The 55,355-nt window shown below is 61.3% G+C and carries 54 protein-coding genes, 1 tRNA gene and 1 pseudogene (1 of these 56 running past the window's edge); 28 read left to right on the top strand and 28 right to left on the bottom strand.

Features of this window, described 5'->3' with window-relative positions:
• Positions 1-314 precede the first annotated feature (314 nt).
• Genes adeC through ACLEJR_RS15445 form a run of 3 tightly spaced genes read right to left on the bottom strand, consistent with a single transcriptional unit; the run spans position 315 to position 6,094 of the window.
• Positions 315-1,772 carry an AdeC/AdeK/OprM family multidrug efflux complex outer membrane factor gene (gene adeC / locus ACLEJR_RS15435; protein ID WP_440814883.1) on the bottom strand — a complete coding sequence of 486 codons (1,458 nt, stop codon included), beginning with the start codon at positions 1,770-1,772 and terminating at the stop codon, positions 315-317.
• A complete protein-coding gene (emhB, locus tag ACLEJR_RS15440) occupies positions 1,769-4,933 on the bottom strand; it encodes an efflux RND transporter permease subunit EmhB (protein ID WP_440799282.1) in 3,165 nt (1,054 codons plus the stop codon). The genes adeC and emhB overlap by 4 nt, the downstream gene beginning before the upstream one ends.
• Positions 4,934-4,936: 3 nt before the next feature.
• The gene (locus ACLEJR_RS15445; protein WP_440799283.1) at positions 4,937-6,094 is read right to left on the bottom strand and encodes an efflux RND transporter periplasmic adaptor subunit; all 1,158 of its coding nucleotides are present in this window, start codon (positions 6,092-6,094) and stop codon (positions 4,937-4,939) included.
• A gap of 262 nt (positions 6,095-6,356) precedes the next feature.
• Between ACLEJR_RS15445 and ACLEJR_RS15450 the strand changes: the two genes are divergently transcribed.
• Positions 6,357-6,989, top strand: coding sequence for a TetR family transcriptional regulator (locus tag ACLEJR_RS15450; RefSeq protein WP_440799284.1), 633 nt, complete (start codon positions 6,357-6,359; stop codon positions 6,987-6,989).
• A gap of 208 nt (positions 6,990-7,197) precedes the next feature.
• On the opposite strand, the gene ACLEJR_RS15455 is transcribed toward ACLEJR_RS15450, so the two are convergent.
• The 4 genes from ACLEJR_RS15455 to ACLEJR_RS15470 form a co-directional block, all read right to left on the bottom strand.
• Positions 7,198-7,818, bottom strand: coding sequence for a hypothetical protein (locus tag ACLEJR_RS15455; protein WP_440814884.1), 621 nt, complete (start codon positions 7,816-7,818; stop codon positions 7,198-7,200).
• Between the two features lie 167 nt (positions 7,819-7,985).
• A complete protein-coding gene (locus ACLEJR_RS15460) occupies positions 7,986-9,035 on the bottom strand; it encodes an alkene reductase (protein WP_440814885.1) in 1,050 nt (349 codons plus the stop codon).
• A 35-nt stretch (positions 9,036-9,070) separates the two neighbouring features.
• Entirely contained in the window at positions 9,071-10,240 is a 1,170-nt protein-coding gene (locus tag ACLEJR_RS15465) for an MFS transporter (RefSeq protein WP_440814886.1), read from the bottom strand.
• 17 nt (positions 10,241-10,257) lie between these two features.
• A complete protein-coding gene (locus ACLEJR_RS15470) occupies positions 10,258-10,560 on the bottom strand; it encodes an ArsR/SmtB family transcription factor (protein ID WP_440799292.1) in 303 nt (100 codons plus the stop codon).
• A gap of 162 nt (positions 10,561-10,722) precedes the next feature.
• Here ACLEJR_RS15470 and ACLEJR_RS15475 point away from each other — a divergent pair, with 162 nt between their 5' ends.
• Positions 10,723-11,307 carry an ACP phosphodiesterase gene (locus tag ACLEJR_RS15475; protein WP_440814888.1) on the top strand — a complete coding sequence of 195 codons (585 nt, stop codon included), beginning with the start codon at positions 10,723-10,725 and terminating at the stop codon, positions 11,305-11,307.
• A 114-nt stretch (positions 11,308-11,421) separates the two neighbouring features.
• On the opposite strand, the gene ACLEJR_RS15480 is transcribed toward ACLEJR_RS15475, so the two are convergent.
• Complete coding sequence (locus ACLEJR_RS15480) at positions 11,422-12,213, bottom strand: lysophospholipid acyltransferase family protein (RefSeq protein ID WP_440814890.1); 792 nt, start codon at positions 12,211-12,213, stop codon at positions 11,422-11,424.
• Positions 12,213-12,968: an L-ornithine N(alpha)-acyltransferase gene (gene olsB / locus ACLEJR_RS15485; protein WP_440799297.1), complete on the bottom strand. Its 756-nt coding sequence runs from the start codon at positions 12,966-12,968 to the stop codon at positions 12,213-12,215. Before olsB ends, ACLEJR_RS15480 begins: the two co-directional genes overlap by 1 nt.
• Before the next feature lie 144 nt (positions 12,969-13,112).
• Between olsB and ACLEJR_RS15490 the strand changes: the two genes are divergently transcribed.
• From ACLEJR_RS15490 to ACLEJR_RS15510, 5 genes are all read left to right on the top strand, one after another.
• Complete coding sequence (locus ACLEJR_RS15490) at positions 13,113-13,991, top strand: acyl-CoA dehydrogenase (RefSeq protein WP_440814891.1); 879 nt, start codon at positions 13,113-13,115, stop codon at positions 13,989-13,991.
• A 196-nt stretch (positions 13,992-14,187) separates the two neighbouring features.
• Entirely contained in the window at positions 14,188-15,282 is a 1,095-nt protein-coding gene (locus ACLEJR_RS15495) for a serine hydrolase domain-containing protein (protein ID WP_440814893.1), read from the top strand.
• A complete protein-coding gene (locus tag ACLEJR_RS15500; RefSeq protein ID WP_440814895.1) occupies positions 15,279-15,590 on the top strand; it encodes an amidase in 312 nt (103 codons plus the stop codon). The genes ACLEJR_RS15495 and ACLEJR_RS15500 overlap by 4 nt, the downstream gene beginning before the upstream one ends.
• Before the next feature lie 276 nt (positions 15,591-15,866).
• Positions 15,867-16,457: a YceI family protein gene (locus ACLEJR_RS15505; RefSeq protein WP_440814897.1), complete on the top strand. Its 591-nt coding sequence runs from the start codon at positions 15,867-15,869 to the stop codon at positions 16,455-16,457.
• A gap of 1 nt (position 16,458) precedes the next feature.
• A complete protein-coding gene (locus tag ACLEJR_RS15510; RefSeq protein ID WP_440814899.1) occupies positions 16,459-17,616 on the top strand; it encodes a phospholipase D-like domain-containing protein in 1,158 nt (385 codons plus the stop codon).
• A 132-nt stretch (positions 17,617-17,748) separates the two neighbouring features.
• On the opposite strand, the gene bglX is transcribed toward ACLEJR_RS15510, so the two are convergent.
• Positions 17,749-20,040 (bottom strand): beta-glucosidase BglX, encoded by a 2,292-nt coding sequence (gene bglX / locus ACLEJR_RS15515; protein WP_440814901.1) that lies wholly within the window; start codon positions 20,038-20,040, stop codon positions 17,749-17,751.
• A gap of 261 nt (positions 20,041-20,301) precedes the next feature.
• Here bglX and ACLEJR_RS15520 point away from each other — a divergent pair, with 261 nt between their 5' ends.
• The 6 genes from ACLEJR_RS15520 to ACLEJR_RS15545 all read left to right on the top strand — a co-directional run bounded on the left by ACLEJR_RS15520 (position 20,302) and on the right by ACLEJR_RS15545 (position 25,087).
• Positions 20,302-20,910: a LemA family protein gene (locus ACLEJR_RS15520; RefSeq protein WP_440814903.1), complete on the top strand. Its 609-nt coding sequence runs from the start codon at positions 20,302-20,304 to the stop codon at positions 20,908-20,910.
• Between the two features lie 43 nt (positions 20,911-20,953).
• Entirely contained in the window at positions 20,954-21,721 is a 768-nt protein-coding gene (locus ACLEJR_RS15525) for a TPM domain-containing protein (RefSeq protein WP_440814905.1), read from the top strand.
• 28 nt (positions 21,722-21,749) lie between these two features.
• Positions 21,750-22,367 (top strand): TPM domain-containing protein, encoded by a 618-nt coding sequence (locus ACLEJR_RS15530; RefSeq protein ID WP_440814907.1) that lies wholly within the window; start codon positions 21,750-21,752, stop codon positions 22,365-22,367.
• A 269-nt stretch (positions 22,368-22,636) separates the two neighbouring features.
• Entirely contained in the window at positions 22,637-23,854 is a 1,218-nt protein-coding gene (locus ACLEJR_RS15535; RefSeq protein WP_440799317.1) for a class I SAM-dependent methyltransferase, read from the top strand.
• Between the two features lie 225 nt (positions 23,855-24,079).
• Positions 24,080-24,661, top strand: a complete 582-nt coding sequence (locus tag ACLEJR_RS15540) for a DJ-1/PfpI family protein (protein ID WP_440814909.1) — start codon at positions 24,080-24,082, stop codon at positions 24,659-24,661.
• An 81-nt stretch (positions 24,662-24,742) separates the two neighbouring features.
• On the top strand, positions 24,743-25,087 hold the full coding sequence (locus ACLEJR_RS15545) for a YegP family protein (protein ID WP_440814911.1): 345 nt from the start codon (positions 24,743-24,745) through the stop codon (positions 25,085-25,087).
• 238 nt (positions 25,088-25,325) lie between these two features.
• Here ACLEJR_RS15545 and ACLEJR_RS15550 read toward each other — a convergent pair whose 3' ends face one another.
• Positions 25,326-26,345 carry a DUF4917 family protein gene (locus tag ACLEJR_RS15550; RefSeq protein WP_440814912.1) on the bottom strand — a complete coding sequence of 340 codons (1,020 nt, stop codon included), beginning with the start codon at positions 26,343-26,345 and terminating at the stop codon, positions 25,326-25,328.
• 158 nt (positions 26,346-26,503) lie between these two features.
• Between ACLEJR_RS15550 and yiaY the strand changes: the two genes are divergently transcribed.
• Positions 26,504-27,652 carry an L-threonine dehydrogenase gene (yiaY, locus tag ACLEJR_RS15555; protein ID WP_440814913.1) on the top strand — a complete coding sequence of 383 codons (1,149 nt, stop codon included), beginning with the start codon at positions 26,504-26,506 and terminating at the stop codon, positions 27,650-27,652.
• Here yiaY and ACLEJR_RS15560 read toward each other — a convergent pair.
• Positions 27,649-28,812, bottom strand: coding sequence for an MFS transporter (locus ACLEJR_RS15560; RefSeq protein ID WP_440814915.1), 1,164 nt, complete (start codon positions 28,810-28,812; stop codon positions 27,649-27,651). The two genes, yiaY and ACLEJR_RS15560, sit on opposite strands and share 4 nt — an antisense overlap.
• A 13-nt stretch (positions 28,813-28,825) precedes the next feature.
• The gene (locus ACLEJR_RS15565) at positions 28,826-30,061 is read right to left on the bottom strand and encodes an aminotransferase class I/II-fold pyridoxal phosphate-dependent enzyme (protein ID WP_440814917.1); all 1,236 of its coding nucleotides are present in this window, start codon (positions 30,059-30,061) and stop codon (positions 28,826-28,828) included.
• Positions 30,062-30,316: 255 nt separating this feature from the next.
• On the opposite strand from ACLEJR_RS15565, the gene fos reads away from it, so the two are divergent.
• The 3 genes from fos (at position 30,317) to ACLEJR_RS15580 (ending at position 32,495) form a co-directional block, all read left to right on the top strand.
• Positions 30,317-30,733: a fosfomycin resistance glutathione transferase gene (gene fos, locus ACLEJR_RS15570; RefSeq protein ID WP_440799330.1), complete on the top strand. Its 417-nt coding sequence runs from the start codon at positions 30,317-30,319 to the stop codon at positions 30,731-30,733.
• Positions 30,734-31,007: 274 nt separating this feature from the next.
• The gene (locus tag ACLEJR_RS15575; RefSeq protein ID WP_440799333.1) at positions 31,008-31,511 is read left to right on the top strand and encodes a DUF4142 domain-containing protein; all 504 of its coding nucleotides are present in this window, start codon (positions 31,008-31,010) and stop codon (positions 31,509-31,511) included.
• Between the two features lie 75 nt (positions 31,512-31,586).
• Positions 31,587-32,495 carry an SDR family oxidoreductase gene (locus ACLEJR_RS15580; protein ID WP_440799336.1) on the top strand — a complete coding sequence of 303 codons (909 nt, stop codon included), beginning with the start codon at positions 31,587-31,589 and terminating at the stop codon, positions 32,493-32,495.
• A gap of 51 nt (positions 32,496-32,546) precedes the next feature.
• Here the strand turns inward: ACLEJR_RS15580 and ACLEJR_RS15585 are convergent, their stop codons facing one another.
• Positions 32,547-32,951, bottom strand: a complete 405-nt coding sequence (locus tag ACLEJR_RS15585) for a low affinity iron permease family protein (protein WP_440799339.1) — start codon at positions 32,949-32,951, stop codon at positions 32,547-32,549.
• Between the two features lie 176 nt (positions 32,952-33,127).
• On the opposite strand from ACLEJR_RS15585, the gene ACLEJR_RS15590 reads away from it, so the two are divergent.
• Positions 33,128-33,274, top strand: coding sequence for a hypothetical protein (locus tag ACLEJR_RS15590; protein ID WP_440799342.1), 147 nt, complete (start codon positions 33,128-33,130; stop codon positions 33,272-33,274).
• A 115-nt stretch (positions 33,275-33,389) separates the two neighbouring features.
• On the opposite strand, the gene ACLEJR_RS15595 is transcribed toward ACLEJR_RS15590, so the two are convergent.
• The 6 genes and pseudogenes from ACLEJR_RS15595 to ACLEJR_RS15620 form a co-directional block, all read right to left on the bottom strand.
• Positions 33,390-33,800: a type II toxin-antitoxin system HicB family antitoxin gene (locus ACLEJR_RS15595; RefSeq protein WP_440814918.1), complete on the bottom strand. Its 411-nt coding sequence runs from the start codon at positions 33,798-33,800 to the stop codon at positions 33,390-33,392.
• 40 nt (positions 33,801-33,840) lie between these two features.
• A pseudogene (locus tag ACLEJR_RS15600) lies at positions 33,841-34,016 on the bottom strand (type II toxin-antitoxin system HicA family toxin); the annotation flags it as partial.
• 1,054 nt (positions 34,017-35,070) lie between these two features.
• Positions 35,071-35,144 (bottom strand) — tRNA-Gly (locus tag ACLEJR_RS15605).
• A gap of 155 nt (positions 35,145-35,299) precedes the next feature.
• Positions 35,300-36,184 (bottom strand): alpha/beta fold hydrolase, encoded by an 885-nt coding sequence (locus tag ACLEJR_RS15610; protein ID WP_440814919.1) that lies wholly within the window; start codon positions 36,182-36,184, stop codon positions 35,300-35,302.
• Between the two features lie 309 nt (positions 36,185-36,493).
• Positions 36,494-37,186, bottom strand: a complete 693-nt coding sequence (locus ACLEJR_RS15615) for a pseudouridine synthase (protein ID WP_440814921.1) — start codon at positions 37,184-37,186, stop codon at positions 36,494-36,496.
• Positions 37,187-37,221: 35 nt separating this feature from the next.
• Positions 37,222-37,440 carry a cysteine-rich CWC family protein gene (locus tag ACLEJR_RS15620; protein ID WP_440814922.1) on the bottom strand — a complete coding sequence of 73 codons (219 nt, stop codon included), beginning with the start codon at positions 37,438-37,440 and terminating at the stop codon, positions 37,222-37,224.
• Positions 37,441-37,860: 420 nt separating this feature from the next.
• Here ACLEJR_RS15620 and ACLEJR_RS15625 point away from each other — a divergent pair, with 420 nt between their 5' ends.
• On the top strand, positions 37,861-38,244 hold the full coding sequence (locus ACLEJR_RS15625) for a hypothetical protein (RefSeq protein WP_440799351.1): 384 nt from the start codon (positions 37,861-37,863) through the stop codon (positions 38,242-38,244).
• A gap of 202 nt (positions 38,245-38,446) precedes the next feature.
• Here ACLEJR_RS15625 and ACLEJR_RS15630 read toward each other — a convergent pair whose 3' ends face one another.
• The gene (locus tag ACLEJR_RS15630) at positions 38,447-39,565 is read right to left on the bottom strand and encodes an enoyl-CoA hydratase/isomerase family protein (protein WP_440814924.1); all 1,119 of its coding nucleotides are present in this window, start codon (positions 39,563-39,565) and stop codon (positions 38,447-38,449) included.
• Positions 39,566-39,696: 131 nt separating this feature from the next.
• On the opposite strand from ACLEJR_RS15630, the gene ung reads away from it, so the two are divergent.
• Positions 39,697-40,389, top strand: coding sequence for a uracil-DNA glycosylase (gene ung / locus ACLEJR_RS15635; RefSeq protein ID WP_440814926.1), 693 nt, complete (start codon positions 39,697-39,699; stop codon positions 40,387-40,389).
• Positions 40,390-40,491: 102 nt separating this feature from the next.
• Here ung and ACLEJR_RS15640 read toward each other — a convergent pair whose 3' ends face one another.
• Genes ACLEJR_RS15640 through ACLEJR_RS15655 form a run of 4 tightly spaced genes read right to left on the bottom strand, consistent with a single transcriptional unit; the run spans position 40,492 to position 44,550 of the window.
• Entirely contained in the window at positions 40,492-41,529 is a 1,038-nt protein-coding gene (locus ACLEJR_RS15640) for an AbrB family transcriptional regulator (RefSeq protein WP_440814928.1), read from the bottom strand.
• Positions 41,522-43,036 carry a tripartite tricarboxylate transporter permease gene (locus ACLEJR_RS15645; RefSeq protein ID WP_440814930.1) on the bottom strand — a complete coding sequence of 505 codons (1,515 nt, stop codon included), beginning with the start codon at positions 43,034-43,036 and terminating at the stop codon, positions 41,522-41,524. The genes ACLEJR_RS15640 and ACLEJR_RS15645 overlap by 8 nt, the downstream gene beginning before the upstream one ends.
• Before the next feature lies 1 nt (position 43,037).
• The gene (locus tag ACLEJR_RS15650; protein WP_440797490.1) at positions 43,038-43,499 is read right to left on the bottom strand and encodes a tripartite tricarboxylate transporter TctB family protein; all 462 of its coding nucleotides are present in this window, start codon (positions 43,497-43,499) and stop codon (positions 43,038-43,040) included.
• 58 nt (positions 43,500-43,557) lie between these two features.
• Positions 43,558-44,550 (bottom strand): Bug family tripartite tricarboxylate transporter substrate binding protein, encoded by a 993-nt coding sequence (locus ACLEJR_RS15655; RefSeq protein ID WP_440797492.1) that lies wholly within the window; start codon positions 44,548-44,550, stop codon positions 43,558-43,560.
• A 422-nt stretch (positions 44,551-44,972) separates the two neighbouring features.
• Here ACLEJR_RS15655 and ACLEJR_RS15660 point away from each other — a divergent pair, with 422 nt between their 5' ends.
• Both ACLEJR_RS15660 and ACLEJR_RS15665 read left to right on the top strand, forming a co-directional pair.
• Positions 44,973-45,644, top strand: a complete 672-nt coding sequence (locus ACLEJR_RS15660) for a response regulator (RefSeq protein ID WP_047701775.1) — start codon at positions 44,973-44,975, stop codon at positions 45,642-45,644.
• Positions 45,637-47,022: a sensor histidine kinase gene (locus ACLEJR_RS15665; RefSeq protein WP_440797495.1), complete on the top strand. Its 1,386-nt coding sequence runs from the start codon at positions 45,637-45,639 to the stop codon at positions 47,020-47,022. Before ACLEJR_RS15660 ends, ACLEJR_RS15665 begins: the two co-directional genes overlap by 8 nt.
• 116 nt (positions 47,023-47,138) lie before the next feature.
• On the opposite strand, the gene ACLEJR_RS15670 is transcribed toward ACLEJR_RS15665, so the two are convergent.
• Together ACLEJR_RS15670 and ygfZ are read right to left on the bottom strand one after the other, a co-directional pair.
• The gene (locus ACLEJR_RS15670; RefSeq protein WP_440797497.1) at positions 47,139-47,960 is read right to left on the bottom strand and encodes an HDOD domain-containing protein; all 822 of its coding nucleotides are present in this window, start codon (positions 47,958-47,960) and stop codon (positions 47,139-47,141) included.
• A 36-nt stretch (positions 47,961-47,996) separates the two neighbouring features.
• Positions 47,997-48,938 (bottom strand): CAF17-like 4Fe-4S cluster assembly/insertion protein YgfZ, encoded by a 942-nt coding sequence (gene ygfZ / locus ACLEJR_RS15675; protein WP_440814932.1) that lies wholly within the window; start codon positions 48,936-48,938, stop codon positions 47,997-47,999.
• Positions 48,939-49,086: 148 nt separating this feature from the next.
• On the opposite strand from ygfZ, the gene ACLEJR_RS15680 reads away from it, so the two are divergent.
• Both ACLEJR_RS15680 and ACLEJR_RS15685 read left to right on the top strand, forming a co-directional pair.
• Positions 49,087-49,341 carry an FAD assembly factor SdhE gene (locus ACLEJR_RS15680; protein ID WP_238964247.1) on the top strand — a complete coding sequence of 85 codons (255 nt, stop codon included), beginning with the start codon at positions 49,087-49,089 and terminating at the stop codon, positions 49,339-49,341.
• A complete protein-coding gene (locus ACLEJR_RS15685; protein WP_440797501.1) occupies positions 49,325-49,777 on the top strand; it encodes a protein YgfX in 453 nt (150 codons plus the stop codon). Before ACLEJR_RS15680 ends, ACLEJR_RS15685 begins: the two co-directional genes overlap by 17 nt.
• Here the strand turns inward: ACLEJR_RS15685 and nadB are convergent.
• A complete protein-coding gene (gene nadB, locus ACLEJR_RS15690) occupies positions 49,746-51,362 on the bottom strand; it encodes an L-aspartate oxidase (RefSeq protein WP_440814934.1) in 1,617 nt (538 codons plus the stop codon). The genes ACLEJR_RS15685 and nadB overlap by 32 nt on opposite strands.
• 558 nt (positions 51,363-51,920) lie before the next feature.
• On the opposite strand from nadB, the gene rpoE reads away from it, so the two are divergent.
• The 4 genes from rpoE to ACLEJR_RS15710 all read left to right on the top strand — a co-directional run.
• Positions 51,921-52,502, top strand: a complete 582-nt coding sequence (rpoE, locus tag ACLEJR_RS15695) for an RNA polymerase sigma factor RpoE (protein WP_003172477.1) — start codon at positions 51,921-51,923, stop codon at positions 52,500-52,502.
• Positions 52,503-52,533: 31 nt separating this feature from the next.
• On the top strand, positions 52,534-53,121 hold the full coding sequence (locus tag ACLEJR_RS15700; RefSeq protein WP_440797505.1) for a sigma-E factor negative regulatory protein: 588 nt from the start codon (positions 52,534-52,536) through the stop codon (positions 53,119-53,121).
• A 13-nt stretch (positions 53,122-53,134) separates the two neighbouring features.
• On the top strand, positions 53,135-54,079 hold the full coding sequence (locus ACLEJR_RS15705; RefSeq protein WP_440814936.1) for a MucB/RseB C-terminal domain-containing protein: 945 nt from the start codon (positions 53,135-53,137) through the stop codon (positions 54,077-54,079).
• A gap of 285 nt (positions 54,080-54,364) precedes the next feature.
• A protein-coding gene (locus tag ACLEJR_RS15710; protein ID WP_440815028.1) for a DegQ family serine endoprotease crosses the window boundary here: on the top strand, positions 54,365-55,355 show its 5' portion. It continues 389 nt past the right edge of the window; the window shows 991 of its 1,380 coding nt (coding positions 1-991); the start codon lies at positions 54,365-54,367; the stop codon falls past the right edge of the window.

Below are 55,355 nucleotides of genomic sequence, written 5' to 3' on the forward strand. Positions count from 1 at the left end.
GGGGCAAGCGCTTTTGGTTACTTTTGGCGCTTTCCAAAAGTGACCCGCCGTAAGGGCGGAACCCTAAGCCGCCGTTACCGCAGCAACGAATATGTACCCGGTCAAAAAATCCACACAGACCGACACACAGCCATCGCGAGCAGGCCTGCTCCCCCAGGACCCGCAGCCGGTCTTGATGCTCCGCATTTAGCAGGTTTTGGGGCCGCTTCGCAGCCCAGCGGGAGCAAGCTCCCTCGCCACGTATTGAGCTAGGAAGCGATTGAAAACAAAAAGCCCACCTTCCGGTGGGCTTCCTGTTCAGCGTTCAAGCACCATCAAAACAGCCGGGTCTTGGGCGCTTCTTCCTTTACCGGTTCGTTCTTCCCGGTCTCAGCATTCCAGCCACCACCCAGCGCCTTGTACAGATTGACCTCACTGGTCAATTGCGCGAGGCGGTCGGTGATCAGCGATTGTTGGGCGCTGAACAGCTGACGCTGGGCGTCGAGGAAGGTCAGGTTGCTGTCGACGCCGATGCGATAGCGACGCTCGGCCAGACGGTAGTAATCCTGGTTGGCGGCGACGAAGTCGGTCTGGGCCTGCAACTGCTCGTTGTAGGTCTGGCGCGCGGCCAGGCCGTCGGAGACTTCCTGGAAGGCCGTCTGAATCGACTTCTCATACTGCGCGACGTTGATGTCTTTCTGGACCTTGGCGTAATCCAGGCTTGCCCGCAGGCTGCCGGCGTTGAAGATCGGCAGGTTGATCTGCGGGGCGAAGCTCCAGGTGCCCGAGCCGCCCTTGAACAGTCCGGACAGATCCGGGCTGAGGGTACCGGCGTTGGCCGTCAGGCTGATACTCGGGAAGAACGCGGCCCGTGCGGCGCCGATGTTGGCGTTGGCGGCCAGCAGGTTGCGTTCGGCCTGGAGGATGTCCGGGCGACGTTGCAGTAAGTCGGACGGCAGCCCGGCTGGCACTTCGCTGAGCAGATCGTCGCTCAGCGGTTGCGATTGCAGGTTGGCCGGCAGGCCGGTGCCCAGCAGCAAGGTCAGGCTGTTTTCGTCCTGGGCGACCTGGCGGGTGTAGCGCGCCAGTTGCACGCGGGCATTTTCCACAGCGGTACGGGCCTGGCTCAGGTCCAGCGCCGAGGCCACGCCCACATCGGCGCTGCGGGTGGTCAGCTTGAGGCTTTGCTCATAGGTCGCCAGGGTGTCCTGGGTCAGCTTGAGCAATTCCTTGTCGGCCTGCCAGGTCAGGTAGGCGTTGGCGACGTTCGCCACCAGGCTGATCTGCGTGCTGCGCCGGGCTTCTTCGGTGGCGAAGTAGCTTTGCAGCGCTTGCTCGCTCAGGCTGCGAACGCGACCGAACAGGTCCAGTTCATAGGCGCTGATGCCCAGGGTGGCGGAATAGGAACTGCTGATTGCCGCTTCACCGGTCTGCGAAGCCCGTGCCGGCACGCGCTGTCGGCTGGCGGCACCGGTGGCCGAGACCGCCGGGAACAGGTCGGCGCGCTGGATACGGTATTGCGCGGCGTAGGCATCGATGTTCAGCGCCGCGACCCGCAGGTCGCGGTTGTTTTCCAGGGCCAACTGGATCAGCTGCTGCAACGCCGGGTCATGGAAAAACTGTTTCCAGCCCTGCTCGGCGGCGGCCTGGCCGGGCGCCTTGGCAGGCTCGTAGGCCGGCCCTTGCGGGTACTGCGCCGCGACCGGGGCTTCGGGCCGCTGATAGTCGGGAATCAGCGAGCAGCCGCTGAGCACGACTGCGGCGATGGTCAGGGAAAGTAGCGACTTGCTCATTGGCCAGCCTCTTTGGAAGTTTCAGGAGTGTCGTCGTGGTCGGCATTTTTGCGGCGACCGATGGACGATACGGACACGAAGAACAATGGCACCCAGAAGATTGCCAGGACGGTCGCGGTGATCATACCGCCGATCACCCCGGTACCGATGGCATGCTGGCTGCCCGAACCGGCGCCAGTGGAGATTGCCAGCGGGACCACGCCGAGGACGAACGCCAGGGAGGTCATGATGATCGGCCGCAGACGCATCCTACAGGCTTCGATGGCGGCGTCCATCAGGCTGCGGCCCTGTTCGTGGAGTTCCTTGGCGAACTCGACGATCAGGATGGCGTTCTTCGCCGCCAGGCCGATGGTCGTCAGCAGGCCCACCTGGAAGTACACGTCGTTGGACAGCCCGCGCAGGCTGGTCGCCAGCAGGGCACCGATGATCCCCAATGGCACCACCAGCATGACCGCGATCGGAATCGACCAGCTTTCATACAGCGCCGCCAGGCACAGGAACACCATCAGCAGCGACAGGGCATACAGCGCTGGTGCCTGGGAGCCCGACAGACGTTCCTCGTAGGACAGCCCGGTCCAGGAAATACCCACACCGGCCGGCAGTTTCTTGGCAATGGCTTCGACTTCGGCCATGGCTTCACCGGTGGAGTAGCCCGGAGCCGGGACACCCAGGATCTCCATTGCTTCCACCCCGTTGTAGCGGGCCAGCTTCGGCGAACCGTAGATCCACTCACCCTTGGCGAAGGCGGTGAACGGCACCATGGTGCCGGCGCTGTTGCGCACGTACCATTTCTTGAGGTCTTCGGGGCTCATGCGGGCATTCGGCTGACCCTGCACGTACACCTTTTTCACCCGGCCACGGTCGATGAAGTCGTTCACGTAGCTACTGCCCAGGGCAATCGACAAGGTGCTGTTGATGTCCGACAGGGTGATGCCCAGTGCGCTGGCCTTCTCGTCATCGATTTCCAGTTGGTATTGCGGCTCGTCGTTCAGGCCGTTCGGACGGACCTGGGCCAGCACCTTGCTCTGGGACGCCATGCCCAGGAACTGGTTGCGTGCCTCCATCAGTTTTTCATGGCCGATGCCGGCGCGATCCTGCAGGAACACGTCGAAACCGGTGGCGTTACCCAGTTCCATCACCGCCGGCGGGGCGAAGGCGAACACCATCGCGTCGCGGAAGGTGAAGAAGTGTTGCTGTGCACGGGCCGAGATCTTGAACACCGTGTTATCGGCGTTACGTTCTTCCCACGGCTTGAGCATGATGAACGCCAAACCCGAACTCTGGCCACGACCGGCGAAGTTGAAGCCGGTCACGGTAAACACCGAGGCCACGCCATCCCCTTCGCCGCCGTCCTTGCCCGGACGCAGCAGGAACTCGCGCATGTTGTCCACCACCACCTGGGTCCGCTCGGCGCTGGAACCGGCCGGCGTCTGCACTTGGGCGAACAGCACGCCCTGGTCCTCTTCCGGCAGGAACGCGGTCGGGATGCGGCTGAACAACCAGACCATGCCGACCACGATGATGATGTAGGCCAGCAGGTATGGCGCCTTGTGCCGGAGTATGTTGCCTACGCCGCGCTCGTAGCTGCGCACGCCACGGTCGAAGGTGCGGTTGAACCAGCCGAAGAAACCGCGCTTCGGTGTGCCGTGCTCGCCTTTCGGGATCGCCTTGAGCATGGTGGCGCACAAGGCTGGGGTGAAGATCAGTGCAACCAGCACCGACAGGGCCATGGCCGAGACGATGGTGATGGAGAACTGCTTGTAGATCACACCGGTGGAGCCGCCGAAGAACGCCATCGGCAGCAGTACCGCCGAGAGCACCAGGGCGATACCCACCAGGGCGCCCTGGATCTGGCCCATGGATTTCTTGGTGGCTTCCTTGGGTGACAGGCCTTCCTCGCTCATCACCCGCTCGACGTTTTCCACCACGACGATGGCGTCGTCCACCAGCAAGCCGATGGCCAGCACCATGCCGAACATGGTCAGGGTATTGATGCTGAAGCCGAACGCGGCGAGGATCCCGAAGGTACCCAGCAACACCACCGGCACCGTCATCGTGGTGATGATGGTGGCGCGGAAGTTCTGCAGGAACAGGAACATCACCAGGAATACCAGGACGACCGCTTCGACCAGGGTTTCCACTACACCCTTGATCGATTCGCTCACCACTGGCGTGGTGTCATACGGGAACACCACTTCCATGCCCGGCGGGAAGAACGGCTTGAGATTGTCCACGGTCTGGCGCAGCGCCCTGGCCGTGTCGAGGGCGTTGGCACCGGTAGCCAGCCGCACCGCCAGACCCGACGCCGGAGCACCGTTGAACTGGGCGTTGATGGCGTAGTTTTCACCCCCCAGGGCGACATCGGCGACGTCACCGACACGTACCTGCGAGCCATCCGGGTTGACCTTGAGCAGAATCGCCTTGAATTGCTCGGCGGTCTGCAGGCGTGTCTTGCCGATGATGGTGGCGTTCAGTTGCTGGCCGGGCACGGCAGGCAGTCCACCGAGCTGGCCGGACGAGACCTGGACGTTCTGCGCGGAGATCGCGGCGCTCACGTCAGCCGGAGTCAGGCTGTAGTTATTCAGCTTGGCCGGGTCGAGCCAGATCCTCATCGCGTACTGGGCGCCGAAAACCTGGAAGTCACCCACGCCGGAAGTACGCGAGATCGGATCCTGCATGTTCGACACGATGTAGTTGGAAAGGTCTTCCCGGGTCATGGTGCCGTCGCGCGACACCACGCCGATCACCATCAGGAAGTTCCTCACTGACTTGGTCACGCGGATACCCTGCTGCTGTACTTCTTGCGGCAGCAGCGGGGTCGCCAGGTTCAGCTTGTTCTGGACCTGTACCTGCGCGGTGTCGGAGTTGGTGCCTTGCTCGAAGGTCGCGGTGATGGTCATGCTGCCGTCGGAGTTACTTTCCGAGGAAACATAACGCAGGTTGTCGATACCGTTGAGCTGTTGCTCGATGACCTGCACCACGGTGTCCTGCACGGTCTGCGCGGATGCACCCGGGTAGGTGACCTGGATCGCAATGGCCGGCGGCGCGATGCTCGGGTACTGGTTGATCGGCAACTTGAGGATCGACAGGGCCCCGACCAGCATGATCACCAGGGCAATCACCCAGGCGAAAATCGGACGGTCGATAAAGAATTTCGACATGGTTTACTCCCCTTTGCCGCCGGCTGCTTTATCAGCTGCCTGAGCGGGGGCCGGGTTCTTGGCACCAACGTTGGTGGCTTCGACGGCCTTGACTTGCACCCCTGGACGTACGTACTGCAAGCCTTCGGTGATCAGGCGGTCGCCGGCCTTGAGGCCGTCTTCGATCAGCCATTGGCTGCCAACGGTGCGGCTGGCCTTGAGCTGGCGCAGCTCGACCTTGTCGTCCGCGCCAACGACCAACGCGGTCGGTGTGCCCTTGAGGTCACGGGTCACGCCTTGCTGCGGTGCGAGGATCGCCGCGCTGTTCACCCCAGCCTGCAATTGCGCGTGGACGAACATGCCCGGCAGCAGGGTATGGTCCGGGTTCGGGAACACGGCGCGCAAGGTCACGGAACCGGTGGTCTGGTCGACCGACACTTCCGAGAACTCCAGCTTGCCTTCATGGGGATACTGGCTGCCGTCTTCCAGGGTCAGCTTGACCATGGCGGCGTTGTCGCCGGCTTTTTGCAGGCGACCGCTTTCCAGTTCGCGGCGCAGTTGCAGCAGCTCCACCGAGCTCTGGGTCACGTCGACGTAGATCGGGTCCAGTTGCTGGATGGTCGCCAGGGCGTCGGCCTGGCCATTGCTCACCAGCGCCCCTTCGGTCACCGAAGAGCGACCGATACGGCCGGAAATCGGCGCGTAGACCTTGGTGTAGCGCACGTTGATCTGGGCCGTCTGCAGGTTGGCTTCCGACTCGAGGCGGTTAGCCACGGCGGTGTCGTATTCCTGGCGACTGACCGCTTGCTCATCCACCAGTTGCTTGTAGCGGTCGGCAATCGACTTGGTGGACCGCAGGTTGGCCTCGGCGCTTTTCAGGGTCGCTTCGTACACGGCCGGGTCGATCTGGTAGAGCTGCTGGCCGGCCTTGACGTCGGCGCCTTCCTTGAACAGGCGCTTGAGGATGATGCCATTGACCTGCGGGCGAACTTCGGCGACACGGAATGCGCTGGTGCGCCCTGGCAGTTCCGAGGTCAGGGTGAAAGGCTGTGTCTTGAGGGTTACGTAGCCGACCTGAGGCGGGGGTGCGGCAGGCGCCGCTTCTTCCTTCTTGCATCCGCTGAGCAGCGATGCCAGGGCGATGGCGGTAACCAGAGCGGTAACAGCTGGCTTGAATTGCATGGAGATCCTCGGGTCAGGCGCGCAACAGGCGCACTCGAAAGGTGGAAGGTGAAAAAGAGCGCGAAAAACAATTAGTAGGATGCTAAGAAATATACTTACGTACACGGTTGTTTGTAAACAGCAAAATTGCGTACCATCCGTATTTACAAAAGCCTGACAAAGGCCCGTGCGGATCGATGACGCGTCTGAGCGAACGTTGCCGCAATGCTGTTCAGCTGATCCTTACGCATTTCCGATGCACCCTGATTGAGGTTTTACTGCCATGGTCCGTCGTACCAAAGAGGAAGCCCTGGAGACTCGCAGCCAGATACTTGAAGCGGCCGAAAAAGCCTTCTTCGAGCGCGGCGTAGCGCGCACCACGCTGGCGGATATTGCGACGCTGGCCGGCGTCACGCGCGGCGCCATCTATTGGCATTTCAGCAACAAGGCCGACCTGCTCCAGGCCATGCTCGATACCTTGCATGAACCGTTGGATGACCTGGCCCGCGCCAGCGAAAATGAAGAGGAGCTTGACCCGCTGGGCTGCACGCGCAAATTGCTTGTGCAATTGTTTCAACAGGTTGCACTCGACCCGAAGACGCGTCGCATTAATGAGATTTTGTTCCATAAGTGCGAGTTCACCGATGAAATGTGCGATCTGCGCCAGCAGCGGCGCCAGGTCAGCCTCGATTGCAATGTGCGGATCGCCCTGTCGTTGCGCAATGCGATGAAGCGCGGCCAGTTGCCCGGCGACCTGGATCCCGAAAGGGCAGCAGTGGCCATTCATGCTTACATCGACGGCATTCTGTACCAGTGGCTGCTGGCTCCTGACAGCTTCGCGCTGGCCGCCGAGGCGGAGCGCTGGGTGGATATCGGGCTGGACATGCTGCGCCTGAGCCCCAACCTGCGCAAATGAAACAAAATGCGTAATTGCATCGTATTGTGTCAATGGGTTCGGCCAGGGTGCTTTTATAAACCGACACAACGGTTGTTAATAGCTGACCGGCGCCAAATTTTGTAGGAAATTTGTTTCCACCTTTGAAAAGAACGTGCGACGGGCCCCGTCCGGAACCCCGCACTTGGGAGCCTGTCGATCCCATGAGGCGTGCCGGACGGGGTGATAATCAACCCAGCGTGATTTCCACGGTGAAGTTAAAAGGCTCTTCGCTGGCGCCGTGCAGGAACCGGGTCGAACATGGAATGGGCGTTGCGCCAATTGAGGTCACCCTGTTTGTGCGAACGGGTGTCAGAGTTGGGGAGAGTGTACCAAAGGAAGTGTTGACTCTTAGACCGAAGTCGAGCAGGCAAGCAATGTCCCGGTCGCCAAAAATAATGAAGTGCTTGAACATGTCTTTACTTGGGCTGCCCAGTTTTCTGGAATAAGCGAAGTCGAATCTCAGCGCTTGGATATCCCACGGGCCCAGGGCCCCGAGTTCATTCGTATCGAACGCCAGGTTGTGGTCGCTGACGGCGAAGGTATGGTCGGTGTGGTTGATGAGCTTAATAACGAAGCGGGTGCGGCTTGCACGGATGGGCTCCTGCTGCCAATCCCGGATTTGTTGATCGACTACGCCGTTCAGCTGCGCTTTTTCCATCAAAGCCTTGAAAACTTCCAGGTTGTCATCGGTTCCAAGGGATGCAACGTATTTGTAAAGGACGTTCAGTGGGGCATGGCCGAACTGGGCAAGAAGCTTTTCAAAGAAGCCGTTATCGCCGGGCGTGGCGTTTTCAGTGATGTCTTTCATATTGAATTCCTTTTCAAAATGGGAAGAGGGCAAATAGTTGGCTTGGTGCCGGCTCGACTATGGCTGGAAGTAAGGCGCTTATAAAGTTCGGCTAGTTTTCCGAATATTAAGTTGGAATAAAAAAGCCCTGGCTCTTTCGAGTCAGGGCTTCTTCACTTCAGACGATGTCAGAGCACTGGGTAATCGATATACCCCACCGGACCCTTGCCATAGAAGGTTTCCGGGTGTGGCTCGTTCAACGGCGCATCAGCCTTCAAGCGTGCCGGCAAGTCCGGGTTGGCAATGAATGGCACACCGAAGGCGACGGCGTCGGCCTTGCCCTCGGCCAGCCAGGCATTGGCGCTGTCCTTGGTGAAGCGTTCATTGGCGATGTATGGGCCGCCGAAGGCTTGCTTGAGTTGTGGGCCGATGCTGTCGTCGCCTTCCTTCTCGCGCGAGCAAATGAAGGCAATACCGCGCTTGCCCAGTTCACGGGCAACGTAGCTGAAGGTTTCCAGGCGATTGTCGTCGCCCATGTCATGGGCATCGGCGCGGGGTGCCAGATGCACGCCAACCCGACCGGCGCCCCAGACTTCGATGGCCGCATCGGTCACTTCCAGCAGCAGGCGGGCGCGGTTTTCCAGGGAGCCGCCGTACTGATCGGTGCGCTGGTTGGTGCTGCTTTGCAGAAACTGGTCGAGCAGGTAACCGTTGGCGCCGTGGATTTCCACGCCGTCGAAGCCAGCGGCCTTGGCGTTCTCGGCACCGACGCGGTAGGCATCGACGATGTCGGCGATTTCAGCGGTTTCCAGCGCTCGCGGGGTCGGATATTCGGCCAGCGGGCGTACCAGGCTTACGTGGCCCTTGGGCTGAATGGCGCTCGGCGCCACCGGAGCTTCACCACTGAGGTAGGACGGGTGGGAGACCCGGCCGACGTGCCACAGTTGCAGGAAAATCTTGCCGCCGGCGCCATGGATCGCCTTGGTGACGTTGGCCCAGCCGCGGACCTGGTCGTTGGACCAGATGCCGGGAGTGTCCGGGTAACCTACGCCCATCGGCGTGACGGAGGTCGCTTCGCTGAGAATCAGGCCGGCGGAGGCGCGCTGGACGTAGTACTCGGCCATCAACGCATTGGGAACGCGACCCGCGTCGGCGCGGCAACGGGTGAGCGGGGCCATGATGATGCGGTTTTTCAGCTCGATGTCGCCGAGTTTGATCGGATCGAAAATAGTCGTCATCTGTTACAACCTCGAAAAAATGGAAGGGTTTAATCTCAACGAGTTACCGCAGCCAGGTCGGCATTGCTGCCGCCCTGGCGGAAAGTGATCAAGGTCACCAGCAGCGCCAGCACCGCCAGTGCACCGGCGGCCAGGGGCACGGTGGTCAGCCCCATGCCGCGGTCGATGACGCTGCCGCCGACCCAGGCGCCCAAGGCGTTGCCAATGTTGAAAGCGCCGATGTTCAGGGTGGACACCAGGTTCGGCGCGGCTTTGCCGAAGGTCACCACATTGACCTGCAGGGCCGGCACGGCGGCGAAGCAAGCGGTGGCCCAGAGGAACAGGGTGATCTCGGTGGGGATCAGCGCCACGCTGGTCCAGCTCAGCACGGTGGAGACCACGGCCATGGTGATGAACACGCCGATCAGGGTGTTCGCCAGGCTCTTGTCCGCCAGCTTGCCGCCGATGATGTTGCCCAGGGTCAGGCCCAGGCCGATCAGTACCAGGGTCCAGGTCACGCCACGGGGCGATACGCCGGTCACTTCACCCAGCAGCGGGGCGACGTAGGTGAACAGGGTGAACACCGAGGCGGAGAACAGCGCGGTCATGCTCAGGGACAACCAAAGTCCAGCCCCCTTGAGCGCTACCAGTTCCGAACGCATGTCGAGTTTTTCTTCGTCGCGCTTGGCCGGCAGGAAGCGGATCAGCCCGATCAATGCCACCACGCCAATGACGGTCACCGCCCAGAACGTCGAGCGCCAGCCGGCTTCCTGGCCCAGTGCGGTGCCCAGGGGTACGCCGAGCACGTTGGCCAGGGTCAGGCCGGTGAACATCAGGGCCACGGCCGAGGCACGCTTGTTCGGCGCCACCAGGCCGGCGGCCACCACCGAACCGATACCGAAGAACGCCCCGTGGCACAGGGCCGTGATGACCCGTGCAAACATCAGCACGTTGTAATCGCTGGCAATGGCGCAGAGCAGGTTGCCGATGATGAAAATCCCCATCAGCGCCACGAGCGCAGCCTTGCGTGGCAGCCGGGCGGTGGCCAGGGCCATGAACGGTGCGCCGATGGCGACGCCCAGGGCGTAGCCGGTGACCAGCCAACCGGCGCCGGGAATCGACACGCCGAGGTCGGCCGCCACATCGGGCAACAGGCCCATGATGACGAATTCGGTGGTGCCGATGGCAAAGGCGCTCAGGGCCAGGATGAGAAGTGAGAGGGGCATGGCGGGTCCTTGTCTGGTCAGAGCTCTTGGCTCATTTGCTTGAGAAACTGCTGGATCAATTCCTCGTTGCGTTTGAAGAAGTGCCATTGACCGACCTTCTGGCTGGTGATCAGTCCCGCCCGTTGCAACACCGCCAGATGCGCCGATACCGTGGACTGCGACAGGCCGCAGCGTTGGTCGATCTGGCCGGCGCAGATACCGAATTCGTGGTTGTGCAACTGTTCGGGGAACTGGACCTTGGGGTCTTTGAGCCAGTTGAGAATGTCTCGCCGTACCGGGTGCGCCAGGGCTTTTATTATTTCGTCGAGGTCGAGGGTCATGGTGGCAGTTCGTTTGGATTGGGTGAGTAAAACGCTATATCGCGATGAGGCGAACCTTAAATCGTTATTTCGCGATACACCAATATGGATTTGTTCTGACCAGCGAACAAATCGCTATATCGGGTTATAACGATATGAGCGCGACAGTGCTAAGCTGCGCCCATGAACTATCTCGCACACCTGCACCTGGGCGGCCCTGGCCGCGAACAACTGCTCGGCAGTCTCTACGGCGATTTCGTCAAAGGGCCGCTGCAAGGGCTGTACGACCCGCGGATCGAAGCCGCGATTGCCTTGCATCGACGCATCGACACGTATACCGATCGCCACCCTCTGGTGGACGTCGCCCTGTCGCGCTTTTCCACGGTGCGCCGACGCTATGCCGGAATCGTGCTCGACGTGTTTTTCGACCACTGCCTGGCCCGGGACTGGACGTTGTATGGCGAGGGGCCGCTGATGGATTTCACCGCCCGCGTATATCACGTGCTCGGCACTGAACCACAGTTGCCCGGACGCCTGGCGCAAATTGCGCCACACATGGTGGCGAATGACTGGTTGGGTTCTTATCAGGCGTTCGACGTACTCGGGCAGGTACTGCGCGGCATTTCCCGACGCCTGACCCGCCCCGAGGAATTGGCTGGGGCGATGGAGGAGTTGACCAGGCTCTATGAGCCATTGAGCGAGGATTTCCGGTTGTTTTATCCGCAGCTTCAGGACTTTGCTCAGAGCCAGGTCACACAGCCGTTCTAACTGTGGGAGCGAGCCTGCTCGCGATTGCGATGTAACAGTCAATATCTCTGTTGAATGTCAGACCGCAATCGCGAGCAGGCTCGCTCCCACAGGGGATCTCATTGGCATTTCAAATCATGCGGCAATGGCAGGGCGCATCGGCACCTGCTGCTTCTCGGGGACTGCGCCAAACAACACCTTGTGCACGGCTTGCTGCGCCTGGAAGGCCAGCACCGCCCTTTCCTGGCCGTGGCAGGCGATGGGTTGCAGCAGATAGATGTGCACGTCGCCGCGATCGTTGGCAAACAGGCGCATCAGGTGCGACAGCAGATCGTCATCGCCAATGAACGGTGCCAGGGCGTCCGGCTCGCCGTTGCGCAGGTAACGGATCGCCACCGGTTGCAACGCGACCTCGGCATCGATCGCCGCCGACAGCAGCCGACCATGAAAGGTGCGCAGTGAGCGGCCGTCGGTGGTGGTGCCTTCGGGAAACATCAGCAACGGATGGGCCTGTTGCAGATGACGGCTCATCTGCTTGCGGATCAATTGGCTGTCACCCGACCCGCGACGGATGAACAGACTGCCGGCCTTGGCCGCCAGCCACCCGGCCACCGGCCAGGTACGCACTTCGGCCTTGGACAGGAACGACAGTGGCGTGAGCATGCCCAGCAGCGGGATGTCGGTCCAGGACACGTGGTTGCTGACCCACAGCATCGGCTGCTGCGGCAGTTGCCCATGGACCGTCACCGAAAACGGCAAGGCATGGCTCAACCGCGCCATGAAGAACCTCGACCAGCGCTGACGGCGGACCATGGAGTTGGCCAGCCCGAGGCGCTCGAACAGACCGAACACGGTGGCCATGCCCAGGCCCAGCGCCACCACCAGCAGCACCCGCGCGATACGCGCGTACACCCGCGGCCGGCTCATCACACCGCTGCCTTGAAGTGGCGGGCGTAGCGTGGGCAGAGTTCGTCGCGCTTGAGCAGGATGAACACGTCGGCCACCTGGAAATCCTCGTCCCAGCACGGTTCGCCACAGATCTTCGCGCCCAGGCGCATGTAGGCCTTGAGCAGGGGCGGCATCTCGGCGATGACGTTGGAAGGTACGTCCAGGCTCGGCAACGGCTTTTTCGGCACCGCTTGCAGGTGTTCGGTGCACAGGTAGCGTTCGCGCAGGCGTTGCATGATTGCCTGGGCCTGGATGCCGCCGTCCTGCATGGGGATGCTCGCGCAACCCATCAGGTAACTGTAGCCGCCTTCGTTCAGGACTTCGGCCAACTCGCCCCAGAGCACGGCGATGGTGCCGCCGTTGCGGTAGGCCGGGTCGACGCAGGTGCGGCCGATTTCCAGGATCGGGCCCTTGAGGTGGACCAGGCCGTGGAGGCTGAATTCTTCTTCGCTGTAGAAGCGGCCCAGGCTGCTGGCGGCCTGGTGGTCGAGCAGGCGAGTGGTGGCCACGAGGCGGCCGGTGTTCAGGTCGCGCACGCCGATGTGGGCGCAGTGAACATCGTAGTCATCCATGTCCAGACCCATTTCCGCGCCTTTGAGCTTGGCGTTGAATTCGCCGCTGAAGACGTTGAAGCGCAAGGCTTGGGCTTCTTGCAAAGCCTTGGCGCCAATCAGGCGTTCGGCTTGCAGGCGGCGTTCATTGCCGGTGTCGCTGATGCGGGCGATCTGAGTCATAGCGAATCTCCGTGCGGGCTGTGCAGTTGCAGCCACTCGACTTTCTTTATGCAGCCATGTTGTGCAAAGTCAGGCTATGTAGCCCCGGTGTCATCGCCATGAAGCTTTGGTGATGCTTATATGACAGCCCTCGAGGAGCCGCCCATGCCCTGGCAAACCCTGATCCAACGCGGCGAACGCCTGCCCGCCCATCCGGACCTGGCCGAGGGCTATGCGACGTTGTTGCAACACTTGGGGCCGGTGACACCGTTCGAGCTGGCGGTGGCCGGGGCACGGCTGATGGCGACGCCGGGGCTGGCGTTTCTGGTGGGTTATCAGGCGGCTCTGCGGGTGCTCTGGCCGAGCGCGCCCCAAGGCCTTGGTGCGCTGTGTGCCACCGAACAACGCAGCTTGCGCCCGGCGGATATGCAGACCCGTCTCAACGACTTGCGTCTGAGCGGACGCAAGGATTTCGTTACCGCCGGCGACGCGGCCGAATGGCTGCTCATCGCCGCTCGCAATGAGGCGCCCGGCGAGGCACCGCGTCTCAAGCTGGCGGTGGCCTATCCCGGCGAGCCCGGCGTGACCCTGGAAAAACTCCCGGCCATCGCCCTGATGCCGGACATCAGCCATGGTCGCGTACTGCTTGACGATGCGTTGTGCGAACTGCTCGCGGGCGATGGCTGGGACGCGTATGTCAAACCGTTCCGCACCCTGGAAGATCTCTATGTGCTCAGCGCCATGACCGCCTGGTTGTATGGCGTGGGCCAGGAATGCGAGTGGCCCCAGGCGTTGTTGCTGCGGCTGCTGGCGTTGCTGGCGGGGTGTGCCGAGGTCAGTCGTCACAATCCGTCCAGCACGGCGGGGCATGTGTTGCTGGGCGGATTGTTTGCCCAGTTCCACGGGCTCGATGGCGAATTGAATGAGGCCCTGGCTGCAGGACCGGCGTCCTGGCGCCAGATGTGGAGCCGGGACAGGGCGGTGATGGAGATGGCGGCGGGCGCGCGGGCCAAGCGCTTGACGAAGGCGTTGGGTAGCGCCTGACTCTGACCTTTGTGGGAGCGAGCCTGCTCGCGATAGTGGTGTATCAGCCAATGTGATGGCGACTGACCTGGCGCTATCGCGAGCAGGCTCGCTCCCACAGGTTTTGTAAAGGAGCTCGCATAGGGAAGCACCCAACATCCAAACTGTCATCAACCCTGACTAGGCTCAGCAGGTTCAATCCTGCGAGCCCCCATCCATGTCCAAAGGCTGGCTGCTGATCCCATTCCTGCTGCTCAACCTGAGCGCCCATGCCGAAGACTGGCCCGGCGAACAATGGCCGACCGCACCGCGCCCCACCGGACCAGCCATCGAAACCTTGGAACACTACGCTTTCCCGGCCCGGGACGATGTCACCCGCCAAGGCATCCGCACCGACGCGCTGCTGGTGATCCAGGACGGTCGCCTGGTCTACGAGCGCTACGCCGGAGCGACCGGCGCCGAGACCCCGCACCTGACTTGGTCCATCAGCAAAAGCCTGTTGGCCACGCTGTTCGGCGTGGCCTACGGTGAAAAGCGATTCGGCCTGCAAGACCCGGTCGTCAACTACTACCCGGCGCTGAGCAAGCACCCGGCCATGACCCTCGCCGACCTGTTCCACTGGGCGTCGGGCCTGGACTGGCAGGAAGACTACGAATACGCGCCGCTCAATTCTTCCGTGGTGGCGATGCTCTACACCCGCGGGCGCCGCGACATGGCGGCGTTCACCGCGCAGCATCCGAGCTTCAGCTCGCCGGGGCGGGTGTTCCGGTACTCCAGCGGCGACAGCAACCTGCTGGCGGCCGCACTGAAGAATATCGTCGGCCCGGCACGCTATGCCGATTATCCGTGGACGGCGCTGTTCGAACCGTTGGGGATTCACCACGCCACTTGGGAGACCGACGCCAGCGGCACTTTCGTCGGGTCATCCTATGCCTACCTCACGGCGCGGGATCTGGCGCGGGTCGGTCTGTTGATGCAACGCGACGGTCGCTGGGGCGGACGGCAGCTGATCCCCAGGGAATGGGTCGCCTTCAACCGTGAGCCTTTCGCGTATTTCCAGGCCGGCCAGGACGAGGCCGTGCCCGGCGGCCACTGGTGGCTCAACCGCGCCGCCGACCCGACGCTGCGTCCATGGCCCGATGCGCCGGCGGACACCTTCGCCGCACTGGGGCATTGGGGCCAGGCGCTGTACGTCATTCCCAGCGCGCGGCTGGTGATCGTGCGCTACGGCGATGACCGCGACGGCAGCTATCGCCACAACGAACTGCTCAAGCGGGCCATGGCCGCGTTCGCCGGGATGGTGCAACCATGAAGCGCAAAGTGGTTCTTACGCTGATGCTGGCGCTGTTTGTGGCGTTGTTGGCGTGGGTCTGGCTCGAACGGGTGGAGCTGCGAGCCTTTCCCGACATCATCAGCGCCTACACCGCCAAGGAGTATTGCTCGTGCCGCTACGTGATGCAGCAACCGGCCGAGTATTGCCGGGGCTATGTAAAGCAGTCGGTGCCCATCAGTGATTTTTTCGAGAGCCCCGAGGCGAAACGCATCACCGTCAGCGGGCTTGGGCGTAGCAACAGTGCGCGGTGGATAGGGGAGCGGCAGGGGTGTCGGCTGGAGCCGTAAAACCGGCACGCCGCGACCGCCGTTGTGGCGATGGAGCTTGCTCCCGCTGGGCTGCGAAGCAGCCCCGGTTTTTGCTCGTCTGAACAATTTCGCGAGTGCTGCGCACTGGAGTGCAAGCCCAGCCCAGCGGGAGCAAGCTCCCTCGCCACAGGTGTTGACCAGTCCCCGGGCTGAACAATGAATGTCAGATGCAGGACAACTGTCGAAACAGACAGTTTGCAAGCGCCCTCGGCCCGGTTAAGGTTCGCCACAGGTTTATCTGCCTTCCGAGTGTTTATGTTCAAGCGGTCTTTTTCTCTTGCTGTCGCGACCTTGCTGCTGGCCGGCGCTGTGCTGCCGGTCCGGGCCGACTGGTACCTGGACGGTGAGTCGTCGCGGCTGTCGTTTATCAGCAGCAAGAACGGCAATGTCTCCGAAGTCCAGCGTTTCCTGGTGCTGCACGGTCAAGTCCAACCCGATGGACTGGCGCGTCTTGAAGTGGAGCTGGAGTCGATCAACAGCGGCATTCCCCTGCGGGACGAGCGCATGCGCGCCGAGCTGTTCGAGATCAAGCAATTTGCCGAGGCCACCGCCACCGCGCAGATCAATCTCGCGCCGATCCAGGACCTGGCCAACGGTGCGCAATTGGAACTGCGCCTGCCGCTGACGGTGAACCTGCACGGCAAGCAGCACGAATACAACGTCGAACTGTTGGCGACGCGCCTGGATGAACGACGGTTCCAAGTGGTGACGTTGGAGCCGGTGGTGCTCAACGCGGCGGATTTCGACCTCGCGCCGGGCCTGGAAAAATTGCGCAACCTGGCCGGGTTGTCAGCCATCAGCCTTTCGGTGCCGGTGAACGCGGTGCTGATCTTTACGGCGCGCTGACGTGGGCGGCCCGGTTTTTCCCTGGCGCGAAGGCAATCGCTTCGAGCTGTTGATCGATGGCCCGCAGTTTTTTCCGCGTATGTTGGTGGAAATCGCCCGCGCCCAGGAACAGGTCGAACTGGAGCTGTACCTGGTGGAGGCCGGAGCGTGCGCCGAGGCGATGGTGCAGGCGCTGGTTCAGGCCGCTGAGCGTGGCGTGCGGGTGCGTTGTCTGTTCGATGACTATGGCAGCCTGGCGTTTACTCTCAGTCTGCGCAACCGCCTGATCGAGGCCGGGGTTGAGCTGCGGTTCTATAACCGCCTGAGCTGGCGGCGCTGGGTGCGCAACCTCTACCGCGATCACCGCAAGCTGTTACTGGTGGACCAGCGCCTGGCCGTGGTCGGTGGCACCGGGGTGACCGATGAATTCTGGAACCCCCTCGATGACCGCAGCGAGTGGCATGAGGTCATGGTGGAAATCGTCGGCCCGCTGGTGCTCGACTGGCAGTTGCTGTTCGACCGCCAGTGGATCGCCAACCGGCATCGCCGGGCCTGGAAGCCGGCGTCCAACTTCGGCTTGCCGCGCCTGCCGCGGGTTCCTCCGGTGGGCGAGGGCATCGGTCGGGTGGCGTATGCCGACGCCCGTCAGCACCGCGACATTCTGCAATCGCTGTCCCGGGCGTTGAACAGCGGACAGAAACGCATCTGGATGGCGACCCCGTATTTCCTGCCGACCTGGAACGTGCGCCGTTCGCTGCGCAAGGCCGCCGCCCGCGGCATCGACGTGCGGCTGTTGCTCACCGGGCCGCGCACCGATCACCCGTCGGTGCGCTACGCCGGGCACCGTTACTACCCGCGATTGCTCAAGGCCGGGGTGAAGATCTTCGAATACCAGCCGTGCTTCCTGCATTTGAAAATGGTGCTGGTGGACGATTGGGTCAGCATCGGCTCATGCAACTTCGATCACTGGAACCTGCGCTTCAACCTGGAGGCCAACCTCGAAGCCCTGGACACCGGGCTCAGTCGTGCGGTGGCGGCAAGTTTCGAACGCGATTTCGCCCAGAGCCTGCAAGTCAGCCTCGACGCCTGGCAGCGCCGGCCGCTGTGGAAGCGGTTCAAGCAGCGGGTGTGGGGGTTGGTGGATCGGGTGGTGGTGAACCTGCTGGGGCGACGGGGCTAGCCTGAACACCCAGATACAACTGTGGGAGCGAGCTTGCTCGCGATGGCGGTCTGATGTTCAACATCTAAGTTGAATGTTAAGCCGCTATCGCGAGCAAGCTCGCTCCCACATGGGTTTTGTGTTGCCTGGGAATCAGAGCAACTCAAAACTCTGCTGTTTCACATCCCTGGAATCCAATCCGATCTGCACGTTGAACTTGCCCGGCTCGGCTGCGTACTTGAGCTGGGCGTTGAAGAACTTCAGGTCGTCTTCGCTGATGGTGAAGTGAACGACCTTCTTCTCACCGGCCTTGAGCATGACCTTGCGGAAGTTTTTCAGCTCCTTGACCGGGCGGATCACCGAACCGGCCACGTCCTGGATGTACAGCTGCACCACGGTCTCGCCGTCTCGCTTGCCGGTGTTCTCCACGGTCACGCTGGCATCGAGCTGGCCGGTCTTGTTCAGTGTGGTGGCCGACAGGGCCATGTCCGACAGGCTGAATTCGGTGTAGCTCAAGCCGTAGCCGAACGGATAGAGCGGGCCCGTGATGTCATCGAAGTACTGCGAGGTGTAGTTGCCCGGTTTGCCTGGCGTGAAGGGCCGTCCGATGCTCAGGTGGTTGTAGTAGGTAGGAATCTGGCCCACCGAGCGTGGGAAGGTAATCGGTAGCTTGCCCGACGGGTTGTAGTCGCCGAACAGTACGTCAGCGATGGCGTTGCCGCCTTCGGTGCCGCTGAACCAGGTTTCCAGGATCGCATCGGCCTGCTGTTGTTCTTCGAGCAACGACAGTGGGCGGCCGTTCATCAGCACCAGCACCAGCGGCTTGCCGGTGGCCTTGAGGGCCTTGAGCAGCTCGCGCTGGCTGGCGGGGATGTTCAGGTCGGTGCGGCTCGACGATTCATGGGACATGCCACGGGACTCACCCACGGCGGCCACCACTACATCGGCCTCCTTGGCGGCTTTCACCGCTTCGTCGATCAGCACCTGGGCCGGGCGCGGGTCGTCCACCACTTCCGGAGCGTCGAAGTTGAGGAAGTTCAGGTAGTCGAGCACCTTCTTATCGCCAGTGATGTTGGCGCCACGGGCGTAGATGAATTTCGCGTCACCGCCCAAGGCCCGGCTCATACCGTCGAACAGCGTGACCGACTGTGCCGGGCGCCCGGCGGCGGCCCAACTGCCCATCATGTCGATCGGTGCCTTGGCGAGCGGGCCGACCAGGGCAATCCTGGCATCCTTTTTCAGCGGCAGGGTCTGGTTGCGGTTTTCCAGCAGCACCATGCTGCGGCGCGCTACGTCCCGGGCGTCGGCGCGGTGCAGGCGGTTTTCGGCGTAGGTGTCGGCCGGATCGTCTTCGGCCTTGCCGATGCGCAGGTACGGGTCCTTGAACAGACCCATGTCGTACTTGGCCGCGAGTACTTCGTGCACGGCGTTATCGATATCGCTCTGCTCGATTTCACCGGACTTGAGCAAGCCGGGCAGTTCCTTGCCGTACAGCGAATCGTTCATGCTCATGTGGATGCCGGCCTTGATCGCCAGCTTCGCCGCTTCGCGACCGTCCCGGGCGACGCCGTGATTGATCAGCTCGAAAATCGCACCGTGGTCACTGACCGCCAGGCCCTTGAAGCCCCATTGCTTGCGCAGCAGGTCGTTCATCAGCCAGGTGTTGGCGGTGGCCGGCACGCCGTTGATGGAGTTCAGCGCGACCATCACCCCGCCCGCGCCGGCGTCGATGGCGGCGCGGTAGGGCGGCAGGTAGTCCTGGTACATTTTCATCGGGCTCATGTCCACGATGTTGTAGTCCCGGCCGCCTTCCACCGCGCCGTACAGGGCGAAGTGCTTGACGCTGGCCATGATGCTGTCGGCGGCGTTGGTGCCGGTGCCCTGGAACGCCTTGACCATCACTGCGGCAATGCGCGACACCAGGTAAGTGTCTTCGCCAAAACCTTCGGAGGTGCGGCCCCAGCGTGGGTCGCGGGAAATGTCGACCATCGGCGCGAAAGTGATGTCGAGGCTGTCAGCGGCGGCTTCCTGAGCGGCAATCCGGCCGGAATGGTAAATGGCGTCCATGTCCCAGCTTGAGGCCAGGGCCAGGGGAATCGGGAAAATGGTGCGGTGGCCGTGGATTACGTCATAGGCGAAGAACATCGGGATCTTCAACCGGCTGCGCATGGCCGCGTCCTGCATCGGACGGTTTTCGGCGCGAGTGATGGAGTTGAACGTGGCGCCGATGTTGCCGGCGGCGATTTCCTTGCGAATCAGCTCTCGGGGCATTTCCGGGCCGATGCTGATCAGCCGCAGCTGGCCGATCTTTTCTTCGAGGGTCATCTGCTTCATCAGGTTACTGATGAACGCTTCCTTGTTCTCCATGGGGGCTGGAACGTTGTCGGCAAATACGGATTGACTGGCAAGACTGACAAACAGGCCCAGCAAACACAGCTTCTTCATGAATAGTTTTCTCGCAAGCCTAAAGGGCGGTGATCAGGACACGCCGGTCAGCCAAAATATAAGGAGCGGCTATTGTTGTTCGGTCAAATACAGCACACTTTCGAACCCATGGGGCTGAAGATAGTTCGCACTGTGGTTTCGCACTGCGCATTTTTTAGCCCATCGATCCGATTCAATCCAGCGCGGCGGCCGATTATGCCCCAGGTGCCGGTGAGATAGGTGGCTGTGTTTTCAATGTAAGGCAAGGGAGAGCTTCACCCGATGAATCTACGACTCAAACAGCGCACCGGCGTGCAGGTGCTGGCGCTGATGCTGTTCACCACGCTGTTGGCCGGTTGCGGCATCAACAATATTCCGACCCTGGACGAGCAGGCCAAGGCCGCCTGGGGCCAGGTGCAGAATCAGTACCAGCGCCGCGCCGACCTGATCCCCAACCTGGTGGAAACCGTCAAGGGGTACGCCCAGCACGAGCAGGACACGCTCACGGCGGTGGTTGAAGCACGGGCCAAGGCCACTTCGATCCAGGTGGACGTCAATACCCTAGACAACCCCGAGAAACTCAAGCAGTTCCAACAGGCCCAGGATCAGTTGAGCGGCGCGTTGAGTCGGTTGATGGTGGTATCCGAACGTTATCCGGAGCTCAAGGCCAACCAGAATTTCCTCGCCCTGCAATCGCAGCTCGAAGGCACCGAGAACCGCATCGCCGTAGCTCGCCGCGACTTCATCCTGGCGGTCCAGAAATACAACACTGAAATTCGAACGTTCCCGGGGCGCCTGTGGCACAGCGTGATGTACAGCGACCTGCCGCTGCGCCAGACCTTCGAGGCCACCAGCCCCGACGCGGAAAAAGCGCCGCAGGTGAAATTCTGATCGACGCTATGCAAGCCAAGGCATTACCAGGGAAGAGGTTCCAATGCGTGTGTTGAAGTTTGGCCTGGTGCTGTTGCTCTGGGTGTTCGCAGTCACGGCCCAGGCCGAATTGAAATTCCCGGCGCTGACCGGGCGGGTAGTGGACAGCGCCCAGTTGCTCGAACCCTCGGTGCGGGCGCAGTTGGAGGGGCAACTCAAGGCCCATGAACAGGCCACCGGCGAACAAGTGGTGGTCGTCACCCTGCCTGACCTGCAAGGTGCCAGGATCGAAGACTTCGGGTATCTGTTGGGGCGCCATTGGGGGATCGGGCAGAAGGATAAAAACAACGGCGCATTGCTGATCGTTGCGCGCGATGACCGTAAACTGCGCATCGAAGTGGGCTATGGCCTGGAAGATCGCCTGACCGATGCCCAGAGTTCGGTGATTATCAATCAGGTGATCACGCCTGCGTTCAAGACCGGCGATTTCAGCAAAGGCATCAGCGATGGCGTGGCGGCGATGCTGGTGGTGCTGGGCGGCAGCCCGCTGGACGAACCGGCCCAGGCCTACAACACCGATGATGAGGATCAAGGGGATTTCGCCCACCGCCATCCGTGGTTGTTTGTGTTCCTGATCATGCTGTTTATCACCACCGTCATGCTGGGGCAGATGCTCGGAATCCTGCCTTCGGTCAGCGTCAGCACCGGTGGCTCCAGCCGGAGCAGCTCTGGCGGCGAGTCCAGCAGCAATGACAGTTCCAGCAGCAGCGACGATGATTTTCGCGGCGGCGGAGGCAGTTTTGGAGGCGGCGGTTCGTCGGGCGGCTGGTGACAATAATAATGAGCAGGCATTTCTAACCATGGCATTACTGACTGAACACGAACAACGCAAGGTCGCCGAGGCCATTGCCCGAGTCGAGCGCGATACCGATGCCGAACTGGTCACGGTGCTCGCCGCCCGTGCCGACGACTATGCCTACATCCCATTGCTGTGGGCCAGCCTCTTCGCGTTGGTGGTCCCCGGCGTGGTGCATTACCTCACTGGGTGGCTGGCCATGCACAGCCTGCTGCTGGTGCAATGGATCAGCTTCATCGTGTTGTGCCTGGTGTTCCGCATTCCCAAGGTCACCACCCACCTGGTTCCCCGTTCCGTGCGGCATTGGCGGGCTTCGAACCTGGCGCGCCGGCAATTTCTCGAACAGAACCTGCACCACACGGTGGGCAGCACGGGGATGCTGATCTTTGTCTGCGAGGCCGAGCGGTACGTGGAAATCCTGGTCGACGAGGGTATTTCCAAACGACTCGACAACAGGAACTGGGACGCCATCGTCGCGGCGTTCACCCAACAAGTCCGCCAGGGCCAGACGCTTCAGGGCTTTGTGAGTTGCATCGAAGCCTGCGGTGAATTGCTCAAGGAGCATGTACCGGTGACGCATGAACGCAATGAGTTGCCGAATCGGCTGGTGGTGCTGGGCTAAGGTTTCGCCCCGGTCGCGGACGCACAGGCGCTTTTGTGGCGAGGGAGCTTGCTCCCGCTCGGCTGCGAAGCAGCCGTAATGGTCTTGCCAGCTAAAACGCAGAGGACCGCTGTGCGGTCCAGCGGGAGCAAGCTCCCTCGCCACGAAAGCCAGGTGGTGGATGGCATTGTCCGGATTTCACCGTTCGGGAATTTTCCCGTGCCCTCACACCCCATCCCCCCTAAAATACCCACCATTTTCCGATTCGCCCGCCCCGAGGCCGCTTTTTCATGTCCGCCACCGCAACTCCCGCCCGTCCCGCGCCGGATCATCACGCCCAGTTCATCGAGCTGCTGCAAACCAGCCTGGCGCAGAACGCTTTCATCAAACTGGTGCTGGCCAAGTACGTGGGTGAAGAAGCGGACCTGCAACGGCTGATCATCAAGCAGCTGACGGTCAAAGGCCAACCGTGCCTGTCCTTTGTCTATCGCTACAAGACCCGCGACATCACTCGGAACTTCCCCCTGGGCGAAGGCGTGGAAACCATCGCCGCGCTCTTGCCGGCGTCGTTCAAGAACGCCCACTTGCTGGCGGTCACCGACGAGGCGCAACTGGAGTACAGCAAAAAGGGCAAGAGCTCACTGTTCAAGAGCAAGCCCCAGCAATTGCGGGAGGTGCCGTCGGCCGAGCACAACCGCGAGAAGAATCGCTTCCTCGACCTGAGCCGGCCGTTCCTGGCCGACCTGGGCGTGACCAACCACAAGCACGAGCTGATCCCGGCGATGTCGCGCAAGTGGAAGCAGATCAACAAGTTCATCGAAGTGTTCAGCCACGCGCTGACGTCTTCACCGCTGGCCCTGGACAGACCGGTGCGGGTCTCGGATTTCGGTTCGGGCAAGGGTTACCTCACGTTCGCGATCCACGATTACCTGCGCAACACCTTGCAGGCCGAAGGCCTGGTGACCGGCGTGGAACTGCGTGAAGACATGGTCAAGCTGTGCAACGAAGCTGCCGCGCGACTGGAGCACCCGGGCCTGAGTTTCCAGCACGGTGACGTGCGCAGCGTGGCGCCGAGCGCGGTGGACGTGATGATCGCCCTGCACGCCTGCGACATTGCCACCGACTACGCAATCCACATGGGCATCCGCTCGGGCGCTTCGATCATCATGTGCTCGCCGTGCTGCCACAAGCAGATCCGCCTGCAAATCCAGAGCCCGAGTTTGCTCAAACCAATGCTGCAATACGGCCTGCACCTGGGCCAGCAGGCGGAAATGGTCACCGACAGCCTGCGGGCGCTGTTCCTGGAAGCCTGCGGCTACGAGACCAAGGTGTTCGAATTCATCTCCCTGGAACACACCAACAAGAACAAGATGATCCTGGCGGTCAAGCGCGCCGAACCGAGCGACCCTACCGAGTTGCTGGCCCGGATCGACGAGCTGAAGGCGTTCTACCACATCACCGAACATTGTCTGGAAACGCTGTTGCGGGCGGACGGTTATCTCGCCTGACCACCACCGAACCCCTGTGGGAGCGAGCCTGCTCGCGATGGCGCAGTGTCAGTCAGCGAGTCAATGGCTGACCCACCGCCATCGCGAGCAGGCTCGCTCCCACAAGGCATCTTCGCGTTCACCCGCGTGCAACCCGTCAGGTCATGACGGCTAATCGCGCCTGTCACGACTTCCCGGACTACCTTTAATGCGTTCCCACTCACGCATTGCCAAAGGAGCCCAACCATGGCCGCGAAGAAAATCCTGATGCTGGTCGGCGATTACGTCGAAGATTATGAAGTCATGGTGCCGTTCCAGGCCTTGCAGATGATCGGCCACACCGTGCACGCCGTGTGCCCGGACAAACGCGCCGGGCAGACGGTGCGCACGGCGATCCACGATTTTGAAGGCGACCAGACCTACAGTGAAAAGCCCGGGCATCTGTTCGCGCTCAATCATGACTTCGCGAGTGTCGAGGCCGTGGACTATGACGCGCTGCTGATACCGGGCGGACGTGCACCGGAATACCTGCGGCTGAACGAAAAGGTCCTGCAACTGGTGCGCGATTTCGATCTGGCCGGTAAGCCGATTGCCTCGGTGTGCCACGGTGCCCAACTGCTGGCGGCGGCGGGAATCCTCGAAGGCCGAGAGTGCAGTGCCTATCCGGCGTGCGCCCCGGAAGTGCGATTGGCTGGGGGCACCTACATCGACATTCCCGTGACCGAAGGTCACATCCAGGGCAACCTGGCGACCGCGCCGGCCTGGCCGGCCCACCCGAACTGGCTGGCGGGGTTCCTGACCCTGCTGGGCACGGCCATCACTTTGTAGCCAGGCGGCGAACGGGACTGGCAGGGCTGGCGCCGCCGGTCTTTACTGTCCGGGCATGCCTTGATCGTCAGGAGGGAAATCATGTCTGGGTGGTATGAGATCAGCAAAAGCAGCACCGGTCAGTTCCGGTTTGTGCTCAAGGCCGCCAACGCCGAAACCATCTTGACCAGCGAGCTTTACACCACCCACAGCGGTGTGGAGGGCGGCATCGCTGCGGTGCAGAAGAACAGCCAACTGGCCGAATGTTACGAACTCAAGGCCACGCGGGACGGCCATCCGTACTTCAATCTCAAGGCCGCCCACCACGAATTGATCGGCAGCAGCGAAACCTACTCATCCGAGGCGGCCCGGGAAAAGGGCATCGCCAGCGTCAAGGCCAATGGGGCAACGACGATCATCAAGGACAAGACCTTGGTTGCGCTTTGAGCCGCCAGGTCCAGGCATGTCGCTTTTGTGGCGAGGGAGCTTGCTCCCGCCGGACCGCGAAGCGGTCCCCTTCGATTTCATACCCGACGACGAGTTTGCGAAATCGCGACTGCTTCGCAGCCGAGCGGGAGCAAGCTCCGTCGCCACATAGGACGGTGTCGGCTTGAAGGCTGATCCTCTCTGCAGGAGCCATGTTGGCTTGAAGGGTGAGGAGGCCGTGTCGGCCTGAAAACCGCAGTTAAACCTCAACCGGCACTGACAGCTCCACATCTCCCAGCGGATGGCTCTTGGCATCGAAGAACCGCAGCTCCACCGCAAGCCCTTGGAACACCTTGGTGTAATGCCGCTTCTGATGCTGGATGAACGCCGCGCTGCGAGGATAGATGGAGATCGCCACGGTCTTGGGGGCTGCCTGGCGCAGGGCATGGACGATGTGCCGGTCCTGCTCGCCGAGGGCGTGGCCGAACAGGCACAGGTTGTCGCCGTGGTGCAGCAACTGGTCGTAGCAGAACGACAGGTAATCGGAGCTGCGGATGGTCTTGAGCTTGTCCTCGCTGGGTCCCTCATTGACGAACAGCGGCACATCGTCGAGGGTCTTCAAGGTGTTGTTGATCGCGAAATTGCCCAGCAGCGTGCCTTCGGTAGACGTGAGCTTGCGCGCGGTGCCGTCCTGGTTGCGTACCAGGTGCAGGCCCCCGTGCAGGTACAGCAGGCGTGGTTTATCGGTCGCCGCCTGGCTCAGGTCGAAACTGTGGTCGTTGCCATGGAACAGGTCCGTGACCGTTCCGGGCGCGTGTTGGATCGCCCAGTAATTGAGCAGGTCGTAATTGGTGGTGAACACCGTGCAATAGCGGCTCAATTCCTGATGGAGCGTCGCCAGGGTCTGCGGTTGAACCAGTCGCCATGGGATGTGCATCGCATGCACGGTGTTGATCAGCGCTTCCTTGATAGCGTAATAGCGATTGCGCGGTGCGGCGGAGCTGACGGCCAGGGCCTTGTTGACCCGGCTGGTGATCTTCAGCGCACCGAGCACCTGTTCGAAGCTGCGGGTCTGCATCGCGTCGAACACGCTCAGTTCCGATGGGCCCAGGGGTTTTTCCTCGACGGTGCGGGCGTTCTCGAACAGCGAGTCATAGCCGAAATCGTCCCACACTGCGCGACTGGCACCGTTGCCTACCAGCAGGCCGCTGAAAGCAGTGCCGGCGCGCAGGGCTTGCCAGTCTTCGAGGCGGGCGTCGTATTCCTGGAAATCGGTCATGGCGAGGATCTTCTCAAAACGTGGCTTTTCAAACGTGCCAGAGGGGCAGGGCGCGACTTTATCACGACCCAGTCTTGAGCCAGATCAAGATACGTCGTGACTACTCGGTCAATCCTGTAGGCCCCCGCCGATCCGGCCTCTTCCAGGAGCGTGTGACCATGAGCAGCACTTTCTTCATCCCCGCCGTGAATATCATGGGTCTGGGTTGCCTCGACGAGGCCATGACCGCTATTCGCAACTACGGTTTTCGCAAGGCGCTGATCGTCACCGACGCGGGGCTGGCCAGGGCCGGTGTTGCCGGGCGGATTGCCGGGTTGCTGGCAGCGCAGGATGTCGACTCGGTGATTTTCGACGGTGCCAAGCCTAACCCGAGTATTGCCAATGTCGAGCTCGGGCTCGGGTTGCTCAAGGAGAGCCGGTGCGACTTCATCGTGTCGCTGGGCGGCGGTTCGCCCCACGATTGCGCCAAGGGCATCGCCCTGTGTGCCACCAACGGCGGGCAAATTCGGGACTACGAAGGCGTTGACCGCTCCAGCAAGCCGCAACTGCCGCTGATCGCCATCAACACCACGGCCGGCACCGCCAGCGAAATGACCCGTTTTTGCATCATCACCGACGAAGTCCGGCACGTGAAAATGGCGATCGTCGATCGCAACGTGACGCCGCTGATGTCGGTGAACGATCCGGCCCTGATGGCGGCGATGCCCAAGAGCCTGACAGCTGCGACCGGGATGGACGCGCTGACCCATGCAATCGAGGCCTACGTCTCCACTGCCGCCAACCCGATCACCGACGCTTGCGCCCTGAAAGCCATCACCCTGATCAGCAACAACCTGCGGCTGGCGGTGCGCGACGGCGGTGACCTGGCGGCGCGGGAAAACATGGCTTACGCACAGTTTCTGGCCGGGATGGCGTTCAACAATGCTTCGCTGGGTTTCGTGCATGCGATGGCCCATCAGTTGGGTGGTTTTTATGATCTGCCCCATGGCGTGTGCAACGCGGTTCTACTGCCTCATGTGCAGAGTTTCAACGCTTCGGTGTGCGCGGCTCGATTGGCGGATGTGGGCCGGGCCTTGGCAGTCGACACAGTTGTTTCCAGCGCCGAGGAAGGCGCCCAGGCCGCCATCGCGGCGATTCGCAGCCTGGCTCAGGACGTGGACATCCCGCCCGGTCTGCGGGCATTGGGCGTACGCCTCAACGACGTACCGGTATTGGCCGCCAACGCTCTGAAGGACGCCTGCGGCCTGACCAACCCAAGGGCAGCGGATCAGCGGCAGATCGAGGAAATCTTCCGCAACGCGTTCTAACTGTTCCGCGCGGGCATGAGCCTGGCACACAGCGACGCTGCCATCGCCAGCAACGTGCACAACGCCGCCAGCGGCCAGGCCTGTTGGTTCAACAACAGGCTGGCCAGGGCGCCGATACCCGCTGCCATCAATTGATGCACGAACCCGCTCAACGCCATGGCATAGGCGCCCGCCACCGGTGAACCTTCGTTCGCCAGGGACAGGCTGATGGGGTAGTTCAACGACTGGCCGAAGACCGCAAAGCAATACGGCAGCCAGAAGAGCAGGGCGATGCTGCCCAGGGCGGCACTGCCCGCCAGCATGGTCGCGCTGCCGCCCAGCACCAGTGCGATGCCCCAACCCATCATCCGCCGCTGGCCGGTGCGCAGCACAAAGGCGTTCACCGCCAGGGCACCGAGTAGATATGCCGCACTGATCGGCCAGCCCAACAGACCGTACTCGATGGACGTCCAGTGAAAGCTTTCCTGCAGAATCAGCGGCGCGGCGGTGTTGAACGCGACGATTACCCCGTAGCCGAGCCCACCGGCCAAGGCTGGCAGCAAAAAGCTCCGAGCCCTGAGCAGTTGTCCGTAGATATGCCAGGCCGATTGCTCGTCACCGGTGTTCATCAATCGTGCGAAAGCGGCCCGGGACACGACTGCTGCCATGACTAGACTTACTGCGCCCAACCCATGAAAAATGGCCTTCCAACCGAATGCAGACTGGATCAACGCCCCCAGGTATTGACCAATGCCCAGGGCGATGACAAAGGCAATCGATATCCAGGACAGTGCCTTGGCCAGCAGGTCGCCGCTGAAACTGTCTCGGATCAACACCCGCGCCATCACTGAAATACCGCTCGCACCGATGCCCTGGATCAACCTGAACGCCAGAAACGCCTCCACCGTCGTGCCCAGCGGCAAGGCCAGGTTGCCCAGGCCGTACAGCCCCAGCGCCGCCAGCAGCACCGGCTTGCGTCCCAGGCGCTGGCTCAGCGTGCCCCACAGCAACATGGGCAGCGCCATGCCGATCAGGTACACCGACAAGCCCCATGACACCCGCGATGCATCGGCGCCAAGGTCCCGGGCGATATCCGGCAGGGCTGGCAGATAAATGCTCATGCCCAACTGTGCCAGGAAAACCGTGGAGCAGGTGACGATCAGGGTGGTACGGTTTTTCATCAAGTGGCTCGTATCAGGGGCGTATGTCCCGCCCGTGGCGCAGCAGCAGGTCGGTGACTTTCCGGCAGAAATCGCGAATCACCTCCGGCTCCATATCGGCGCGCAAGGTGATGCGGATCGCTGCCTCGCCTTGCGGCACCACGGGGAAGAACACCGCGGAGATAAAATACCCCAGCTCGGCCAGTTCGACGGCCACGCTGTTTGCCAGGGCTGCTTCACCGCAGGGCACCAGACGGATCGCCATGGCACTGCCCCGCTGGCCGGTTCGTATGAGGCTGTCCAAGAGGCGGATATTAGCCTGCAAACGCTCCTGCAGGGCGCTTAATTCTCGACCTTTGTGCAAGCGGATCGAGGCCATTCCGGCGCCTATGGCCGCGGCGTTAAGGCTCTGGGACCAGTTGCTCGGTCCGCCGTAGCGTTGCACCAGGGCTTTGTGCCTTTCGCAGCCGAACATGATCAGCCCGCCACTGGCGCCAAAAGACTTGGCCAGGGACGCCACGATCAGAGTGCGTTCGTCCATGGCGTGCAAGCGTGGGCGAACCAGGCCGGCGCCGCGCTCGCCGACCGCGGACAGCGCGTGGGAGTCATCCAGATAAAGGAACAGGCCGTAACGCTGCTTGAGATACAGCAGGCTATCCAGATCCGCCACGCCGCCCATGCTGTAGGCGCCGTCGGCAACGTAGGCCACGTCGCGCTGCTGTTTGCACAGGTCTTCGATGAAGTCCATGTCGTTGTGAGGACAAGTGATGACCCGGGTTTCGTCGGCGCAGCTGGCCTTGCTGTGGTTCATCGAATAATGGGCATGTCTGTCGAACACCATTACGGGCGCTCGATTGTCGGTAAAGGCGCCACTGGCCAGCAGCGGCAGCACTCCGGCGCTCGCAGCGCTGCAGGACAGGGCGCTAAGGCAACTGGCGCCAAACAGCTCCGACAGTTGGGTCTCATACTGATCCAGGATCGCCAGCTTGCAGCGGTTCTTCGAATTGGCGACACGCAGAGTCCCGGTGTCCCACACGGCGGTCATGGCGCCGTCCAGCAACGCTGGATGGTAATCCAGGCCCAGGTAGGACGTGGTGCAGAAGTGGTGGAAGGTCCGGCCATATTGGTCGAGCAGGACATTGGCGGCCTTGACCTCGACATTGAGGCCAGAGATTTTCCCGGCTTCTGCGCTCTGCCAGTCCTGGTCGGCGAGGGAAATGACTTTGCGATAGTTGGTGAAGTGATGGGCCGGCTGTGCAGTCTGGTTCATGGCGCGATTACATTCCTTGGTGGGGGGGGGCTGTCCGTGGGTGAAGCGATAAGTGCGTGTCCAGACTTTACAGATCCTCGTGCAGGACTTTGAATCGTCCGTTTCCGGCATGTTTGAGTGTTACTGGAGAATTCTGCGTAGGACTTTGCCTAAAGGGCTGGGCGGCGAATCCCTGTAGGGTGCTGGAGCCCTGAACACCAGGCAGCGCGCCCAAGCTAAAAGGGCGCTTCTTCGTCATTTTCGGAGGTTGTTCCAATGCTCTCAGGCCTCAACCACCTGACCCTTGCCGTCACTGACCTGGACCGAAGCCTGGTCTTCTATCACGAGCTGTTGCAGCTTCGCCTTGAGGCCAGGTGGGACGATGGGGCTTATCTGTCGCTGCCTGGGCTGTGGTTGTGCCTGTCGCTCGACCCGTCGCGCAAGACCGAGCCGATGGCGGATTACACCCATTACGCGTTCAGCATCAGCGCTGGACACTTCCCAATGCTGGTAGAGCAGTTGGGCACGGCGCAGGTGCGGTCATGGCGAGACAACCGCAGCGAAGGGGACTCGTTCTATTTTCTCGACCCGGACGGGCACAAGCTTGAGGTGCACGTCGGCGACCTGGCGTCACGGCTCAAGGCCTGCCGGCAGGCGCCTTATGCTGGAATGGAGTTTTTTACAGAATCGTAAAAGGGGTTCATCAGGCAGGCGCAGCATGTCGGCATCTGATTGCGCGCCACCGTTCGTCGTGGCGTCGGTCATTTTTTCAAACCTTTGATGCCCAGGCTCTTTCGAACATCAGGCGGGTCCCACTCGCCGCGAACATGGCCCGTGATCGAACCAAGGTATCTGGAGCGGGTCGCACATTGTGGGAGAACCACCCTCACGACCCGTCACTGGACACTCAGGTGGTTCAGATTCAACGGTGGGAAACCACCACCATTTATCAGAGGAGGGCGCGACCATGAGCCGGATAGCCACCTTTTTCCACACCACCAGTCTTGTCGTATTGATGGGGCTGGGCGCCAGTAGTGCCTGGGCCCAATCGCCTGCCGAATTCATCGACGATGCGTCGGCCAAGGGCATGGCCGACATCGAAGCCAGTCGCATGGCACACGGCAAAGCCGAATCCAGGGAGGTCAAGGATTACACCATCATGGTGATCAACGACCGCACCACCGCCAATCAACATCTGGCGAAGATCGCCAAGAAGCTCGACTTGCCGGTCGCGCCCCGAGAGGAAGTGGCGGACAAGGCCAAGAGCTTGATCCCGCAGGTGCAGGAAGGCGAGTCGTTCGAGGCCGCTTATGCCGCCAGCCAGGTCAAGGCCACTGAGGAAGCGATCGCGCAGATCCAGCAGGAGGCACAGACCACCGAAGTGCCGGAAATCAAGGCTTTCGCCGACGAAACCTTGCCTAAGTTGCAAACCCATCTCGAGATGGCCAGGGCGCTCCAGGCCAGTCGCTGATTTGCGGCACCGCATACATTCAGGCCGGGGTGTTCATCCCCCGGCTCATCTTGCCCGCCGACAAGGAGAACCTCGATGTCTACACGCCGAGAACCCAACCAATACGCGATGCAGAACCCGTTGACTCAATATCCTCGCCCGCCGTTTCCCGACCAACCGCAGTCGCCACCCGGCATTGACCAGGACATGGTGCCCAAGCCGGATCACGGCGAAAAAACCTATCAAGGCTTCGGTCGTCTGCAAGGGCGCAAGGCGCTGATTACCGGCGGGGACTCGGGCATCGGTCGCGCCGCCGCCATCGCTTATGCCCGGGAAGGGGCTGATGTGGCGATCAATTACTTGCCCAGTGAAGAGCGTGATGCGCGCCAAGTGATCGAGCTGATCGAAGCCGAGGGCCGCAAGGCCATCGCTATCCCAGGCGATCTCAAGGACGAAGCCTTCTGCGTCCGGCTAGTGAAAAGTGCCCATGAGCAACTCGGCGGCCTGGATATCCTGGTGAACGTGGCCGGCAAGCAAGAGGCACAGAAAGACATTGCCGACATCACCACCGCCCAGTTCGACGACACCATGAAAACCAACATTTACGCGATGTTCTGGCTTTGCAAGACAGCGGTGCCGCTCATGCCGGCGGGGGCGACGATCATCAACACGGCGTCGATCCAATCCTACGATCCGTCCGCGACGCTGCTCGATTACGCCACCACCAAGGCTGCCATCGTCGCATTCACCAAAGCACTGGCCGGGCAGGTCATCGGCAAGGGCATCCGAGTCAACGCGGTGGCGCCGGGACCGATCTGGACCGTGCTGCAACCCAGTGGCGGTCAACCGCAGGAGAAAATTCCGACCTTTGGCTCCCAGGTACCGATGAAGCGGCCCGGCCAACCGGCCGAATGCGCACCGCTCTATGTGCTGCTGGCGTCGCAGGAATCGAGCTATATCACCGGTGAGGTGTTCGGCGTGACGGGAGGGAATCCGTTGCCCTGATGACCGGCAGCAGTCGGCGCGGAGGATGCGTAAACAACCTCCGCGTCAGGCTCAACACTGGTTCAGGTCAATCTTGCTTTTCTTCTCAAGGCCTTCAAGTGTCTGGGCTTCGTCTTGTCCCATGGCCTGGTAATGCTTGCGCAGGGCTTCGAGCTGCTTTAGGTCCAGCGACTCGAGCCCGAGCATCGCGTTCTGCGCTTCCTTGGTGGCGCGCAATAATTCATCGATCTTCAGATGCAGGATATCGGTGTCGCGGTTTTGCGTATTCTGGATCAGGAACACCATCAGGAAGGTAATGATCGTCGTCGAGGTATTAATGATCAGTTGCCAGGTGTCGTTGAACTGGAAGTAGGGACCACTGATAGCCCAAAGCACCAGTAACACCAGGGCCCCCAAAAACGTCCGGGGGCTGCCCGCCCAAAGAGCCAATTTCTGAGCGACTTTTGCGAAGGTCATTGCTGTGTTTCCTTATGGGATGCACCTGTCTGGTGTGACAGCAACGAAGCGGTGAAAATTCTGCTTACATTTCAACTTCGCCATCGATCGCACGTTTCATCGTCCGGCCCGAACTCCGTCGCAACCATTTGCCGCACCCGCAGGTCACTCCTTAAAGCCCTCAGCTGGAGTACACCATGAACCTCACACGCACTTTCTGCCTCGCTTGTTGCCTGTTCGCCCTGCAAGGCTGCTTCGACAACTCGGGTAACGAGACCAAGGACAATACCGACGGCGCCAAGTCTTCGGTGCAGATGAAAGAGTCCGGGGCGGAGAAAAAATAGATCGCCATTTTATGACTGTCGCAAGACCTGTGGGAGCGAGCCTGCTCGCGATAGCGGTATTTCAGTCAATCCCAATGCTGCTTATCCAACACCATCGCGAGCACGCGCTTTTCTCTCAGCGCCCTTGCTGCAGCACTTTCAATGCCGCCGAAGCCAGGAAACCCGACCGGCTTTTTTCCTCAGGATGGTGCAGCACATACTCATCAATGCGGTTCAGCAGATAGCCTGGCAACGTGATATTGAGCTTCTGCGCCTTGCCCAGGTACTTGGTCACATCAATGTCCACCAGCGCCCAGGCGCAACCGGCATATTGTGGATTGGCCGCATGCAAGGTGACGGTACTGGCTGACGGAATCGGCGAGCCATCCTCAGCCAAAATCTCAAAGTGCCCCTCAATGGCTTCACGCGCCATTGCCATGGCGTCGTCCAGGTCGTCGCCAGCGGAAAAACAACCGGGAATGTCAGGTACTTCAACACCCCATGCGTGGGTTTCATCACCCATGGAGATTGCAATCGGGTACAGCATGTTCATCGTCCTTCGGGGGAGTAGGGCAACGGGCTGGTAGGAGTAGAGCCTGTTGCAAAATACTGATGGCGGTTTTCTTGAGCAGGTCCTTCTTTAGGTGGGGGACGGTCACCAGTCCCGGTTTGGTGGGGTGTTTGAAGTGATGATGGCTGCCTCGGACCGCACCAGGTACCAACCGTCCGCAATAATCTGGCTTATCAAAAATCGACTATTCACTACACCTCCGTGTGGTGTGCTTGTGGTTACTATACCTACTGAAAATGAATGATCAACACTATAACCACCAGAGTCGACGCTGGCGGGTGGGTGAGTTGTTTGTACACAAGTGTAGAAGCCGCGTCCCGTAAGGAATGCGGGAGGAATGAGCGGGTTATTTCGGGATGTGATGAGGGGATTGTGGCTCAAATGGGGACATGAAAACCGGTCACGGTGGACCGGCTCTATTTGAATGCTGGTGGGATCTGGCCGGTCGTCACGTATCAGGCAAAGGCGGGTGAGGTGGCGACGAAAAAAGGTCTACTCGACCCCTAGTACCCCATGCTAATGCGCTACCTGCAATGGCGAAGAATTACATTGGAAAACGCCAGATTCGATTTTCCGACTCTGGAATGTGATGGCGACAGAATGATGCTACGTGGCGAGGGAGCTTGCTCCCGCTTGAGTGCGAAGCGCTCACAAGAGAGGCTGCTGTGCAGCCCTGCGGGAGCAAGCTCCCTCGCCACGGGACTCATTTTTCTCAATGTCCGAGGTTCGAACCCGAAAATTGTTGGCTGAGACGCGTAAGCTTACGGCCGAGGAAACGAAGCTGAAGCATGAAGCCTTCTGGTACCCATACGCAGTAGGGGCAGGACCCCGCGGCCTCGGGGAAAAAGATATGTCCGCAAATCGAAGTCATCAATCAAGCATCGAGCAACTACATCGTGAGGTAGAGGCTCTAGCTGAAGAAATGAGGCGCTCGGCCCCGCCCAAATTCCGCGTTACGTGGTTGCCGTTCGGCATCGGTGCAGCGTTCGCTCTGACCGTATTTGTCGTCGTCGCTTTTGTCGCTAAGCATGTTTGATGCTCTGTCGCTGAGATACCTTTTTCCGGCGATGCCGTGGCGGTAGCCGGTTCAAGGCGTATTCGGCTTGCAAAGGGTGGGGGAGCTACCTATCTACGCTCGGAGATCACCTCCCACTCCCCCAAATATCAGCCATAAAAAAACCGGCCACCATGGGCCGGTTTTTTACATCCCCCGTCAAAACCACCCGACGCGGGAACAGAATTCAATTGGAGCGGGTGAAGGGAATCGAACCCTCGTTATCAGCTTGGGAAGCTGGAGTAATGCCATTATACGACACCCGCTCAGAGCGGCTGACTTTGTACCAGATGTGGGCGAGGATTTGAAGTTTTTCTTTGCTTGCGATGCGGCCATCCGTCTACGCAAGCCCTGAATCAGAGCGGTCGTTCGCGAGCAAGCCCTCGTTGCTAAAGCGGGGCTTGCTCGCGAGGACTCGGGTTTAGATTGCCAGTGCATGGTAGCCCTGCACGTAGTTGTAGCGCGGCTGGCTTTCGTAGTGGGCCGGGAGGAGGAAGCCCATCAGGGCTTTGCGGCTGTCGCGGCAGGCGGCTTTGTGTTCCATGTCCAGGAAGTGCCCGGTGGCTTGCACGGTGGTGAAACTGCAATGCTGGACGTGGTTGGCGAAGAGCCTGGCGTCGGCGGCTGAGGTGTATTCGTCCCATTCGCCGTTGATGAATAGCACCGGCACGTTTATTTTTTTCGCCACGTTGATGTAGCACTGCTGATCGCTGCGCAGTACGTCGCTGATGTGAAAGTGCATCTGTCCGTATTCATGCTCGGCCAGGCTGCTGACGTGGCGATAGTTGAAACGCTTGAACAATGGCGGTAGGTGTTTGCCGATGGTGCTGTTGACCAGGTGCCCGACGCGGTCGCGGTCCAGGTTGCTCAGGTAGTCGACCCCGCGTTCGAGATAGTCGAGCATCGGTGCGTTCAGCACGGGCGAAAACGAGCTGATCACCGCTTTCTCGATGCGCCGGGGGCGCTGGGCCAGGGCGCTCAATGTAGCGGCGCCGCCCCAGGAGAACGACAGTACGTGCTCGGCGGCGAAATGGTCGATCAGTTCCAGCAGAATCTGGCCTTCGACGTCCTTGGTCAGCATTTTCTCGTGGCGGTTGTGTGGCTTGGATTTGCCCGCGTAGGGCTGGTCGTACAACACGACGTTGAATTGCGGGTGGAGGTTTTTGACGGTCTGTGCAAACGACGCAGTGGTGGCCATCGAGCCGTTGACCAGGATGATGGTCTTTTGTGCGGCGTCTGCGCGATAGAACTCCGTGTAAACCCGATACTGACCCTGTATATCCAGCACAGCGATTTCTGGCCTCATGTCATAAGACTCCTGGCAAGCGGGTATGCGCGCAATGAGATTGCACGGGCAATGTGACAGGTAGGCATACGCCTGGAAGATAAGGCCCATGTCGATCCGTGAAGTGGCCGACGGGTATTGTTATAGGCGGGCAGTTTGCCGGACGGGTACGGCGGAACCTGAAGGTCCTGGCCGGCAAAAAGTTTCTTGGAAGTATGTGGTGACTCGTCGGTCACATTTTGGCCGACGACCTGATTCAAGCAGCGGGTCGGCCGTTGCGCAAGTGCCGTTTGGAAAATTGTTCGGCAGTTCTGCCCAGCGGTAACCGGATCAGATCAAGTGAATCTCATCGGCGCTCAAGGCGCGGTATTGGCCCGGCGCAAGATCCGCGTCCAGCGTCAGTGGGCCCATGCGCTCGCGATGCAGGCGCAGGACCTTGTTATCGAAGTGGCCGAACATGCGCTTGACCTGGTGGTAACGCCCTTCAATGATGCTCAGGCGTGCGGACTTCGGCCCCAGCAGCGTCAGCTCCGCCGGTTGCGTAGTGAGATCCTCGAAGGCGAAGTACAGGCCTCGGGCGAACGTCTCGGCGTACTCGGCGGTGATGATCCGCTCGGTTTCGACGTAGTAGACCTTGGGCAGCTTGGTCTGCGGTTGGGTCAGGCGTCGCGACCAACTGCCGTCGTTGGTGATCAGCATCAGGCCGGTGGTATTGAAGTCCAGGCGCCCGGCGATGTGCAGGTCGTCCTTGTCCGGCTCATCCAGCAGGTCGAGCACAGTCGGGTGTTGCGGATCGCGGGTGGCGCTGACGCAACCGGGCGGCTTGTGCAGCATGATGTAGCGCGCCGCTCGACCGGCCTGCAGCACCTCGTTGTCGACTTCAACCTGGCTGAACTCGCGCACTTGTGCGTGCGGATCGCTGACGGTCTGGCCGTCGATTCGCACCCGGCGTTCAACCAGTAGCAGACGCACCTGTTGGCGATTGAAGCGTGGCAGATTACTGAGGAAGCGGTCGACGCGCATGGGCTGTGCAGGCAAGGGAGCAGTGGGCGGGCATCTTACGCGTTCGGCTGAGGTTTGGCGCGCAACTGGGCTTCGACTTGCGCGCAACGCGGACACAGGCAGGCGCTGTCGCGTAATTCGGTCGGCAACGCTTGGAGCACGACCGGATCGATGCTCACGCCATAGCACCAGCAGGCTCGGTCGACGGTTTTCGGATCGGCCAGCGTGCAATCGTTGGCATTGCCGCACGCCGGGCAGAGGTCGGGTTTATTCATAGCTGGAGTGAGGCATTTCCACGCAGATTCGTTGTCCCCGGTTTGCCGGGCGCGTTGCAGTGCATGATCGGTCCGCGACAGCAGGCTGTGCAAGGTGTCTTTGTCCTAAGGTGATGACGCCTGTCTGATAGCGCGGTAACAAGTGTCGGGGCCGCTATGCAGCCCAGCGGGGATAAGTCCTCTCGCCACCGGGGCCCCAAATCAAACGTGCGCGGCCTGAGGATGGATGACCGAGGGCACATCCGCGCCTGTTTGTGGTGCCATCGCGCACCGGAACAGGGCGACGAACTACATGTTTCGAGTTGTTGCCAAACCGCACCAGATTCCGATTTTGCTGTCTGAATATTCGTCAGTCACCCAACGTTGACTGCCGCCCATCAGCGTCGCTGATGTGGCCCATCCGCGGTCCAGGAGGCCGCCATGTATCGACGACTGCTGCTCCTTGCGTTTATCGGTTTGACTCTTACGGCTTGCGAGCCTTACTACGACGGAGACTCTTACTACCGCTCCGAGGTCTACACCTCTCCAGCGCCCGTTTATTACGGCGGCGGGAGTTATTATTCGGCTCCGCGTGGCTACTACGCCCCGCGGTACTACCAACCAGCGCCGCGTTATTACTCGGCGCCGCGCTACTACCAGCCAGCCCCGCGCTATTATTCGCCGCCGCGGGCGGCGTACCGGTACTATCCGAATCGCGGCGGTTGGGGAGGCCGAGACCGGGGTGGATGGCATGACGACCGGGGCGGGCATGATCATCGGGGGCGAGGCGATCATGACGGAAGGGGACGAGGCGGCCACCGTTGATCGGCGGATAAAATAAGCGGCGCATTGAGCGCCGCTTTTTTATGCCTGGAATAAAACAAATGTGGGAGCGAGCCTTGCTCCCACAGGGGGCAGGGATCGACTCTGATTTCAGCTCCATGCCAACCCAATGTGGCGAGGGAGCTTGCTCCCTCGCGCGGGGTATGGGTGACTGGACTGACGCCTTTGCGAGCAGATTTGAATATCAGGACGATTCATTCGCCAGATCCGCCAACGGATGCCGCCCCTCCCACGCCTTGTGGAAATGCGCCTCGACCACCGCTTCGGGCACATGATTGATGTCCGGCCAATGCCAATGGGGCTTATGGTCCTTGTCGATCAGTCGCGCACGCACGCCCTCGCTGAATTCGGGGTGGCGGCAGCAGTTGAGGCTCAGGGTGTATTCCATGCGCAGCACACCGGCCAATGACAGATGTCGGGCGCGGGCGATCTGTTCCCAGACCAGGTGAGCGGTCAGCGGCGAGCCTTCGCTCATGGTTTTGGCTGCCCTGGCGATCAGCGGGTCCGCGTGATTGGCCTGCAGGCTGAGGGCCTTCCAGGCACAGCGCACATCGCTGACATCCAGCCACTCGTCGATCATTTGCCGCCGTGGCAGCCACTGGGCTTCCGGCAGCCGGGCGATGGCCTCCTGTTGCAAGGCCTTGAGCAGGCTGTTGAGCTGCATCGCTGTCTGTTCCTGCCAGTTGAGTTGCAGCAGGCCTGCGATCAGGTCGTCCTGTTGTTCGTCCAAGAGGAAGCGGTCGGCCAGGCCCAGGTCGATGGCGTCCCGGGCGTTCATGTGAGCGCCGGTCAGGCCGAGGAACAGGCCGAGCTTGCCGGGCAGGCGTGACAGGAACCAACTGGCGCCGACGTCCGGGTACAGGCCGATACTGATTTCCGGCATGGCCAGGCGACTGCTCGGCGTGACGATGCGCGTGCTCGCGCCTTGCAGCAGGCCCATACCACCGCCCAGCACATAGCCATGACCCCAGCACAACAAGGGTTTGGGGTAGGTGTGCAGGTTGAAGTCCAGGCGGTATTCCGCGGCGAAAAATTGCGCAGCCAACGGCGGGACTTCTCCGGGATTGGCCCGGCAGGCCTCTACCAGGCTGCGCACTTCGCCGCCGGCGCAGAAGGCCTTGGCGCCATTGCCGCGCAGTAACACACAAACGATTTGCGGATCCCTGGCCCAGGCATCGAGGCGATCACGCAGGGCGTTGATCATTGGTAGGGACAGTGCGTTCAAGGATTTTTCAGCATCCAGGGTCGCGACGCCGATGCGTGCTCCCAGGCTGCCAGTGAGTTCTTCGAAGTGCAGATTCATCGTGACCTCGATTAGGAATTTGAATGGTCAGTATGACCGCTGCGTAGGAAAGTGCCGGTCCTGCGTCAGATCAATTGACAAGCCGTGTAGGCTTTCCTAGGGTGCGCCCATTGTTTTTACCGGATGCAACCATGACCGCTGACGACCGTATCAAACTCGAACCGAGCTGGAAGCAGGCACTGCGTGCCGAGTTCGACCAGCCCTACATGGCAGAGTTGCGCGAATTCCTGCGCAGTGAATACGCCGCCGGCAAGGAGATTTATCCACCGGCGTCGTTGATTTTCAACGCACTCAATTCCACGCCGCTGGACAAGGTTAAGGTGGTCATCCTGGGCCAGGACCCCTATCACGGCCCGGGGCAGGCCCATGGCCTGTGCTTCTCGGTGCAACCGGGCGTGCCGACGCCGCCGTCGCTGGTCAATATCTATAAGGAATTGAAGCGCGACCTGAACATCGACATTCCCAACCACGGCTACCTGCAAAGCTGGGCCGACCAGGGCGTGTTGCTGCTCAACACTACCATGACCGTCGAGCGCGCCAACGCCAACTCCCACGCGGGCAAGGGCTGGCAACATTTTACCGACCGGGTGATCGAAGTGGTCAGCGCCCATCAGCCGCACCTGGTGTTCCTGCTGTGGGGCGCCCATGCCCAGAGCAAGCAGAAGCTGATCGATACTACCAAGCACCTGGTGCTGACGTCCGTGCACCCGTCGCCCTTGTCGGCTTATCGGGGGTTCCTGGGATGCGGGCATTTCAGCCGGGCCAACAAGTTTCTTGAACAGCAGGGCGAGGCGCCGATCGATTGGCGGGTGCCGCCGGTTTAAGTGTTGGGCTTGATGGCCCCATCGCGAGCAGGCTCGCTCCCACATAGAGGCCACACCCTCCTGTGGGAGCGAGCCTGCTCGCGATGAACGCGCCGCCGACCATCAATCCGACCCTGGCCGGCGAATCCAATACCTGAACAACGGCTCTGCCATAAACAGCACGAACAACAGCCGCATCACCTGCAATGCGGTCACCAGCGGCACTGACAGTTGCAGCGTCTCCGCCGTCAGGCTCATTTCCGCGATGCCGCCGGGCATCATGCCCAAGGTCAGTGAGCGCAGGTCCAGATGGGTCAGGGTGCTCAAGCCCAGGGCCGCGAGGGTTGCGATCAGCATCGTCAACACCGTGCCGACCAGGGTTCGTCCCATGAACGAGGGCGCCCGGCAGAAGAATTGTCGGTTGAAATGACAACCCAGCCCGCTGCCAATCAGCCACTGACCAAACTGGCTGGCCCCGTTGGGCAGGCCGATGTGCAAATCCCAGCCGACGCTCACCGCCGCGCTCACCAGCAACGGCCCGAACAACCATGGGTTGGGTTGACGCAAGCGTTGCCAGAGCCAGGCGAGCAGGGCGCCCGTCGGAAACAGCAGCGCCAGCCACAACCAGTCCACCGTCGTGGCGTGTTGTACCGGAACGCCTTCGCCCAGGAGGTATTTGAAGGCGGCCGGCACGCACAGCACCACCACCAGCACCCGCAGACTCTGGCCCGCGGCCACGCGGCTGAGGTCCGCGCCATTGCGCGCGCCCAGGTTGACCATTTCACCGGAGCCGCCCGGCATGCTCGAAAAGAAAGCCGTGGCGCGGTCTTCACCGGTGCGGCGCATCAGCCACACACCCACCACACTGGACACGCTGGTGATCAGCGCACCGAAAAAAATCAGGCCGAAGTGGCTCAGCACCTGCTCCATGACCACCGGGGTGAAGTGCAGGCCGATCCCGATGCCCACCACCCATTGGCCGCACTTGCGACCGCCGGGGATTTCCATCAGTTGCCACGGCGTCAGGCAGCGCACCAGGATGATCGCCAGTAACGAGCCGACCATCCAAGGCAAAGGCCAGCCGATCAGGCTGGCCAGGTAACCGCCGGCCAGACCGACCAGCGGGGTTCCCCACCACTGTCTGAAAGTCGCCTCAGACATTGGCCAGGGCACGGCGTTGGGCACTGCGGCGACGCCAGATCCGCAGCAATGGCATGAACAGCATGATCGCCGTCAGTATCCAGCAACCGAAGGTGATCGGGCTCGACCAGAGAATCTCCAGCGCGCCGTTGGAGATCGACAGCGCCCGGCGCAGGTTCTGTTCCATCAGGCCGCCGAGAATGAAGCCCAGCAGTACCGGTGACAGCGGGAAGTCCAGCTTGCGCAGGATGTAGCCGAAGATGCCGATGCCGATCATCAGGAACAGGTCGAACGTGGTGGCGTGCACCGCATAGACACCGATCCCGGTAATGATCGCGATCACCGGGACCAAGGCCCAGTTCGGCACCGCCAGGATTCGGGTGAAGACGCGAATCATCGGAATGTTGAGGATCACCAGCATGACGTTGGCGATGAACAACGAGGCGATCAGGCCCCAGACGATGTCCGGTTGTTGCTGGAACAACAGTGGACCAGGGGTGATGTTGTACAGCGACAGCGCACCGATCATCACTGCCGTGGTGCCCGAGCCGGGAACGCCGAGGGTCAGCATCGGCACCAGCGCGCCGCAGGCCGCGCCGCCAATGGCGGTTTCCGGGGCGGCGAGGCCACGCTTGTCGCCCTGGCCGAAGGTACCGTTCGCGCCGGCGATGCGTTTTTCGGTCATGTAGGCGACGGCGCTGGCCAGGGTCGCACCGGCACCCGGCAACACGCCCATGATGAAGCCGAGCAGGCCGCAGCGCAGGTTCACGACGAAGACCGATGCCGCTTCCTTGAAGTTGAACATCATCCGCCCGGTCGCCTTCACCGCCTCCTGGCCGCGGTGGGTTTTTTCCAGCAGCAAGAGGATTTCACTGATGGAGAACAGGCCCAGCACCAGCACGACGAACTGGATGCCATCGGTCAAATGGATGTTGTCACCGGTAAAGCGGTAGACGCCGCTGTTGGCATCAATGCCGACGCAAGACAGGAACAGCCCGATCAGCGCCGCGATGAAGGTCTTGAGCGGACGATCACCGGCCATGCCGCCAAGGCAGACAATGGCAAACACCATCAGGACGAAATATTCCGCCGGTCCGAAGGCAATCGCCCACTTCGCCAGCAACGGTGCAAACAGCACCATGCCGCAGGTAGCGATGAGCGCCCCGATGAAAGAGCTCCAGGCCGACAGCGACAACGCCACGCCGGCCAGGCCCTGGCGAGCCATCGGGTAGCCATCGAGCGTGGTCATCACGGTGGAAGCTTCGCCCGGAATGTTGAGCAGGATCGAACTGATGCGCCCGCCGTACTCGCAACCCAGGTACACCGCCGCCAGCAGGATCAGCGCCGATTCCGGCGGCAGGCCCAGGGCAAACGCAATCGGGATCAACAGGGCTACGCCGTTGATCGGTCCCAGGCCCGGCAGCAGGCCGACCACGGTGCCGATCAGGGTGCCGGTCAGCGCTGTGACCAGGTTGTAGGGCGTCAGTGCGACGCCGAAACCCTGGCCGAGATAATTCAGGGTATCCATATCAATTCTCCAGGATGTCGAGCAGGCCCAAGGGCAGCGGTACGTCCATCAACTTGTCGAACAACAGATAAAGACCAATGGCCATCAGGCTGATGATCACCACGCTTGGCAGCCAGCGACCGCCATAGAGGCGAGCCATCGGCACGCCGATCAGGATGCTCGACACAATGAAACCCAGCGGTTCGAAGGTCCCGGCGAACACCAGCAGCAGCCCGACGCAGATACCGATTTTCTGCAGGGTTTCACGATCCAGTTGCGGATCATCGTCGCTGTGCACGATGGGGGCGGGACGAAAAATCATGTACAGCAGCGCGACGCCCATCAGGCCCAGCATCAGCAGCGGGAAAGCGCGCGGGCCGACGGGCTCGTAGGAAAAGGCTGCCTGATACGGCCAGGCCATCAGCGCGAGGCCGATGCAGACCAACAGCAGCACCGAAGCAAAAATACGTTGAATGGTGAGCATGACTTACTCCTGGGCGGCGCGACCGTGAGGCCAGCGCCGCCACGAGAACAGGGGACAGTTACTGGATCAGGCCGAACTCTTTGGCCAGTACCTTGTAATCAGCCACTTGTTTCTTCACATAGGTGTCCAGTTCCGGACCGGTCATGGCAAACGGGAACAACTCGCGCTGGTCACGCAGCTTGGCGAACTCTTCGGACGCCAGGAGTTTGTCGAAAGCCTCTTTCCACCAGGCGTAGTCTTCGTCGCTGACTTTTGGCCCGAGATAGAAGCCACGAACCACCGGCCAGATGATGTCGTAGCCCTGTTCTTTGGCAGTCGGGATGTCTTTCATTTCCGGCTCGTCCAGGCGCTTCTCGGCGAACACCGCCAGCAGGCGCATGTCGCCACTCTGGATATGCGGCATGGAGTCGGAGATGTCCGTACTGCCGACCTGGATGTGGCCACCGAGCAACGCAGTGGCGATCTCGCCGCCGCCTTCGAGGGCGACGTAGCGCAGATCGCGTGGATTGATACCGGCCGCCTTGGCGATGAGCGCGGTCTGCATCCAGTCCTGGCTGCCCACGGTGCCGCCGGAGCCGATGACCACCGAGCTCGGATCTTTCTTCAGGGCCTGTACCAGATCGTCGAGGGTCTTGTAGGGCGAATCGCTTTTCACGGCGATGGCGCCATAGCTGGTGCCGACAGCCGCCAACCAGCGCACGGCGCTTTCATCGAAGCGGCCGAACTTGCCCTGGGCCAGGTTCAACAACGAACCGCTGGACCAGGCCACCAGCGTGCCGCCGTCGGCCGGACGCTGGGCGACCACTGCGTTGTAGGCCACCGCGCCGACACCCCCGGGCATGTAGGTGACGCGCATCGGTTTGGTCAACAGTTTCTGGTTGACCAGGGCGCTTTGTGCCAGTTTGCAGGTCAGGTCGAAACCGCCGCCAGGGGAGGCCGGGGCGATGCACTCGGGGCGCTTGGGCTCTTTGGATGGATCGGCGGCGAGCAATTGCCCGGTGAACATCAGGCAACCGGCAGCGATGGCTACTTTACGCAGTGATAGGCTCATTGTTGTCTCCACAGGAGTTGTTGTTGTGTTGGGTTTGAAGCGCGTGTCGCGGGACTTGCGGCCTGGCTGCCCTGGAGGGTCGGGCGGGACGGCAGGCATGGGAAATCACCAGGCCAAGAGGCGGCACCGGTCGAAATGATCAAGTAGGAGTGGGAAGGGCAGGCAGGTATCGGAACCTGAATCTGCATGAACAGCATGGTGAGTACTCCGCTTTTATTGTTCTTATTAAGGCGAAAACGCTTCGAGGCGTTTTTCGTGTGCGTCAAGCAGTCGAAACTATCCGTGAGAGGACTTTAATGGCCGAACCTTTCGCTAACCTTTCAAAAGCTTTCAGCAGGTTTTTTGGCTTCACAGTGGCGCAAGCGGCGGTAAACTCCGCGCCAAAGAATGGCGCCGACCATCCCTGAATCGAGGAATAACCCATGCGTGTTCTGCTCGTCGAAGACCATCTGCAGCTCGCCGAAAGCGTTGCCCAGGCGCTCAAGAGCACCGGCCTGACCGTCGATGTGCTGCACGATGGGGTGGCGGCCGATCTGGCCCTGAGCAGCGAGGAATACGCTGTGGCGGTCTTGGACGTCGGGCTGCCGCGCATGGACGGCTTCGAAGTGCTGGCGCGGCTGCGCGCACGGGGCAAGACCTTGCCGGTACTGATGCTGACCGCTCGCAGCGACGTCAAGGATCGGGTCCATGGCTTGAACCTCGGCGCCGACGACTACTTGGCCAAGCCATTCGAACTCACCGAGCTTGAGGCTCGGGTCAAGGCGTTGTTGCGCCGTAGCGTGCTGGGCGGCGAGCGCCAGCAGCGCTGCGGTGGGCTGGTTTATGACCTGGATACCCGCCGCTTCACCCTCGACGACGAACTGCTGACTCTGACATCTCGCGAGCAAGCGGTGTTGGAGGCGTTGATCGCCCGGCCGGGGCGGGTGATGAGCAAGGAGCAGCTGGCAGCCCAGGTGTTCGGCCTGGACGAAGAAGCCAGTCCCGACGCCATCGAGATCTACGTCCATCGCTTGCGCAAGAAACTCGACGGTCATGCGGTGGCAATCGTGACCTTCCGCGGCTTGGGCTACTTGCTGGAGACCCGCGATGCATAAGCCCGACAGCCTGCGCTGGCGGTTGCTGTGGAACCTGGCGTTGCTGTTGGTGGTGCTGATGCTTGCCAGCGGCCTGAGCGCCTACTGGAACGGGCGCGAGGCTGCGGACACGGCTTACGACCGCACGTTGCTCGCTTCGGCCCGGACCATTGCCGCCGGCCTGTCGCAACGCGACGGCAGCCTCAGCGCGGACGTGCCTTATGTCGCGCTGGACACTTTTGCCTACGACAGCGCCGGGCGTATCTATTACCAGGTCAACGACATCAACCAGAAGCTGATCTCCGGATACGAAAATCTTCCGGGCCCCCCGCCCGGCACGCCGCGCACCGACGATTACCCGGCTCTGGCGCGCTTCTATAACGCCAGTTATCAAGGCCAGAACGTGCGCGTGGTGAGCCTGCTCAAGGCGGTGAGTGAACCGAACATGAACGGCATGGCGGAAGTTCGTGTGGCCGAAACCGAGGAGGCGCGGGTCCGCATGGCCCGCAGCCTGATGGCCGATACGCTGCTACGCCTGGGCATGCTGGCGGTTGGGGCGTTGTTGCTGGTGTGGTTCGCGGTCAGTGCCGCGTTGCGCCCGCTGGAGCGGTTGCGCACGGCGGTGGAGGAGCGCCAGCCGGACGATCTGCGGCCGTTGCCGTTGGTCGAAGTGCAACACGAGTTGTGGCCGCTGGTGCGAGCGCTCAATCATTTCACCGAGCGGTTACGCGGGCAATTCGAGCGTCAGGCGCAATTCATTGCCGATGCGGCCCATGAACTGCGTACACCCTTGGCCGCGCTCAAGGCGCGCCTTGAGTTGGGGTTGCGCGCCAATGAGCCGCTGGTCTGGCGCGAAACCCTGGAAACCGCCGCCCAAGGTACTGATCGACTGACGCACCTGGCCAACCAGTTACTGTCCCTGGCACGGGTTGAAAATGGCGCCCGGGCGATTGCCGAAGGTGGCGCACAGTTGCTGGACCTTAGCCAACTGGCCCGTGAACTGGGCATGGCAATGGCACCGCTGGCCCATGCCCGGGGCGTGGCGCTGGCCCTGGAAGCCGACGAACCGGTGTGGTTGCGGGGCGAACCAACCTTGCTCAACGAGCTGTTGAGCAACCTGGTGGATAACGCACTGGCTCATACGCCCTCCGGTGGCAACGTGATCCTGCGGGTCAGCGCGCCGGCGGTGCTGGAGGTCGAGGATGACGGCCCGGGCATCCCTTTGCACGAGCGGGATCGGGTGTTCGAACGCTTCTACCGGCGCAACCAGCAAGTGGCCGGCTCCGGACTGGGGTTGGCGATCGTCGGCGAAATCTGTCGCGCCCACCTGGCGCAGATCACTCTACATGACGGGCAGGAGCGGGGGTTGAAGGTGCGGGTGAGTTTCGTCGCCGGGTAAAGTCCGCTGCGGCGATGGAGCTTGCTCCCGCTCGACTGCGCAGTAGACGCAAGATTGAGGGGCCGCTGCGCAGCCCAGCGGGAGCAAGCTCCCTCGCCACGACGCCGCCGGTGTTGCTAATAAAACATCGACCGCGCTTCTTCGATGTCCGCCACTCGATCCGGGTTTTCCAGGTGGATGCCCAGCTTCTTGAACGCAGGCACTGCAAACATATCGACCTTGCCGAGGGGATGGTCGGTGTCCTTGTAGCAGTACAGCGCCGCGACCTGCACCAGGTCGACGTAGTCGATGTGCCTGGTCGTGCGTTCGAAATCCAGGTACAGCCCGGGCAACTTCACCAGTCTCTCCGGAAACTCCCAGACGCTGAGCAATTTGTCTCCCAGCACCGGATGAATCGTTTCGATGACATGGTTGAGGCTGACGGGGTCGGAGAGCAATTCGTTGTTGTCCTGGGCATAGGTCAGGATCGGCAGCACACCGATCTGATGCACCAGCCCACCCAACGCGGCCTGGTCGGGCTTGAGTTGCGTGTACGCGCGGCATAAGGCATAGCTGACACCGGCGATTTCCAGGCTCTTGCGCCAGACTTCACGCATCTTTTGCTCCACCACCTCGGAGCGGGCGTGGAAAATCTGCTCCATGACCAGGCCTATGGCCAGGTTGCTGCTGTAATTGACCCCCAGTCGTGTGATGGCCGTGTGCAGGTCAGTGACTTCCTGGGTCGCACGCAGCAGTGGGCTGTTGACCACTTTGATCAAGCGCGCCGAAAGGGCCGTATCGCGGCCGATCACTTTGCTCAGGTTGCTGACACTGATTTCCGGGTCTTCAGCGGCCCGGCGAATCTGCAGGGCGACTTCGGGTAATGTAGGTAAAACCAAGTCATCGTTGCCGATGGCTTGCAGCAAATCCCGTTGGACTTTCTCCGCCAAATCGCTCATTTCGATTCTCTAGAGTGTTGCGACAAAATGCTGCGATCAGCGCTGGATTTCGCGGTCGCGGTCCAGTTCGTAAGGCAGGTCGAGCAATTGGAGCGCCGGACCTTCCAAGGCGCCGAGATGCACGTTGCCTTCTTCTGCTGCGTCGGCCTGCAACACCGCCAGCAGTTCAACGTTTGCTCCGGCGTCGGCGGCGAGAACCACCTCGCCAATGGAACTGCTGTGGACAGGGGAGAACAGCTCGGTGCCGGGTTCCGGTAATGGGCCGGCATCGAGCTTCAGGCGATACAGGCGCCGCTTGAGTTTGCCCAGGTACTGCATGCGCGCGACGATTTCCTGGCCGGTGTAGCAACCTTTCTTGAAACTCACACCGCCAACGGCTTGCAGGTTAAGCATCTGCGGGATGAATAACTCGCGGGTGGCCGGCATGACCTGGCCGATCCCGGCGCGGATCTGGCCCAGTAGCCAGCGGTTGAGATCCGTTTCGGCCAGCGTCGCGCGCAACCGGGTTTGCAGCGCCTGTGCCTGTTCGGCCGGGGCCCACAGTTCGGCACGGTCGGGCGAAACGCGGATGGCGATCAACGAATCATGGCGAACCACGCTGTCGGTGTCGGCGGGCAATTGAAGGCCCAGTTCGGCCAGCACGGTATCGGCGGCTTGCAGACCGAAGCGGACCCAGGCCGCGCTTTCATCAGTGAGCCTGGATTTGGAGAACACCGCATATTTTTTCAGATCGGCCAGTTGCGGTTCGAGCAATTCGGTCGCCATCGCCATCAATACGCCGTCGCCCTCGAGCAGGATGCGGAAACTCGATTGCATCCGGCCTTTCTGGGTGCAGCGGGCACCGAGACTCGATTGGCTGTCGCTCAGGTAGTTGAGGTTGCAAGTCAATTGGCCTTGCAGGAATTTGCCGGCATCCACGCCGCGGACCGCGAGAACGCCTTCGTGGGACAGGGTGCAGAAAAAAGCGGAATCAGCCATGGGTCATCGCAGGTAAAAAAGTCTGGTGGACATCATAAGGGGGCGCCCTTGAAATGGATAGTTCACAAAGGATCGATGGTCCCGACCAAAGCTGTCTGTCGTACGGCGGCGCGGCCTGTATACTTGCGCTCTATTTGAGGAGCGCTCCATGGTCGAAGATGTTGAACTGAACCGCCTCTATTGGCACAGCCGCCGCGGTATGCTTGAGCTGGACGTATTGCTGGTGCCGTTCGTGAAAGAGGTCTATCCCCATCTCAATGAAGTGGACCGTGCCTGCTACGTCCGTCTGCTCGCATGCGAAGACCAGGACATGTTCGGCTGGTTCATGGAGCGCAGCGAATCCGAGGACCCGGAATTGCAGCGCATGGTCCGAATGATTCTGGACCGTGTCCAGCCCAAGTAATCGCTTCGAATGCCGCTGGCAGGCCTGCGGGCAACTGTTGGCGGCCTATCTCCTGGCTCAGGTCGTGGCCTTGGGGTCGTTGTTTTTGCTGGCCGTCCCATCGTGGCTCATCGCAGTGGGCATGGTTCTATGTCTGGCGCATGGCGCCTGGACGCTACCGCGACATTTACTGCTGACCAATCCACGAGCCTTTTGTGGGCTGCGCCACGACGCCAGCGGTTGGCAACTCTGGAACCGGGCGGATGGCTGGCAGTCGGTGCAGTTGCGTCCCGATAGCCTCGCATTGCCGATGATCATCGTGCTGCGCTTTCGCCGCCGGGGTGAGCGGCGGGTTCGCTCGGTGTGCGTACCCCGCGGCGCGCTGACGCCGGATGTCCATCGGCGCCTGCGGGTGCGGCTCAGGTTCAGTCGGCGTAGGTGGGCGGCACCAGAATAGTGTCCAGCGCCTCGGGGAGCAGGTTCGGATAGTCGAGGGTGTAATGCAGACCCCGGCTTTCCTTGCGCTCCATCGCCGAGCGAATCATCAGTTCGGCCACTTGGGCCAGGTTGCGCAACTCGATCAGGTCGCGGCTGACTTTATAGTTGCTGTAGAACTCATCGATCTCATCCAGCAGCAAGCGCACCCGATGCTGCGCCCGTTGCAGACGTTTGTTGGTGCGCACGATGCCTACGTAGTCCCACATGAAGCGCCGCAGTTCATCCCAGTTGTGGGCGATGATCACGTCTTCGTCCGAGTCGGTGACCTGGCTGGCGTCCCAGGCGGGCAGGGCGGCCGGGATGGCGATCTGTGGCAACTGCTGCAGGATGTCCGCCGCTGCCGAGCGTGCATAGACGAAACACTCCAGCAACGAGTTACTGGCCATGCGATTGGCGCCGTGCAGGCCGGTGAAGCTGGTTTCGCCGATGGCGTACAAGCCGGGCACGTCGGTGCGCCCGGACTGGTCGACCATCACGCCGCCGCAGGTGTAATGCGCCGCCGGTACCACCGGGATCGGTTGCCGGGTGATGTCGATAGAGAATTCCAGGCAGCGCTCGTACACCGTCGGAAAATGGTTTTTGATGAACGCTTCAGGTTTGTGGCTGATGTCCAGATAGACACAGTCGACGCCAAGACGCTTCATCTCATGGTCGATGGCACGGGCAACGATGTCCCGTGGCGCCAGCTCGGCGCGAGGGTCGAACCGGTGCATGAAGCGTTCACCGTTGGGCAGCTTCAGGTGTGCGCCTTCCCCACGCAGGGCTTCGGTAACCAGGAAACTCTTGGCCAATGGGTGATAGAGGCAGGTGGGGTGGAACTGGTTGAATTCCAGGTTCGCCACCCGGCAGCCCGACCGCCAGGCCATGGCGATGCCGTCGCCGCAGGCACCGTCGGGGTTGCTGGTATAGAGGTAGACTTTCGCCGCGCCGCCGGAAGCCAGGACGACAAAGCGTGCGCCGTAGGTGTCGACTTCGCCGGTACCGCGATTGAGCACATAGGCGCCAAGGCAACGGTCGCCGTCCAGGCCCAGGCGTTTTTCGGTAATCAGGTCAACGGCGACACGTTGTTCCAGCAACTCGATGTTCGGTCGTTGGCGGGCCTGGGCGAGCAGTGTCTTGAAAATGGCCGCGCCGGTGGCATCGGCCGCATGGATGATGCGTCGATGACTATGGCCGCCTTCGCGTGTCAGGTGAAACTCGAAACCACCGTCTTCAGTGCCGGCCTGCTCGTCGCGAGTAAACGGTACGCCCTGATCGATCAACCACTGGATGGCTTCCCGGCTATGCTCGACAGTGAAGCGCACCGCTTGCGGGTTGCACAGGCCGCCGCCGGCATTGAGGGTATCGTCGACATGGGATTCGATGGTATCGGTGTCGTCCAGCACGGCCGCAACGCCGCCTTGGGCCCAGTAAGTCGAGCCGTTGGCCAGGTCACCCTTGCTCAGCACTGCAATACGCAGGTGCCCCGGCAAGGTCAGGGCAAGGCTCAATCCGGCGGCACCGCTGCCGATTACCAGAACATCGTGTTGAAACTGTTGGCTCATTCGAATGATTTCCGCTCAAGGCGACCCGGGAAAGGGTTGGTGTCGCGCCGCTGCAATCGGCTCAGACAACCACGCAGCCCACTAGTATATAGAGGGGGGGATCGGCACAATAGCCGGGCATTCATGGCAATATGGTACCAGTGTGACAGAAACGCGACACGCTTCGTCGGATCGCGGTTCGGCTGGGCGAAGGTCAAGACGGCGATTTCGAGGATAAACGCTGCCTATCTCGGCATGGTCGCTCGATGTTCCATCTGCATTGCCAGTAAAGAGTGGGAACTTTTGCCAAGCGCCTACGTTCAATAGACGGTTGTCTGCAAAAGGGAGCAGCGTCGGGTTGGGTGCAGGATTTCGATTGGAGTCCCTGCCGGCAGGCCCGGCGACAGATTATTCGCGCAGCCGGGGAATCTCGTGCTGCGTTTTTCGTGCGTGCCGGGATCAGAGCGCGCCGGAAACTTGCTTGAAAGGGGGAGAACTTTTGCGAAAAGCCCGAGTCTATGTTTGCAAGCCTGGTCAATTAGTAATGCCAGCCTCCTTCGAGCTCATCGAGGAGTGTTCATGCTAACCCAGGAAGAGGATCAGCAGCTGGTCGAACGCGTGCAGCGCGGCGACAAACGAGCGTTCGATCTGCTAGTGCTGAAATACCAGCACAAAATTCTCGGGTTGATCGTGCGTTTCGTGCACGACACCCATGAAGCCCAGGATGTCGCCCAGGAAGCCTTCATCAAGGCGTACCGGGCACTTGGTAATTTTCGCGGGGACAGCGCGTTTTATACGTGGCTTTACCGCATCGCCATTAACACGGCGAAAAACTATCTGGTTTCACGCGGCCGTCGGCCGCCGGATAGCGATGTGAGTTCTGAGGATGCCGAGTTCTACGATGGCGATCATGGCCTCAAGGATCTCGAATCACCGGAACGAGCGTTGCTGCGGGATGAGATCGAAGGCACCGTCCATCGGACCATCCAGCAACTGCCCGAAGATTTGCGTACGGCTTTAACTTTACGTGAGTTCGACGGTCTGAGTTACGAGGACATTGCGAGCGTCATGCAATGTCCGGTGGGTACCGTGCGCTCCCGGATCTTCCGCGCCCGGGAGGCCATCGACAAAGCCCTGCAACCGTTGTTGCAGGAAAACTAAAGACAGCGGCGATAGCCAAGAGAGGAACGCCATGAGTCGTGAAGCCCTGCAGGAATCGCTGTCCGCAGTGATGGATAACGAAGCGGACGAACTGGAATTGCGTCGGGTATTGAATGCCTTCGACGATGTTGAAACCCGTGAGACCTGGGCGCGTTACCAGATCGCCCGGGCTGTCATGCACAAGGACCTGCTGCTTCCGCGTCTGGATATCGCTGCGGCCGTTTCCGCTGCATTGGCTGATGAAGCCGTACCGGCAAAAGCGTCTCGCGGACCATGGCGTAGCCTGGGTCGCCTGGCAGTTGCCGCTTCGGTCACCGTAGCCGTACTGGCCGGTGTGCGCCTGTACAATCAGGACGAGATTGCCGGCGTGCAGATGGCGCAGCAGTCCAACCAGCCTGGCTTGGCTGCTCCACAGGTCAAGGGCCCGGCAGTCCTGGCTGGTTACAGTGAAGGTTCGGAAGCGGCAGGTCCGATGGTCAACGGTGTCTTGCAAGGCCAACCTGGCTGGCATGATCAGCGTCTGCCCAACTATCTGCGTCAACATGCGCAGGAAGCCGCCTTGAAAGGCAGCGAAAGCGCACTGCCCTATGCTCGTGCAGCCAGCCTGGAAAACCGTTAAGTAAGGAGCACCATTGCGCGCCATACCTCTGTTCACGCTTCTGCTGGGTGGCTGGTGTGCGTTGCCAGCCTATGCCGATGAGGCTCAAGACTGGTTGAGTCGTCTGGGCCAGGCCGAGCAACAGCAAAGCTTCCTGGGCACCTTCGTATACGAGCGCAACGGTAGTTTCTCTACCCATAACATCTGGCATCGCGTCCAGGATGGCAAAGTCCGCGAGCGGCTACTCCAGCTCGACGGCTCGGCACAGGAAGTCCTGCGCATTGATGGACATACTCAATGCGTCAGCGGCTCCCTGGTCGCGGGGCTGAGCAATCCCCCCGACAGCAGCGCTCGTACGCTCGATCCGCAAAAACTCAAGAATTGGTACGACCTTGCCGTCATCGGCAAGTCGCGTGTGGCTGGGCGCCAAGCGGTTATCGTGGCCCTGACGCCCAAGGACCAGCATCGCTATGGCTTTGAATTGCATCTGGACAAGGAGACCGGGCTGCCGCTCAAATCCTTGTTGCTCAGCGACAAAGGTCAGTTGCTTGAGCGTTTCCAGTTCACACGCCTGAACATCTCTGTGCCCACCGATGGCGACCTTCAGGCCAGCGGCGATTGCAAGGCTGTCACGCAGGCGCCCGGCAAGGTTGCCAAGACCAAGGTCGCCTGGCACTCGGACTGGCTCCCGCCGGGCTTTGAACTGACCGGCAGCGATTCGCGTAAAGACCCCGACACCCAGGTTCAGGTCAGCAGCCTCATGTATGACGATGGCCTGGCGCGCTTCTCGGTATTCCTGGAGCCGTTGAACGGTGCCAACGCCACCGATACCCGTACACAACTTGGCCCCACGGCCGCAGTGTCTCGTCGACTCACGACGCCTCAGGGCGAAATGATGGTCACGGTGGTGGGCGAGATTCCCATCGGCACGGCGGAACGGATCGCGCTGTCGATGCGCTCTGACGTGGCGACCCAGTAGTTTGTCGCGTGGAGGGTTCGGTTATGCAAGAGGCTGTCTACGCCGGGGCTTGATCGAAATGCCGAAACTTCCTGTCAGTATTTTCATTTGCAAAACTTCAGGTTTTTTTCTATTAGGTCAGAGCCGCACGGCTCTGGCCTTGCCTGTTTTTCCGGAACAGAAATACCGGCGTCTCGTTCTGCGGGTATTCCTGGCTCCATATCGCTTAACCATGCTCGTCGTAACGGGAGCCGTATGTCGATACCACGTTTGAAATCCTACCTATCCATCTTTGCCACCGTGCTGATGCTCGGCCAGGCTGTTCCTGCCATGGCGGACGAGCTACCTGACTTTACGCAACTGGTCGAGCAGGCTTCGCCCGCGGTTGTCAACATCAGTACGACGCAGAAGCTGCCGGATCGCCGTGTGTCGGACCAGCAGATGCCGGACCTGGAAGGCCTGCCGCCGATGCTGCGCGAATTCTTCGAGCGCGGAATGCCGCAGGCGCCGCGCTCGCCCGGTGGTGGTCGCCAGCGTGAAGCGCAATCGCTGGGGTCGGGCTTCATCATTTCGCCTGACGGTTACATCCTGACCAACAACCATGTCATCGCCGACGCCGACGAAATCCTGGTGCGTCTGGCTGATCGCAGTGAACTCAAGGCCAAGCTGATCGGTACCGATCCACGTTCCGACGTGGCGTTGTTGAAAATCGACGGCAAGGATCTGCCTGTGCTCAAGCTGGGCAAGTCCCAGGACCTGAAGGCCGGCCAATGGGTCGTGGCCATCGGTTCGCCGTTCGGTTTCGACCACACCGTGACCCAGGGGATCGTCAGCGCCATCGGTCGCAGTCTGCCGAACGAAAACTATGTACCGTTCATCCAGACCGACGTGCCGATCAACCCGGGTAACTCCGGCGGCCCGCTGTTCAACCTGGCGGGCGAGGTTGTAGGCATCAACTCGCAGATCTATACCCGCTCCGGGGGCTTCATGGGTGTGTCCTTCGCAATCCCGATCGATGTTGCCATGGACGTTTCCAGCCAGCTGAAAAGCGAAGGCAAGGTCAGCCGCGGTTGGTTGGGCGTGGTGATCCAGGAAGTGAACAAGGACCTGGCCGAATCGTTCGGGCTGGAGAAACCGGCCGGTGCGCTGGTGGCGCAGATCCAGGAAGGCGGTCCGGCGGCCAAGGGTGGGCTGCAAGTGGGTGATGTGATCCTGAGCATGAACGGTCAGCCAATCGTCATGTCTGCCGACCTGCCACACCTGGTCGGCGCGCTCAAGGCGGGGGCCAAGGCCAACC

This window comes from Pseudomonas sp. SMN5 (genome assembly GCF_052041925.1).
In the GTDB taxonomy this organism is placed as follows: Bacteria; Pseudomonadota; Gammaproteobacteria; order Pseudomonadales; family Pseudomonadaceae; genus Aquipseudomonas.

Excerpts from the sequence above, each read along its gene's own strand:
- adeC (WP_440814883.1), bottom strand. The coding sequence starts at position 1,772 with ATGAGCAAGTCGCTACTTTCCCTGACCATCGCCGCAGTCGTGCTCAGC.
- emhB (WP_440799282.1), bottom strand. The coding sequence starts at position 4,933 with ATGTCGAAATTCTTTATCGACCGTCCGATTTTCGCCTGGGTGATTGCC.
- ACLEJR_RS15445 (WP_440799283.1), bottom strand. The coding sequence starts at position 6,094 with ATGCAATTCAAGCCAGCTGTTACCGCTCTGGTTACCGCCATCGCCCTG.
- ACLEJR_RS15450 (WP_440799284.1), top strand. The coding sequence starts at position 6,357 with ATGGTCCGTCGTACCAAAGAGGAAGCCCTGGAGACTCGCAGCCAGATA.
- ACLEJR_RS15455 (WP_440814884.1), bottom strand. The coding sequence starts at position 7,818 with ATGAAAGACATCACTGAAAACGCCACGCCCGGCGATAACGGCTTCTTT.
- ACLEJR_RS15460 (WP_440814885.1), bottom strand. The coding sequence starts at position 9,035 with ATGACGACTATTTTCGATCCGATCAAACTCGGCGACATCGAGCTGAAA.
- ACLEJR_RS15465 (WP_440814886.1), bottom strand. The coding sequence starts at position 10,240 with ATGCCCCTCTCACTTCTCATCCTGGCCCTGAGCGCCTTTGCCATCGGC.
- ACLEJR_RS15470 (WP_440799292.1), bottom strand. The coding sequence starts at position 10,560 with ATGACCCTCGACCTCGACGAAATAATAAAAGCCCTGGCGCACCCGGTA.
- ACLEJR_RS15475 (WP_440814888.1), top strand. The coding sequence starts at position 10,723 with ATGAACTATCTCGCACACCTGCACCTGGGCGGCCCTGGCCGCGAACAA.
- ACLEJR_RS15480 (WP_440814890.1), bottom strand. The coding sequence starts at position 12,213 with ATGAGCCGGCCGCGGGTGTACGCGCGTATCGCGCGGGTGCTGCTGGTG.
- olsB (WP_440799297.1), bottom strand. The coding sequence starts at position 12,968 with ATGACTCAGATCGCCCGCATCAGCGACACCGGCAATGAACGCCGCCTG.
- ACLEJR_RS15490 (WP_440814891.1), top strand. The coding sequence starts at position 13,113 with ATGCCCTGGCAAACCCTGATCCAACGCGGCGAACGCCTGCCCGCCCAT.
- ACLEJR_RS15495 (WP_440814893.1), top strand. The coding sequence starts at position 14,188 with ATGTCCAAAGGCTGGCTGCTGATCCCATTCCTGCTGCTCAACCTGAGC.
- ACLEJR_RS15500 (WP_440814895.1), top strand. The coding sequence starts at position 15,279 with ATGAAGCGCAAAGTGGTTCTTACGCTGATGCTGGCGCTGTTTGTGGCG.
- ACLEJR_RS15505 (WP_440814897.1), top strand. The coding sequence starts at position 15,867 with ATGTTCAAGCGGTCTTTTTCTCTTGCTGTCGCGACCTTGCTGCTGGCC.
- bglX (WP_440814901.1), bottom strand. The coding sequence starts at position 20,040 with ATGAAGAAGCTGTGTTTGCTGGGCCTGTTTGTCAGTCTTGCCAGTCAA.
- ACLEJR_RS15520 (WP_440814903.1), top strand. The coding sequence starts at position 20,302 with ATGAATCTACGACTCAAACAGCGCACCGGCGTGCAGGTGCTGGCGCTG.
- ACLEJR_RS15525 (WP_440814905.1), top strand. The coding sequence starts at position 20,954 with ATGCGTGTGTTGAAGTTTGGCCTGGTGCTGTTGCTCTGGGTGTTCGCA.
- ACLEJR_RS15530 (WP_440814907.1), top strand. The coding sequence starts at position 21,750 with ATGGCATTACTGACTGAACACGAACAACGCAAGGTCGCCGAGGCCATT.
- ACLEJR_RS15535 (WP_440799317.1), top strand. The coding sequence starts at position 22,637 with ATGTCCGCCACCGCAACTCCCGCCCGTCCCGCGCCGGATCATCACGCC.
- ACLEJR_RS15540 (WP_440814909.1), top strand. The coding sequence starts at position 24,080 with ATGGCCGCGAAGAAAATCCTGATGCTGGTCGGCGATTACGTCGAAGAT.
- ACLEJR_RS15545 (WP_440814911.1), top strand. The coding sequence starts at position 24,743 with ATGTCTGGGTGGTATGAGATCAGCAAAAGCAGCACCGGTCAGTTCCGG.
- ACLEJR_RS15550 (WP_440814912.1), bottom strand. The coding sequence starts at position 26,345 with ATGACCGATTTCCAGGAATACGACGCCCGCCTCGAAGACTGGCAAGCC.
- yiaY (WP_440814913.1), top strand. The coding sequence starts at position 26,504 with ATGAGCAGCACTTTCTTCATCCCCGCCGTGAATATCATGGGTCTGGGT.
- ACLEJR_RS15560 (WP_440814915.1), bottom strand. The coding sequence starts at position 28,812 with ATGAAAAACCGTACCACCCTGATCGTCACCTGCTCCACGGTTTTCCTG.
- ACLEJR_RS15565 (WP_440814917.1), bottom strand. The coding sequence starts at position 30,061 with ATGAACCAGACTGCACAGCCGGCCCATCACTTCACCAACTATCGCAAA.
- fos (WP_440799330.1), top strand. The coding sequence starts at position 30,317 with ATGCTCTCAGGCCTCAACCACCTGACCCTTGCCGTCACTGACCTGGAC.
- ACLEJR_RS15575 (WP_440799333.1), top strand. The coding sequence starts at position 31,008 with ATGAGCCGGATAGCCACCTTTTTCCACACCACCAGTCTTGTCGTATTG.
- ACLEJR_RS15580 (WP_440799336.1), top strand. The coding sequence starts at position 31,587 with ATGTCTACACGCCGAGAACCCAACCAATACGCGATGCAGAACCCGTTG.
- ACLEJR_RS15585 (WP_440799339.1), bottom strand. The coding sequence starts at position 32,951 with ATGACCTTCGCAAAAGTCGCTCAGAAATTGGCTCTTTGGGCGGGCAGC.
- ACLEJR_RS15590 (WP_440799342.1), top strand. The coding sequence starts at position 33,128 with ATGAACCTCACACGCACTTTCTGCCTCGCTTGTTGCCTGTTCGCCCTG.
- ACLEJR_RS15595 (WP_440814918.1), bottom strand. The coding sequence starts at position 33,800 with ATGCTGTACCCGATTGCAATCTCCATGGGTGATGAAACCCACGCATGG.
- ACLEJR_RS15610 (WP_440814919.1), bottom strand. The coding sequence starts at position 36,184 with ATGAGGCCAGAAATCGCTGTGCTGGATATACAGGGTCAGTATCGGGTT.
- ACLEJR_RS15615 (WP_440814921.1), bottom strand. The coding sequence starts at position 37,186 with ATGCGCGTCGACCGCTTCCTCAGTAATCTGCCACGCTTCAATCGCCAA.
- ACLEJR_RS15620 (WP_440814922.1), bottom strand. The coding sequence starts at position 37,440 with ATGAATAAACCCGACCTCTGCCCGGCGTGCGGCAATGCCAACGATTGC.
- ACLEJR_RS15625 (WP_440799351.1), top strand. The coding sequence starts at position 37,861 with ATGTATCGACGACTGCTGCTCCTTGCGTTTATCGGTTTGACTCTTACG.
- ACLEJR_RS15630 (WP_440814924.1), bottom strand. The coding sequence starts at position 39,565 with ATGAATCTGCACTTCGAAGAACTCACTGGCAGCCTGGGAGCACGCATC.
- ung (WP_440814926.1), top strand. The coding sequence starts at position 39,697 with ATGACCGCTGACGACCGTATCAAACTCGAACCGAGCTGGAAGCAGGCA.
- ACLEJR_RS15640 (WP_440814928.1), bottom strand. The coding sequence starts at position 41,529 with ATGTCTGAGGCGACTTTCAGACAGTGGTGGGGAACCCCGCTGGTCGGT.
- ACLEJR_RS15645 (WP_440814930.1), bottom strand. The coding sequence starts at position 43,036 with ATGGATACCCTGAATTATCTCGGCCAGGGTTTCGGCGTCGCACTGACG.
- ACLEJR_RS15650 (WP_440797490.1), bottom strand. The coding sequence starts at position 43,499 with ATGCTCACCATTCAACGTATTTTTGCTTCGGTGCTGCTGTTGGTCTGC.
- ACLEJR_RS15655 (WP_440797492.1), bottom strand. The coding sequence starts at position 44,550 with ATGAGCCTATCACTGCGTAAAGTAGCCATCGCTGCCGGTTGCCTGATG.
- ACLEJR_RS15660 (WP_047701775.1), top strand. The coding sequence starts at position 44,973 with ATGCGTGTTCTGCTCGTCGAAGACCATCTGCAGCTCGCCGAAAGCGTT.
- ACLEJR_RS15665 (WP_440797495.1), top strand. The coding sequence starts at position 45,637 with ATGCATAAGCCCGACAGCCTGCGCTGGCGGTTGCTGTGGAACCTGGCG.
- ACLEJR_RS15670 (WP_440797497.1), bottom strand. The coding sequence starts at position 47,960 with ATGAGCGATTTGGCGGAGAAAGTCCAACGGGATTTGCTGCAAGCCATC.
- ygfZ (WP_440814932.1), bottom strand. The coding sequence starts at position 48,938 with ATGGCTGATTCCGCTTTTTTCTGCACCCTGTCCCACGAAGGCGTTCTC.
- ACLEJR_RS15680 (WP_238964247.1), top strand. The coding sequence starts at position 49,087 with ATGGTCGAAGATGTTGAACTGAACCGCCTCTATTGGCACAGCCGCCGC.
- nadB (WP_440814934.1), bottom strand. The coding sequence starts at position 51,362 with ATGAGCCAACAGTTTCAACACGATGTTCTGGTAATCGGCAGCGGTGCC.
- rpoE (WP_003172477.1), top strand. The coding sequence starts at position 51,921 with ATGCTAACCCAGGAAGAGGATCAGCAGCTGGTCGAACGCGTGCAGCGC.
- ACLEJR_RS15700 (WP_440797505.1), top strand. The coding sequence starts at position 52,534 with ATGAGTCGTGAAGCCCTGCAGGAATCGCTGTCCGCAGTGATGGATAAC.